This window comes from Paraburkholderia sp. Ac-20342 (genome assembly GCF_017104985.1).
Lineage (GTDB): Bacteria > Pseudomonadota > Gammaproteobacteria > Burkholderiales > Burkholderiaceae > Paraburkholderia.
Map to the genome: position 1 here is coordinate 1 of NZ_JAAGPQ010000026.1, position 57671 is coordinate 57671.

The 57671-nt window shown below is 65.8% G+C and carries 46 protein-coding genes (1 of these 46 running past the window's edge); 14 read left to right on the plus strand and 32 right to left on the minus strand.

Going from position 1 to position 57671, the window contains the following annotated elements:
* The first annotated feature begins 274 nt into the window (after nucleotides 1–274).
* Nucleotides 275–1582: a solute carrier family 23 protein gene (locus tag G3N58_RS13035; RefSeq protein ID WP_205999344.1), complete on the plus strand. Its 1308-nt coding sequence runs from the start codon at nucleotides 275–277 to the stop codon at nucleotides 1580–1582.
* A 145-nt stretch (nucleotides 1583–1727) separates the two neighbouring features.
* On the opposite strand, the gene G3N58_RS13040 is transcribed toward G3N58_RS13035, so the two are convergent.
* Nucleotides 1728–3383: a Na+/H+ antiporter gene (locus G3N58_RS13040; RefSeq protein ID WP_167042277.1), complete on the minus strand. Its 1656-nt coding sequence runs from the start codon at nucleotides 3381–3383 to the stop codon at nucleotides 1728–1730.
* 414 nt (nucleotides 3384–3797) lie between these two features.
* Between G3N58_RS13040 and G3N58_RS13045 the strand changes: the two genes are divergently transcribed.
* Nucleotides 3798–5072, plus strand: coding sequence for an EAL domain-containing protein (locus G3N58_RS13045; protein ID WP_167042279.1), 1275 nt, complete (start codon nucleotides 3798–3800; stop codon nucleotides 5070–5072).
* 47 nt (nucleotides 5073–5119) lie between these two features.
* Nucleotides 5120–5821 carry a copper homeostasis protein CutC gene (locus G3N58_RS13050; protein ID WP_205999345.1) on the plus strand — a complete coding sequence of 234 codons (702 nt, stop codon included), beginning with the start codon at nucleotides 5120–5122 and terminating at the stop codon, nucleotides 5819–5821.
* Nucleotides 5822–5950: 129 nt separating this feature from the next.
* Here G3N58_RS13050 and G3N58_RS13055 read toward each other — a convergent pair whose 3' ends face one another.
* From G3N58_RS13055 to G3N58_RS13070, 4 genes are all read right to left on the minus strand, one after another.
* Nucleotides 5951–9538 (minus strand): indolepyruvate ferredoxin oxidoreductase family protein, encoded by a 3588-nt coding sequence (locus tag G3N58_RS13055; RefSeq protein ID WP_205999346.1) that lies wholly within the window; start codon nucleotides 9536–9538, stop codon nucleotides 5951–5953.
* Between the two features lie 277 nt (nucleotides 9539–9815).
* Nucleotides 9816–11321, minus strand: coding sequence for a YfcC family protein (locus tag G3N58_RS13060; protein ID WP_167042285.1), 1506 nt, complete (start codon nucleotides 11319–11321; stop codon nucleotides 9816–9818).
* 13 nt (nucleotides 11322–11334) lie between these two features.
* Nucleotides 11335–12105 (minus strand): IclR family transcriptional regulator, encoded by a 771-nt coding sequence (locus tag G3N58_RS13065; protein WP_205989530.1) that lies wholly within the window; start codon nucleotides 12103–12105, stop codon nucleotides 11335–11337.
* 17 nt (nucleotides 12106–12122) lie between these two features.
* Nucleotides 12123–13019: an N-formylglutamate amidohydrolase gene (locus tag G3N58_RS13070; RefSeq protein ID WP_205999347.1), complete on the minus strand. Its 897-nt coding sequence runs from the start codon at nucleotides 13017–13019 to the stop codon at nucleotides 12123–12125.
* A 401-nt stretch (nucleotides 13020–13420) separates the two neighbouring features.
* Between G3N58_RS13070 and G3N58_RS13075 the strand changes: the two genes are divergently transcribed.
* Nucleotides 13421–14527 carry a porin gene (locus tag G3N58_RS13075; protein WP_167042291.1) on the plus strand — a complete coding sequence of 369 codons (1107 nt, stop codon included), beginning with the start codon at nucleotides 13421–13423 and terminating at the stop codon, nucleotides 14525–14527.
* 16 nt (nucleotides 14528–14543) lie between these two features.
* On the opposite strand, the gene G3N58_RS13080 is transcribed toward G3N58_RS13075, so the two are convergent.
* A complete protein-coding gene (locus G3N58_RS13080) occupies nucleotides 14544–15515 on the minus strand; it encodes an ion channel (protein WP_167042293.1) in 972 nt (323 codons plus the stop codon).
* Nucleotides 15516–15659: 144 nt separating this feature from the next.
* On the opposite strand from G3N58_RS13080, the gene G3N58_RS13085 reads away from it, so the two are divergent.
* Nucleotides 15660–16121: a DUF3828 domain-containing protein gene (locus G3N58_RS13085; protein ID WP_167042295.1), complete on the plus strand. Its 462-nt coding sequence runs from the start codon at nucleotides 15660–15662 to the stop codon at nucleotides 16119–16121.
* A gap of 110 nt (nucleotides 16122–16231) precedes the next feature.
* On the opposite strand, the gene G3N58_RS13090 is transcribed toward G3N58_RS13085, so the two are convergent.
* The 6 genes from G3N58_RS13090 to G3N58_RS13115 all read right to left on the minus strand — a co-directional run bounded on the left by G3N58_RS13090 (nucleotide 16232) and on the right by G3N58_RS13115 (nucleotide 21535).
* On the minus strand, nucleotides 16232–16477 hold the full coding sequence (locus tag G3N58_RS13090) for a hypothetical protein (protein ID WP_167042297.1): 246 nt from the start codon (nucleotides 16475–16477) through the stop codon (nucleotides 16232–16234).
* A gap of 82 nt (nucleotides 16478–16559) precedes the next feature.
* Nucleotides 16560–16790, minus strand: a complete 231-nt coding sequence (locus G3N58_RS13095; protein WP_167042299.1) for a hypothetical protein — start codon at nucleotides 16788–16790, stop codon at nucleotides 16560–16562.
* 191 nt (nucleotides 16791–16981) lie between these two features.
* Nucleotides 16982–17890 (minus strand): carbohydrate kinase, encoded by a 909-nt coding sequence (locus G3N58_RS13100; RefSeq protein WP_205999348.1) that lies wholly within the window; start codon nucleotides 17888–17890, stop codon nucleotides 16982–16984.
* Nucleotides 17887–19188: an AGE family epimerase/isomerase gene (locus G3N58_RS13105; RefSeq protein ID WP_205989522.1), complete on the minus strand. Its 1302-nt coding sequence runs from the start codon at nucleotides 19186–19188 to the stop codon at nucleotides 17887–17889. The genes G3N58_RS13100 and G3N58_RS13105 overlap by 4 nt, the downstream gene beginning before the upstream one ends.
* Entirely contained in the window at nucleotides 19185–20171 is a 987-nt protein-coding gene (locus G3N58_RS13110) for a LacI family DNA-binding transcriptional regulator (protein ID WP_205989520.1), read from the minus strand. Before G3N58_RS13110 ends, G3N58_RS13105 begins: the two co-directional genes overlap by 4 nt.
* Nucleotides 20172–20509: 338 nt before the next feature.
* A complete protein-coding gene (locus G3N58_RS13115) occupies nucleotides 20510–21535 on the minus strand; it encodes a bile acid:sodium symporter family protein (protein WP_167042307.1) in 1026 nt (341 codons plus the stop codon).
* A 570-nt stretch (nucleotides 21536–22105) separates the two neighbouring features.
* Here G3N58_RS13115 and G3N58_RS13120 point away from each other — a divergent pair.
* The 4 genes from G3N58_RS13120 (at nucleotide 22106) to G3N58_RS13135 (ending at nucleotide 29439) form a co-directional block, all read left to right on the plus strand.
* Nucleotides 22106–22654 carry a hypothetical protein gene (locus G3N58_RS13120; protein ID WP_205999374.1) on the plus strand — a complete coding sequence of 183 codons (549 nt, stop codon included), beginning with the start codon at nucleotides 22106–22108 and terminating at the stop codon, nucleotides 22652–22654.
* A 571-nt stretch (nucleotides 22655–23225) separates the two neighbouring features.
* Nucleotides 23226–24311, plus strand: coding sequence for a porin (locus tag G3N58_RS13125; RefSeq protein ID WP_167042309.1), 1086 nt, complete (start codon nucleotides 23226–23228; stop codon nucleotides 24309–24311).
* Nucleotides 24312–24461: 150 nt separating this feature from the next.
* Nucleotides 24462–25394, plus strand: coding sequence for a LysR family transcriptional regulator (locus G3N58_RS13130; RefSeq protein WP_205989517.1), 933 nt, complete (start codon nucleotides 24462–24464; stop codon nucleotides 25392–25394).
* A gap of 202 nt (nucleotides 25395–25596) precedes the next feature.
* A complete protein-coding gene (locus G3N58_RS13135; RefSeq protein WP_205999349.1) occupies nucleotides 25597–29439 on the plus strand; it encodes a methylmalonyl-CoA mutase family protein in 3843 nt (1280 codons plus the stop codon).
* A 114-nt stretch (nucleotides 29440–29553) separates the two neighbouring features.
* Here the strand turns inward: G3N58_RS13135 and G3N58_RS13140 are convergent, their stop codons facing one another.
* Nucleotides 29554–30513, minus strand: coding sequence for a nitronate monooxygenase family protein (locus G3N58_RS13140; RefSeq protein WP_167042315.1), 960 nt, complete (start codon nucleotides 30511–30513; stop codon nucleotides 29554–29556).
* Nucleotides 30514–30825: 312 nt separating this feature from the next.
* On the opposite strand from G3N58_RS13140, the gene G3N58_RS13145 reads away from it, so the two are divergent.
* Entirely contained in the window at nucleotides 30826–31716 is an 891-nt protein-coding gene (locus G3N58_RS13145; RefSeq protein WP_167042317.1) for an alpha/beta hydrolase, read from the plus strand.
* Between the two features lie 31 nt (nucleotides 31717–31747).
* Here G3N58_RS13145 and G3N58_RS13150 read toward each other — a convergent pair whose 3' ends face one another.
* Complete coding sequence (locus G3N58_RS13150; protein ID WP_205999350.1) at nucleotides 31748–32218, minus strand: Lrp/AsnC family transcriptional regulator; 471 nt, start codon at nucleotides 32216–32218, stop codon at nucleotides 31748–31750.
* A gap of 110 nt (nucleotides 32219–32328) precedes the next feature.
* Here G3N58_RS13150 and G3N58_RS13155 point away from each other — a divergent pair, with 110 nt between their 5' ends.
* A complete protein-coding gene (locus G3N58_RS13155; protein WP_205999351.1) occupies nucleotides 32329–33240 on the plus strand; it encodes a DMT family transporter in 912 nt (303 codons plus the stop codon).
* A 366-nt stretch (nucleotides 33241–33606) separates the two neighbouring features.
* Here G3N58_RS13155 and G3N58_RS13160 read toward each other — a convergent pair whose 3' ends face one another.
* The 6 genes from G3N58_RS13160 to G3N58_RS13185 all read right to left on the minus strand — a co-directional run bounded on the left by G3N58_RS13160 (nucleotide 33607) and on the right by G3N58_RS13185 (nucleotide 37821).
* Complete coding sequence (locus G3N58_RS13160) at nucleotides 33607–34524, minus strand: MBL fold metallo-hydrolase (RefSeq protein WP_167042324.1); 918 nt, start codon at nucleotides 34522–34524, stop codon at nucleotides 33607–33609.
* Nucleotides 34521–34994 carry a MaoC family dehydratase gene (locus G3N58_RS13165; RefSeq protein WP_205999352.1) on the minus strand — a complete coding sequence of 158 codons (474 nt, stop codon included), beginning with the start codon at nucleotides 34992–34994 and terminating at the stop codon, nucleotides 34521–34523. Before G3N58_RS13165 ends, G3N58_RS13160 begins: the two co-directional genes overlap by 4 nt.
* A complete protein-coding gene (locus G3N58_RS13170; RefSeq protein WP_205999353.1) occupies nucleotides 34991–35236 on the minus strand; it encodes a DUF1289 domain-containing protein in 246 nt (81 codons plus the stop codon). Before G3N58_RS13170 ends, G3N58_RS13165 begins: the two co-directional genes overlap by 4 nt.
* 8 nt (nucleotides 35237–35244) lie before the next feature.
* Nucleotides 35245–35766, minus strand: coding sequence for a YbaK/EbsC family protein (locus tag G3N58_RS13175; protein ID WP_205989503.1), 522 nt, complete (start codon nucleotides 35764–35766; stop codon nucleotides 35245–35247).
* A gap of 58 nt (nucleotides 35767–35824) precedes the next feature.
* On the minus strand, nucleotides 35825–36751 hold the full coding sequence (locus tag G3N58_RS13180; RefSeq protein WP_167282298.1) for a hydroxymethylglutaryl-CoA lyase: 927 nt from the start codon (nucleotides 36749–36751) through the stop codon (nucleotides 35825–35827).
* Between the two features lie 128 nt (nucleotides 36752–36879).
* On the minus strand, nucleotides 36880–37821 hold the full coding sequence (locus G3N58_RS13185) for a glyoxylate/hydroxypyruvate reductase A (protein ID WP_205999354.1): 942 nt from the start codon (nucleotides 37819–37821) through the stop codon (nucleotides 36880–36882).
* 378 nt (nucleotides 37822–38199) lie between these two features.
* Between G3N58_RS13185 and G3N58_RS13190 the strand changes: the two genes are divergently transcribed.
* A complete protein-coding gene (locus G3N58_RS13190) occupies nucleotides 38200–38802 on the plus strand; it encodes an alpha/beta hydrolase (protein ID WP_167282302.1) in 603 nt (200 codons plus the stop codon).
* A gap of 209 nt (nucleotides 38803–39011) precedes the next feature.
* Here the strand turns inward: G3N58_RS13190 and bioB are convergent, their stop codons facing one another.
* From bioB to G3N58_RS13250, 12 genes are all read right to left on the minus strand, one after another.
* The gene (gene bioB, locus G3N58_RS13195; protein WP_205989498.1) at nucleotides 39012–40109 is read right to left on the minus strand and encodes a biotin synthase BioB; all 1098 of its coding nucleotides are present in this window, start codon (nucleotides 40107–40109) and stop codon (nucleotides 39012–39014) included.
* Nucleotides 40110–40162: 53 nt separating this feature from the next.
* Nucleotides 40163–40903: a dethiobiotin synthase gene (gene bioD, locus G3N58_RS13200; protein WP_167282306.1), complete on the minus strand. Its 741-nt coding sequence runs from the start codon at nucleotides 40901–40903 to the stop codon at nucleotides 40163–40165.
* Nucleotides 40900–42084: an 8-amino-7-oxononanoate synthase gene (bioF, locus tag G3N58_RS13205; RefSeq protein WP_205999355.1), complete on the minus strand. Its 1185-nt coding sequence runs from the start codon at nucleotides 42082–42084 to the stop codon at nucleotides 40900–40902. Before bioF ends, bioD begins: the two co-directional genes overlap by 4 nt.
* Nucleotides 42084–43361: an adenosylmethionine--8-amino-7-oxononanoate transaminase gene (gene bioA, locus G3N58_RS13210; protein ID WP_241017098.1), complete on the minus strand. Its 1278-nt coding sequence runs from the start codon at nucleotides 43359–43361 to the stop codon at nucleotides 42084–42086. The genes bioF and bioA overlap by 1 nt, the downstream gene beginning before the upstream one ends.
* Before the next feature lie 548 nt (nucleotides 43362–43909).
* On the minus strand, nucleotides 43910–47509 hold the full coding sequence (locus G3N58_RS13215) for a hypothetical protein (RefSeq protein ID WP_205999357.1): 3600 nt from the start codon (nucleotides 47507–47509) through the stop codon (nucleotides 43910–43912).
* Nucleotides 47510–47696: 187 nt separating this feature from the next.
* Nucleotides 47697–49022, minus strand: coding sequence for a CocE/NonD family hydrolase (locus G3N58_RS13220; RefSeq protein ID WP_205999358.1), 1326 nt, complete (start codon nucleotides 49020–49022; stop codon nucleotides 47697–47699).
* Between the two features lie 606 nt (nucleotides 49023–49628).
* Entirely contained in the window at nucleotides 49629–50084 is a 456-nt protein-coding gene (locus G3N58_RS13225) for a YchJ family protein (RefSeq protein ID WP_205999359.1), read from the minus strand.
* Between the two features lie 7 nt (nucleotides 50085–50091).
* On the minus strand, nucleotides 50092–51222 hold the full coding sequence (locus G3N58_RS13230) for an acyl-CoA dehydrogenase family protein (protein ID WP_205999360.1): 1131 nt from the start codon (nucleotides 51220–51222) through the stop codon (nucleotides 50092–50094).
* Between the two features lie 11 nt (nucleotides 51223–51233).
* Complete coding sequence (locus tag G3N58_RS13235) at nucleotides 51234–51911, minus strand: SDR family oxidoreductase (protein ID WP_167282314.1); 678 nt, start codon at nucleotides 51909–51911, stop codon at nucleotides 51234–51236.
* A gap of 74 nt (nucleotides 51912–51985) precedes the next feature.
* Nucleotides 51986–53194 (minus strand): acetyl-CoA C-acetyltransferase, encoded by a 1209-nt coding sequence (locus tag G3N58_RS13240; protein ID WP_167042352.1) that lies wholly within the window; start codon nucleotides 53192–53194, stop codon nucleotides 51986–51988.
* 72 nt (nucleotides 53195–53266) lie between these two features.
* Complete coding sequence (aceK, locus tag G3N58_RS13245; protein WP_205999361.1) at nucleotides 53267–55084, minus strand: bifunctional isocitrate dehydrogenase kinase/phosphatase; 1818 nt, start codon at nucleotides 55082–55084, stop codon at nucleotides 53267–53269.
* A 51-nt stretch (nucleotides 55085–55135) separates the two neighbouring features.
* Nucleotides 55136–55540: a MerR family DNA-binding transcriptional regulator gene (locus tag G3N58_RS13250; RefSeq protein WP_167042355.1), complete on the minus strand. Its 405-nt coding sequence runs from the start codon at nucleotides 55538–55540 to the stop codon at nucleotides 55136–55138.
* 159 nt (nucleotides 55541–55699) lie between these two features.
* Between G3N58_RS13250 and G3N58_RS13255 the strand changes: the two genes are divergently transcribed.
* Together G3N58_RS13255 and G3N58_RS13260 are read left to right on the plus strand one after the other, a co-directional pair.
* On the plus strand, nucleotides 55700–56773 hold the full coding sequence (locus G3N58_RS13255; RefSeq protein ID WP_205999362.1) for an MBL fold metallo-hydrolase: 1074 nt from the start codon (nucleotides 55700–55702) through the stop codon (nucleotides 56771–56773).
* Between the two features lie 559 nt (nucleotides 56774–57332).
* Nucleotides 57333–57671, plus strand: the 5' portion of a protein-coding gene (locus tag G3N58_RS13260) for a type VI secretion system tube protein Hcp (RefSeq protein WP_205999363.1). It continues 135 nt past the right edge of the window; 339 of the gene's 474 nt are visible here — the first part of the coding sequence; it begins with the start codon at nucleotides 57333–57335; its stop codon lies beyond the right edge, outside the window.

Genomic DNA, 57671 nt, shown 5'->3' on the forward strand with positions numbered 1-57671 from the left:
CGCCGACGAGGCGCTCTACCGCGCGAAGGATGCGGGCCGCAACCGCGTGATGATGGACCGCGCGTCGGCCGACACGGCGGCGGCGAACGGCGCCGCAGTGACGCCGGCCACGGACGGGCGCGGCGTAAGCTGAGGCGCGCGCCGACGGCGCTTGCCAGTCCTGATTGCGCTCCGTAAACTCGCGCGTGACTTTGCCGGACCCCGCCCGCGCGCGATGCCGCCGTGCGGCGCATACCCCACCCACACCGAGCCGACCAAGAGGAGAACCCCCGCGATGGCCGAATCCTATTTCCCCCGCTGGCGCCGCCAGCCTGCCGCCGCCGAGGGCGGCATCGTCGGCATCGACGAACGGCTCGCATGGCCGCAGATGTTCGCGATGGGCATCCAGCACGTCGTCGCGATGTTCGGCTCGACCGTGCTCGCGCCGCTCCTGATGGGCTTCGATCCGAACCTGTGCATCTTCATGTCGGGGATCGGCACGCTGCTGTTCTTCGTGCTGGTCGGCGGCCGCGTGCCGAGCTATCTCGGTTCGAGCTTCGCGTTCATCGGCCTCGTGATCGCGGTGACCGGCTACGGCGGCCACGGCGCGAATCAGAACATCCCGGTGGCGCTGGGCGGCATCATCGCGTGCGGCGTCGCGTATGCGGTGGTCGGGCTGATCGTCTCGGCGGTCGGCACGCGCTGGATCGAAACGCTGATGCCGCCGGTCGTGACCGGCGCGATCGTCTGCGTGATCGGCCTGAACCTCGCGCCGATCGCCGTGCACGGCGTGAGCGGCAGCAACTTCGATTCGTGGATGGCGCTCGTGACCGTGCTGTGCGTCGGCGCGGTCGCGGTGTTCACGCGCGGCATGCTGCAGCGTCTCCTGATCCTGATCGGCCTGCTGCTCGCCTACGCGATCTACGCGATCGTCACCAACGGTCTCGGCATGGGCAAGCCGATCGACTTCGCGATCGTCGCGAACGCCGCGTGGTTCGGCATGCCGCACTTCATGTCGCCGGTGTTCGACCCGCACGCGATGACGCTGCTCACGCCGATCGCGGTGATCCTCGTCGCCGAGAATCTCGGCCACATCAAGGCGGTCAGCGCGATGACGGGCCAGAACCTCGACCGCTACGTCGGCCGCGCGTTTCTCGGCGACGGGCTCGCGACGATCGTGTCCGGCTTCGCGGGCGGCACCGGCATGACGACCTACGCCGAGAACATCGGCGTGATGGCGGTGACGAAAATCTACTCGACGCTGGTGTTCGTGATCGCCGCGCTGATCGCGCTCGTGCTCGGCTTCTCGCCGAAATTCGGCGCGGTGATCCAGACGATTCCGGGGCCGGTGCTGGGCGGCGTGTCGATCGTCGTGTTCGGGCTGATCGCGGTGACGGGCGCGCGCATCTGGGTCGTCAACAAGGTGGACTTCTCCGATAACCGCAACCTGATCGTCGCGGCCGTCACGCTCGTGCTCGGCGCCGGCGACTTCTCGCTGAAGCTCGGCGGCTTCGGGCTTGGCGGCATCGGCACCGCGACGTTCGGCGCGATCATCCTGTATGCGCTTCTGAGAAGGAAGCCGACGCAAGGGCCGGTGGCCTGAGCTTCTTCTGGGTGGTGCCGGCGGCGCTGGCTGCCGCTCGCCGTCGGCGACGGCCCGCGCCGCTCAGCGCGCACAGCCGGCCTTGCCGATATCGGAGCCGGCGAGCGGCCCAACGGCCGCCGCCGTCACCCAGGCGCCCGAGCCGCTACCTCTTGCGCGCCGTCAGCGCCGTCTCCAACAGATCCACCTCGCGCATCAGCTTGTTCAGCGTCTCGTCGTTGATCTGCTGGCTGCTGCGCAATTCGAGCAACTCCTTGCGTTCGGCGCGCATCGCCGAGAGCTTCATGTGGAATTCGAGCGCGTCGGCGCGCCGCGCGAGTTCGCGCGGTTCCTGTTCGCAGTCGAGCGTCGCGAGGCGGCGCTGGTACAGGTCCATCACGCGCGCGGTCACGTCGGTCGCATACGCCTGCGCCGATTCTTCGAGGTCCGCGCACTCGGTATCGTGAATATCGTCGATGGCGCGAATCGCGGCTTGGGCGGCGAGCGTGCGCGCGAGCGCTTCCTCGGCCGCGTGCGGGTCCTTGCCGCGCCGCCAGCCGCGCAGCAGCAGCGGCAACGCGGCCACCGCCACCAGCAGCGACAGCAGGATCACGCCCGAGGCGATGAAGATCGCCAGATCGCGCCCCGGCAACGGCGTGCCGTTCGGCAGCAGCTCCGGTAGCGACAGCACGCCCGCCAGCGTCACCGCGCCGCGCACGCCGGCCACCGTCGTGACCGACACCATGCGCAGCCCCGGCACCGCGTTCGCGACGCCTTGCTTGGCCGCGCCGCGGCTCGCGAACCAGCGCAGCAGCCATACCCACACGAAGCGCATCGCATAGAGCGCGAACGCCACCGCGACGATGTAGCCGATCAGCAGCGCGACCTGCGCGTCGTCGGTCTCGTGGGCGTCGAGCAGCGCGCGCCCGAGGATGTGCGGAAACTGCAGCCCGAGCATGATGAACACCATGCCGTTGAAGACGAACTCGATCATCGTCCATGTGCTCGTGGTCCGCACGCGCGAGGTCGCCTGCCACGTATTCGCGATGCTTGCGTAGTTCATCATCATGCCGGCCGCCACCGCCGCGAGGATGCCCGACAGATCGAAGCGCTCGGCGGTCAGGTAGGCGGCGAACGGAATCAGCAGCGTCATCACGATGCCGGGGGCGGGGTCGCCCTCTTCGACGAGAGAGAGGAAGCGCGCCGACACGAAGCTGAATATCGCGCTCACCGCCGCGCCGACCGCGAGGCCGCCCAGCGCGATGATGACGAAGCTGACCGAGGCGTCGCGCAGCGAAAACGCGCCGGTCAGCGCCGCCGCGATCGCGAACTTCAGCGCGACGAGGCCGGATGCGTCGTTCATCAGCGCCTCGCCTTCGAGGATGTGCATCAGCTGGCCCGGAATCTTGCCCTTGCCGGCGATGCCCGAGAGCGCGACCGCGTCGGTCGGCGACAGCACCGCGGCGAGCGCGAACGCGACCGGCAGCGAGATTTCCGGCACGAGCGCGTGCACGAAATAGCCGACCACGAGCACCGTCATGAAGACGAGGCCAAGCGCGAGCATCAGGATCGCGCGGCGCGCCATGAAGAATTCGCGCTTCGGGATGCGCCAGCCATCCGCGAACAGCAGCGGCGGAATGAACAGCAGCATGAAGATTTCCGGATCGAACCTGACGTGCAGGTCGAGGCGCGGCCACGCGAGCAGCGCGCCGATCGCGATCTGCACGAGCGGCAACGGCAGGTTGAACGGCAGCGCGTGCGTCAGCACGCCGGAAGCGGCAACGGCGAGCAACAGGATCAGGACGGTGAAGACAATTTCCATCGGGTGTTCCGGGCAGATGAACGGGGGCGTTTCAGGTGGCGGTGGCGCGGCAGGGGCGACAGGTGCGACAGGTGCGGCAGGTGCGCCGCCGCGCGTTGCGGGCGGCCACCGTTCGCACCACAAGGGCTGCAAGCAGGAGCCGCAAGCACAGGCCACAAGCAGGAGCCACAAGCAAGGCCGCGCAAGGCGCAGGGTCGAGTGTAGCCCGCCGGCGCGCGAGGCAGCCCCTAAATGCGCATCGAGTCGTGCACCGCAACGGTGCGCGCCGCGCCCATGCGCGGCGCACGGGCCGTGTCGGCGGTGCGTCCGGTCAGCCGGATGACAGCGCTTTGTGGGCCAGCGTGCGCATGGAGCTTGCTTAACCGCTGCCGATGACGCACATTTTTAGAACCGGCTCCGGCGCGAGAGGACGGCATGACGATTGAGCAACAGGACAGGGCGGCGAGCATGCCGCACGGCTTCGAGGTCGAGGTGGCCTCGGGCCTGCAACGCTATTCGGTGCAGCATGGCGAGCTGACGCTGACGAGCGTCTTCCAGCCGATTTTCAGCCTGTCGCACATGCGCGCGGTCGGCTACGAGGGCTTGCTGCGCGCGCATGACGCGCTCGATCGCGCCGTCTCGCCGCTCGACGTATTCGGCGCCGCCGCGCGGGTCGGCGAGGCGCTGCAGGTCGACCGGCTCGCGCAGACGCTGCATCTGGAAAACTTCAAGGTGCTCGGCGCCGAGCGCGAATGGCTGTTCCTCAACGCGCATCCCGGCGTGCTGACCGATCCGTATCTCGCCGCGGCGCTGCTCGCGAGCCTGCAACGGCTCGATCTGTCGCCGCGGCGCATCGTGCTCGAAGTGCTCGAACAGAGCGCGGACGACCTTGAACGGCTCGCGGACGCGGTGCGCCAGTTTCGCGAGCGCGGCTTCCTGATCGCGCTCGACGACTTCGGCGCCGGCCATTCGAACATCGAGCGGATCTGGCAGTTGAATCCCGACATCGTGAAGCTCGACCGCGTCATGCTCTCGCACGCCGCGCATCGCCCCGACATGGCGACGATCCTGCCGGGCCTCGTGGCGCTCTTGCACGAAGCGGGCAAGCTCGTGCTGATCGAGGGCGTCGAGACCGAGCACGAAGCGCAGATGGCGCTCGCCTGCAACGCCGACTTCGTGCAGGGCTTTTTCTTCGGCCGGCCGAATCCGGGCGTGGCCGACGCCGCGCAGGCGGCGGCGTGCATCGGCGAAGTCACCGAGCGTTATCGCGAGCAGGCCGAAGCGCGCGAGCGGCGCGGCGCGAGCCGTCTCGCGCCGTATCTGCGCGCGTTCGAGCGTGCCGCCGAGCGGCTGGCCGCCGGCGAACCGCTCGACGAAGTGTGCTGGAATTTCCTCGCGCTCGATCACGCCGCGCGCTGTTTCCTGCTCGACGCGAAGGGCCGGCAGGCGGGCCGCAACGTCGTGCTGCGCGCCGACCGCGCGGCGCACGAAACGCGCTTTCTGCCGCTCGCCGACGCGCAGGGCGCGAACTGGCTGCGCCGGCCGTATTTCAGCGCCGCGATCAATGCGCCGGAGCGCGTGCACGTGACGCGGCCGTATCTGTCGATCAACGAGGCGTTGCCGTGCGTGACGCTGTCGGTGGCGACGCGCGTCGGCGAGCAGATCTGCGTGCTGTGCGGCGATATCGACTGGGTGGACGAAGAGCGCTGAGCGCGCTTCTGCGATGATGTCGCTTTCAACGACACCAGGTTGCGCTCATGCCCGTGCTGCTCGAAGTGATTGCCACGACCGTCGCCGATGCGCGCGTTGCCGCGCGGGCCGGCGCCGACCGTCTCGAACTCGTGACCGCGATGGGCGACGGCGGTCTCACGCCGAGCGTCGGGCTGATCGAGGCGGTGGTCGACGCGGTCGCGATTCCCGTCAACGTGATCGTGCGGCCGCATAGCCGCTCGTTCGTCTACGACGCCGACGACTACGCGGTGATGCTGCGCGACATTCGTGCGGTGAAGGCGGCGGGCGCGAACGGCATCGTGATCGGCATGCTCGACGCCGCTGGCGCGATCGACCGCGAAGGTCTCGCGCGTGCCTGCGAAGCCGCCGATGGCCTCGACGTCACGTTTCACCGCGCATTCGACGAAGCGCGCGATTTGCGCGAGGCGCTCGACGTGCTGCTGTGTGTCGAGGCGGTGAAAAACGTGCTGACGTCGGGCGGAAAACCGTCGGTGTTGCAGGCGCAAGCCGTGATTCGCGAACTCGTGCGGCAAGCAGACAGCTCGCCGTGCACGGTGCTCGCCGGCGCCGGTTTGACGCTGGAGGCGGTGGCGGACTTCGTGAGCGCGACGCACGTCGAGGCCGTGCATTTCGGCTCGGGCGTGCGCGTGAACGGCCACGGGCTTGCGCCCGTCGAGGCCGCGAAAGTGGCGCAGGCGAGGGCGCTGCTCGATGCGGTGGCGCGCTGACGCGTGCAGAATCGCGAGCCAGAAACAAAGCCGCTTCGGCGCTGAACCGAAGCGGCTTTTCGTTGCGGCGCGGCCATGCTCGCGTGACCCAACGCAACCCAGCATGACAATCGGCCAACGCGCCGCGACCTACTTCGCGACCACCACCGGAATCCCGCGCAACTGCCCGGCGCCTTTCATCTCTTCGAGTGACTTCTTCACGGCGGCACCCGTCGCCGCATCGATGCCGAGACGTGTCGCGAGCTCACGCTCCGCGCGCTTCACGCCCGCGAGATTCGCCAGCTTCACGTGACCATAACCGCGCACGCGCGCATGCAGATCGGCGAGTTTGGCGATGTCGTCGAGATGGCTGGCGTCGAGTTTCGCGAGCGCGCGCTGCAACGTGGTTTCGTAATCGCTCGCGAGTTCGCGCTCCATCTTGCGTTCGAGCGTGCGGCCGAACGGATCGAGCGGCGTGCCGCGCAGACCGCGCCACTTCGCGAGCATGCCGAGCACCGGCCACATCCATTGACCGAAGGTTTTCTTGCGCGGTGCGACGCCCGCTTGCGCACGCGTGAGTGTCGGCGGCGCGAGGTTGAAGCTGATGCTGAAGTCCTTGCCGGCCACGCCTTCGAATTGCGCTTCGAGTGCTTCGCGGAACGCGGCATCGGTATGCAAGCGCGCGACTTCGTATTCGTCCTTCACCGCCAGCAGCCGGTAGAACGTGGTCGCGACCGCGCGCGTCACGCGTTCGCTCGCGGTGTCGACCGCACTTTCGGCGCGGCGTGCCGCATCGACGAGCGCGCGATAGCGCTTCACATACGCCGCGCCGCCGTAGGCGAGCAAGCGGCTTTCGCGATGCGCGATCAGCTCGTCGAGCGTATCGACGCGCACGCCCGGCTTAGGCGCATGACGTGCCTGCCAGAGCGATTCGAGCCCGGCCGGATCGGCGGCGGCCATGCGGCCGATCGAAAATGCAAGCTGGTTCATCTGCACGGCGACGTTGTTCAGTTCGATCGCGCGCATCATCGCCGCGAACGACACCGGCACGAGACCGAGCTGCCATGCAAAACCGAGCATCAGGATATTCGCGCCGATCGTGTCGCCGAGAAAACGCGTCGCGAGCGCCTGCGCGTCGCAGGTCGACATGCGCTCTTCACCGGCCGCGTGACGCATCTTGTCGATCAGCGCATCGGCATGCAGCGTCGCGTCCGGGTTCTGCACGAAGCTCGCGTTCGGAATCGCATGCGTGTTGACGACGATGCGCGTGCGGCCATGCCGCACCGTCTGCAAGGCATCGGCGCTCGCGCCGACCACCATGTCGCAGGCGAGCAGCACGTCGGCCTGCTGCGTGTCGATGCGCACCTGGTTCAGCCATTCGTCGCGCGCGGCGAAGCGCACGAACGACAGCACCGAGCCGCCCTTCTGTGCGAAACCCATGAAGTCGAGCACCGACGCGCTCTTGCCTTCGAGATGCGCGGCCATGCTGATCAGCGCGCCGACCGTCACGACGCCGGTGCCGCCCACGCCCGTGACGAGGATGTCGTACGGCGCGGCATCGAGCTGCGTCGCGGGCAGCGCCAGCGCGTCGACACTCGCGGCGAGTGCTTGCGGATCGAACGCGACGCCGGCCGCTTTTTTCAGCTTGCCGCCCGCGACCGTGACGAAGCTCGGGCAGAAGCCGTTCACGCACGAATAGTCCTTGTTGCACGACGATTGATCGATGCGGCGCTTGCGTCCCAACGCGGTTTCGACTGGCTCGACCGACAGGCAATTCGACTGCACGCCACAATCGCCGCAGCCTTCGCAGACTTCCTCGTTGATGAAGAGCCGCTGGTCCGGATCGGGGAATTCGCCTTTCTTGCGGCGCCGGCGTTTTTCGGCCGCGCAGGTCTGGTCGTAGATCAGCACGGTCACGCCGTCGGTGTCGCGCAATTCGCGCTGCACGGCGTCCATTTCGCTGCGATGGTGGAACGTCGTGCCCTTCGGAAACTGGCCGTGATGGCCATCGTATTTCTCGGGCTCGTCGCTGACCACGACGAAGCGCGACACGCCTTCGGCTTCCACCTGGCGCGCGATCTGCGGCACCGAGATGCTGCCGTCGACGGGCTGGCCGCCCGTCATCGCGACCGCGTCGTTATAGAGAATCTTGTAGGTGATCGTCGCTTTCGCGGCGACCGCCTGGCGGATCGCGAGAATGCCGGAGTGGAAGTAGGTGCCGTCGCCGAGATTCTGGAACACGTGGCGCGTTTTCGTGAACATCGAATGCGAGGCCCAGTCGACGCCTTCGCCGCCCATCTGGATGAGGCCGGTCGTGTCGCGCTCCATCCACGAGGCCATGAAGTGGCAGCCGATGCCGGCCTGCGCGATCGAGCCGTCCGGTACTTTCGTCGAGGTGTTGTGCGGGCAGCCGGAGCAGAAGTACGGCGTGCGCTTCACGCTGTCGGCGGCATTCGAGAGGATTTGCGGCGCGACCAGATCGACTACGCGCTCGCGGCGATCGAGCGCGGGCTTGTGCTTCGCGAGCCAGTTCGCGAACACGGGCAGGATGCGCGACGGCCGCAATTCGCCGAGCGACGACAGCAGCAACGTGCCGTCCTCGGCATGCTTGCCGATCACGACCGGTCGCGTGCCTTGCGTGCAGTTGTACAGATAGTCCTTGATCTGCTGCTCGATCACAGGGCCTTTCTCTTCGATCACGAGCACTTCGGCGAGGCCCGAGACGAACGCGTCGATGCGCGTCATTTCGAGCGGAAACGACAGCCCGACCTTGTAGATGCGCACGCCGGCCGCGTCGAGATCGGCGACGGTCAGGTCGAGCCGGCGCAGCGCTTCCATCAGGTCCAGATGCGCCTTGCCGCAGGTGACGATGCCGACGTTCGCCTGCGGGCTCGGCGCGATCCATTTGTCGATGCTGTTCGTGCGCGCGAAGTGGCGCACCGCGTCGAGCTTCGCATGCAGACGCGCTTCGATCGTGAGGCTCGGCAGATCGGGCCAGCGGTTGTGCAGGCCGCCAGCGGGGGCAGCGAAATCGTCGGGGACGGTCCAGTCGGTTTGCAGCGCGTCGAGATCGACGGTCGAGCCCGATTCGACTGTCTCCGAGATTGCCTTGTAGCCGACCCAGGCGCCCGAGAAGCGCGACAACGCCCAGCCGTACAGGCCGAATTCGAGCATATCCGCGATGTTCGACGGATTCACGACCGGCATGTGCCATGCGATCATCGCGAAGTCGCTCTGATGTGGCATCGACGACGATACGCAGCCGTGATCGTCGCCCGCCACCACCAGCACGCCGCCGTGCGGCGACGAGCCGTACGCGTTGCCGTGCTTGAGCGCGTCGCCGGCGCGATCGACGCCGGGGCCCTTGCCGTACCACATCGCGAACACGCCTTCGACGGTGCGCTCCGGGTCTGCTTCGACGCGCTGCGTGCCGAGCACGGCGGTGCCGCCGAGTTCCTCGTTGATCGCGGGCAGGAAGCGGATGTCGCTCGCGGCGAGCAGCGTGTTCGCTTTCCACAGTTGCTGATCGACCATGCCGAGCGGCGAGCCGCGATAGCCGCTGATGAAGCCGGCGGTATTCAGGCCGCGCGCCTGATCGAGCGCGCGCTGCATCAAGGCGAGGCGCACGAGCGCCTGCGTGCCGGTCAGAAAGATCCGGCCGCGCGTCGCGGTGAGGTTGTCGGAAAGCCGGTAATCGGCGAGAGCGGGCGTGCCGTCGATGGGCAGGCGGGCAGTCATGGGCGAGTCTCCATTTGTCGATCGGAGTTGGCGCTTTAGCGCCTACTCCGGTCCCATGCAACTTCGTTGCTTTCGGTTCCGCGCGCCGTGGTGGGGACCACGCAGACGACGCAGCGGAAGAGACTCTATTTTTCAGCCGCCCTCGGAGTGATTTCTTTCTTCTTTAATCGCGCTCCCATGAACGGGCGCGAGGAGTCGCGCGTTTTGACGGGCTTTTGAGCCGGATTTGCCAGGCGGCGGCGCGCTTCGGGTATGCCCTGGGGCGTTCACCGCGTGTTCAGTACCCGGTCCACACCGCGAGCGCCAGTGCGCCGCCCGAGAGCAGAAGCAGCATCACGAAGAGCGGCAGGATAAAGCGCAGCCACTGGCCGAAGCCGACCCGCGCGGTGGCGAGATAGGCGAGCAGCATCCCCGAGGTCGGCGTCACCATGTTCGTCAAGCCGCCCCCCAGCACGAATGCGAGCACCGAGGTCTGTCCGCTGACGCCGGAGAGTTGCGCGATCGGTCCGATGATCGGCATGCTGACCGCGGCCTTGCCGGACACCGACGGAATGAACACGTCGAGCACCATCTGCACCGCCATTAGTCCGTTGGCGACCCAGACCGGCGACTGGCCATTCGCAAGGCGCGTGAAGCGCTCGATCAGCGTATCGAGCACGAGGCTGTTCTGCAGGATCAGTTCGACCGAGGCGGCGAGCCCGATCAGCAGACCCGCCAGCATCATGCCCTTCATGCCGTCGACGAACGCATCGGCCGCGCCGCGCGAGTCGAGCCGGCCGACCGCCGCCGTCACGATGCTGATGAAGATGTAGAACGCCGATAGCTCCACATTGCCCCAATGCAGCTCGCGCGTGCCGATCACCAGCATGGCGGCGGCGATCGCCAGCACGGCGAGGGTCGCCTTGTGGCGGCGCGACAGCGCGGCCCGCGGATGTTCGCCGATGCTCGCGCGCGCGGCCGCGAGCCGGTAGCCGCTGCGCCGCACGTGGATCAGCAGATACAGGATGCCGAGCGTCAGGAACACGACGAACACGCCGATACGCATGGCAATGCCGCTGAAGAGCGGCACGCCGACGATCGGCTGCGCGACCGCGAGCGACAATGGGTTGGTCACCGACGCGATATAGCCAATCTTCGCCGCAATCGCGACGAGGCCGACCGCGAACAGGTTCGACAGGCCGAGCCGCCGCGACAGCACCAGCACCATCGGAATGATCACGAGGTATTCGGAGATGAAGCCGAGCAGCGTGCTGCCGAGACCGATCAGCAGCATCAGCAGCGGTGCGAGCACATAGACGTTGCCGGCGGTGAGTTGCAACAGCCTGTCGATACCCGCGTCTACCACGCCTGTCTTGCGCATCACGCCGAACATGCCGCCCACGAACATCACCATGAAGATCAGCGGCGCATTCTTGATGAGGCCGTTGGGCACCGCGACGAACGCGGAGACGAGGCTCGCCGGCGCGGCCTGTTCGGGCGTGCTTTTGCTGACGCGCGGTGCGGCCAGCGTGGCGAGACTTCGGCTCTTCGGTACGACCTGGTACGTGCCCGGCACCACCAGCTTGTCGCGCCGCTCGAAGTGGCCGGCATCGATCAGATAGGTGAGCGCCACCGCGGCGAGCAGCACCCAGATCATCATCACGACAGGGTGCAGCATCTTGCCGTGCGGTTTGTTGCCGCTGCCGCCGTGGTTGTCCTCGTCGCGGACGGCGTCGCCGGCATGGCTGCGCGGCGCAAGAGGATCGTCGGCGACGGGCGCCGCGGAGGGACCAAGTGGAGTCATGGGCGGCTTCCTGTCATGCCGGTTGCGGCGTGAGCTGCGGCGCGGCGTAGCCTAGCTCGGCGGAAATCGTGCGGCTGCATGCCTGCAGACGTTCGAGGTAATCGGGAATCTCGATCCGGCTGATGCGCATTTCCGGCCCCGAAATGCTGACCGCCGCAATCGTGTCGCCGCTCACGTCGCGCACCGGCACCGAGATCGCGACCGCGCCGGCCGTGACCTCGCCTACGCTGACCGCATAGCCTTTGCGCGCGATCGCATCGAGTTCGTCGACGAGCTTCATCAAGTCCGGGGGCTGCGGCAATTTCTTCAGGCGTGCCAGATATTCGGTCCTGACGGCGGCGGGCGCGAACGCGAGCAGGATTCGGCCGGACGCGCCGCTATTGAGCGGCCGGCGATTGCCGACCGCACCGACGGTGCGCATTTCGTGCGTGGTCTCGCAACGGGCGACGCACACGGTTTCCAGCCCTTCGCGCACGCGCAGCACGACGGTTTCGTTGATCGCCTGGTTCAGCGAGAGCATGTGCTTTTGCGCGGAGCGCACCAGCGTGTTCTGCTGGGCCGCGGCGACGCCGATCACGAAGGCCTGCGGGCCGAGCGAGTAGGTCGACGCGCGGGTGTCCAGCACGACGAAGCGATGCAGTTCGAGCGTGCATAGCATCCGGTACGCGCGCGACTTGTTGATGCCGAGTCGGTTCGCGAGTTCGGTGACGCCCAGGCCGGGATGCTCGGCGACATGGCTGAGCAGCTTGAGCGCGCTGTCGACGGAATCGACGATGTAGTTCACGGTTGCTCCTTCACGATTCACGGCGCCGCGCGCAAGGCGGCGAGTTGCGCGTGCACGTAAGCGGCGAGCGCGGCGGCAAACGCGTCGAGATCGCGCTTGAGCGCGGCGAAGCCCGTGTGTTTGACGAACGCGGCTTCGTCCATGTAGAGCGCGCGATTCAGTTCGATCTGGATGCTATGGCGGTGCCGCCCCGGATCGCTGACGGCGGTCAGCAGGTCGCCGCCCTGATACGGCTCGTTTATCTGCACGCGATAGCCGGCGCCGCTGAACCAGTCGGCCACCCATTGCGTGAAGGCCGGCGCGGCGGTGGCGCCGCGCCGGTCGCTGATGACGAAGTCGGGCCGCGCCGCGCCCGCGTCGACGTTCATCTCGTTGCCACGCGATTTCATCGAATGGCAATCGACGTGCCACAGCGCGCCGTGTTCCGCGTACGCGCGTTCCGCCGCGGCGGCGAGCGCCGCGCGGTAGGGGCGGTAGTACGCGTCGATCCGGTGCCGCACCTCGGCGACGGACAGCTTGCGGTCGTACATCGGCTGGTTCGGCAAGGCATCGCGCCGGATCAGCCCCATGCCGCGCAGCGTGTACTTCTCGGGCGACAGCGGTTCGGGCCACGGCTCGGCGAGCAGTTGCGCGTCGATATCGGCGAGCGCGCGATTCGGGTCGATATAGGCGCGCGGAAAATGCGCACCGATCAGCACGCCGCCGTGTTCAGGCACGCCCGCCCACAGTTCGTCGACGAATGCGTCCCACGACGTGCGGATCGCGGACACCGGCGCGCAGGTGCCGAAGTCGGCCGGCAGCGCAATGCCGCTGTGGGGCGAATCGAAAACGATCGGCAGCCGGGCACCCGCAGGTTCGGCGACGAAGAACGGCGCGCTTGAAGAGGCCGCCGAAGTGTTGTTATTGGGCGTCAAACAGAACTCCTTTTGCGATGGCCGGCGTCCCTCCGAAGGGGGACGTCGCCCGATAAACGCTTCGCGTGTTTTATTTAATAAAACAGCATATCAATATTTAACGACAGACATTATTGCAGGTCAAGTCGTTCGTCCAAAGCCTTGCCATTCGGGTGTTCAATTCGAGAGACCTTGATAGGCAAGGATTTGCGCCGTATCGGCTGATAAAACTTCCTGTGTCGCATATTGTCGTCAATGCGTGAAAACCAGAGTTTTATCCCTGCCTTGACCTACCATTTTTGCATTTCAAATAATTAATAACACATTGTTTTATTCAATAAAACATGTGGGTGGCGTAGGCACAAACGGTATCCGCGGCTTCGGCATCCAGATCCGAACACTCAAGACAGGGGAAAACACAGATGAACAGCAAAGGTTTGGCGATGGCGCTGGCGGGCGCCGGAATGGGCGTTGCACTGTGCGGCAACGCGGTCGCGCAATCGAGCGTGACGTTGTACGGCATCGTCGATTCCGGCATCACGTACACGAGCAACCAGAAGGGCAGTTCGACCTGGCAGGCGACGGGCGGCAACGAGCAGGGCACGCGCTGGGGCATGACGGGCTCGGAAGACCTCGGCGGCGGAACCACGGCGATCTTCAAGCTGGAGAACGGCTTCAACATCGAGACCGGCACCGCGAGCGCGAACGGCCGCCTGTTCGGCCGCCAGGCGTGGGTCGGCATGTCGAACCCGCGCTGGGGCACCTTTACGATGGGCCGCCAGTACAACGCCGCGCAGGATTCGCTCGCGCCGTTGCAGATCGGCGCAAGCACGTCATTGACGCAGTTCGCGCTGCATCCCTTCGATACCGACGACCTGAACAACACGTTCCGCACCGACAACTCGGTGAAATACGTGACGCCGAGTTTCTCCGGTTTGCAGGGCAATGCGATGTACGGCTTTTCCAATTCGACGAACTTCGCGGCGAACCGCAGCTGGAGCGTCGGCGGCACCTATGCGCAGGGACCGGTGCATCTCGGCGTGGCCTACGTGGTGCTCGACAATCCGGCGCTCGACACCACCGGTGCGATTCCTTCGGATAACTACTATACGTTCCTGAAGGGCATTACGAAGCAGCAGATATGGGGCGCGGCCGGTACTTACGAATTCGGCGACGCCACGTTCGGCTTGCTGTACACGACCTCACTGTTCAATTTACAGACAGGGTCGTCGCAGCGCTTCAACAACTACGAAGGCAGCTTCCGCTACCGTTTCATGCCCGCGTTGCTGTTCGCGATCGGCGAGACCTACACGCAGGTTCTGACGACGCAGAGTACCGAGCCGAGCATGCATTACCTGCAAACCAGCGCGGGCGTGCAGTATTTCCTGTCGAAGCGCACCGATCTTTATCTGAATGCGATCTATCAGCGCTCGTCGGCGAATACGGTGGCGGCTATCGAGGGGGTGAGCAATCCGTCGAGTTCGAGAACGCAGGTGGTGGGCGTGGTGGGCATACGCCACAAGTTCTGATGGCGCGGCGCGCCGCTTAGGGCGTTTGCCGCGCGGCGGGGTCCATTTGCAACGGCGCCGCCTCGAGCGGCGCGATCTCGTCGAAATGCGAATAGTCGATGTGGCTCATGCCGTCGCGCTCGCTCATGATGTCGACGAAACGGTGCTGCCAGAAGATCTGCTCGCAGGTCCACATATGGCGCGCCTGCATCGTTTGCGACGTCGATTCGTCGATGCCTTCGAGCGTGAGCAGCAGCGACATGTCGCTGCCCTTGAGCGTTTCGGCGTTTTCGCCGAACAGCGGACTGCTTTCGTCGATGACGTGCATCAGCATCCAGCCGAGCTTGAACACCGGATGCTGGTCGCGCACGAGCGCGAGGTCGTAGAGCTTGTACAGCGAGAAGCCTTCGACGGACGTCTCCTGACGCAGGATGCGTAGCCGTGCGCGCGCTTCGGCAATCACGTTCTGGCGTGCGTTGGCCGCGCGCACCATCAGCGTCATGCGGCCGTCGATCGGCCGGACCACCGCGTAGCGCGCGAACATGATCTTCGCGTGCGGCCGCGAGAAGCGCGCGAAGATGAGCCCCGTCGCCAACGCGATGCTCGACATGCCGACGAAGATTTCGAGCGTCGCGACCCAGTGCGCGTAGACGGTTTGCGGATGCATGTCGCCGTAGCCGACCGTCGCGAGCGTTTCGACGCTGAAGAAGAACGCGCCGCCGAAGCCCTTCGGAAACTGATTCGCGATCGGCGCGTTGCCGAACATGTAGAGCGCGGCGAACGTCGTGTTGAGCAGCAGGAACAGCACCGCGAGCGCCACGAAAAACACCGGCCAGCGCACCCCGAGCGCGCGATGGTAGAGGTCCTGCCAGAGCGGCGTCGGCATGCCGTGCGCGATCACCACGCGATCGTCGAGACGCATTTCGCGGCTGCCGCGCGCGCGACGCTTCGGCGCGTCTGCGTCGGCGTCGCCGAGGGGCGCAAAACGGTCTGACGGTTCGCTTGCCATCACCTGCTCGTGAGGATGAAAACGGGCACAGCGTAGCATGGCGCGTGGCTCGCGCAGAGGGGGGCAAACCGGGTTAGGATGAAATTTTGACCGTGGGATGAGAGCGCGGATTGCGCGCGCCGTTACGACTGGGATTTTGAGTACATGAAAAAATATCTGACGATTTTTATCGCCACTCTGTTACTGGCCTTTAATAACATTTCATACGCGGGAAGCACGACCCATGACGGGCAGATCACTCCCGAGACACAAGTCAAAGATTTCTATACATGGTTTATTCCACACCTTGCCGCTGATCGCGATTATCCGGTCATGAACGCAGAGATAAACCGGCACGTTGCCAAAGCAACCGTTGATTTTTTACGAAAGCAATACAAGGCCAATAACCTGGCCGAAGACGCGGAATACTTCACGAAAGCACAAGACTTCGACGAGAAGGATTGGGCCGCACATATCGCCGTGCATCCCGCCGTCATGCTTGACAAGGTGGCGCTCGTACCCGTTACGTTCGGCTCGAAAGACAAGCAGACCAATATCGTATTTTTGCGTCAGGAAAACGGCACCTGGAAAATCACGAAGGTCGTGGATACCCTCGATTACCGGTAATCGCCGACGTGTTGCCGTGCTTCGCAGCGTACGGCGCTCAATCGCGCCGCGCCGCACCGCGTTGCGAAGCAGCGAATCTCACCGCGCCCAAACAGGCGCATCCCGACCCCTCACGGAAACACGCGCGGCTTCGGAATTCCCGCGCCATGTTCGATATCGTTCACAGCTTGCCGATGCGCGTTTTCCACCGCTTCGGCCTGATCGGCATAGCCCGCGTCGCCGCCGACGGTGGTCCACGTCTTGACGGCTTTTTCGCGATGGCGGATTTCGTACTCTGCATCCCAGCGCGCGCCGTCGAGTTCGAGCGGGCGGACGTGTATCGAATACACGCCGTAGAGAAAAAGCTGCTCAGCCATGATCGCCTCCAGCCGGCCGATTCCGGCAGCGGCGCGCGCGATGCGCGGGTGGGCGAACGCGGCGCGCTGCCTGAAGTTCGGCCTACAGTTCGATTTCCCCGAGGATACGATGAGCGAGCGCCTTGGCTTCTTCGAGCGCCTCTTCCGGTGTCGACGAAGTGGATTCGACTTCGTAGAGCGTGGTTTCCTGATCGGCGGCGGGCTCGCCTTCGTCGCGCGCCAGTGTGACGAGACCCTGCCAGGCGTCCTGTGCGATTTCTCTTATCGACGCCGTGGCCGTGTAGATCCCTTTGGTGTAGGTGACGTCTTCCATGGCCTCGCTCCTTTTTGCAAAGGTCTCGATGTTTTCATCGTAGCACGGCAATGGCGGTTCGGCTCCGGGCCCGAGCGGTGCCCAAGAGAGCGCTCGGGGCGGCGCTTCGCGTGCAGGATGTTCCCGACACCGACGACACTACGCGCACCCCAAGGCAGGAAAGTTACAGCGACGCCATCACGGCGAGGTCATCACAGCAACGCCACGACCTCGTCGAGCGTCGGCGCATGCGCGCCCGCATGTCCGCAGGCCGCCGCGCCCGCCGCGAGCGCGAACGCGAGATGCTCGGGCCACGCGCGTTGCGGCGCGCTCATCAGGCTGAACAGCAGCCCGCCGATCGACGCATCGCCCGCGCCGACCGTATCGACCACGGCGACGCGCGGCGGCTTCGCCTCGATCACCGCGGCGCCGTCGAGCAGCAGCGCCGCGTCGGGGCCGCGCGTGACGAGCACCGTGGCGGCCGGATTCAGCGCGCGCAATTGCGCGAGCGCGGCGGCTTCGTCGTGGGTCTTGAAGATCATGCGCAGGTCTTCGTCCGATACCTTGATGAGGTCCGCGAGCGCGGCCATCCGGCGCAATGTCGGCTCGTAGCCGTGTTCCATCAGATTGCGATAGTTCGGATCGAAGCTGATCTTCACGCCGCGCGCACGCAACTCGGCCGCGAGCTTCGCCAGCGTGTCGCCGAGCGGCTGACGCACGAGGCTGATGCAGCCGAAGTGCGCCCACTTCACCTCGCTCATCCAGCCGGCCGGCAGCTGTGCCGGATAGAACGCGAGATCGGCGCCGTTCTCGCCCATGAAGAAGTACGCGGGCGGATGCGTCTGATGCACGATCGCGAGCAACGGCGGGCGCTCGACGCGCTGCAGGAAGCGCATGTCGAGGCCGGCGGCGACGCTCGCGTCCCACAGTTCGTCGGAGAAATTATCGACGCCGAGCGAGCCCGCGCTCGCGCTCGGCAAGCCGAGCCGCGCGACGCAGCGCGCGACGTTCCAGCCCGCGCCGCCTGGACGCGAGAGCCACTGCGAGGCGCCGGTGCGCACGAGGTCGGTGAGGATGTCGCCGGCGGAGACAAAAACGGGGAAGCCTGTGGTTGCGCTCATTGTGTTTTCTCCGCGGAAGCCGCTGCGGCGGGGGCGGTGGATTCAGCCGCCGCGTTTTCGCCGAGCGCATGCGCGAGCACCTCGTAGCACGCGCCCATCGTGTGATAGTCGGTCTTGCCGGCCGGGCTCTTTTCGTCGCTGTACTTGCGGTTGTCGCAGGTGAGGATGCGATACCACGCACCGTACTGGTGATCGACGAAATGCGTCCAGCTATAGCGCCAGATTTCGTCGTACCAGTCCCAGAAGCGCTCGTTGCCAGTGCGCTTGCCGAGCAGCGCGGCGGTCGCGAACGTTTCGGCCTGTACCCAGAAGTACTTGTCGTGATCGCAGACCGTGCCGTCGGGGCCGAAGCCGTAATAGAGGCCGCCGTGGTCTTCGTCCCAGGCGTGCGTCATGGCGGCGTCGAACAGTTCGATTGCGCGCGGCAGCAGCCACGGCAGCGGGCGGAAGCGTTCGAGAATCAGCAGCAGCTTCGCCCATTCGGTCTGATGGCCGGGCTGGAAGCCCCACGGGCGGAAAATGTTCGAGCTGTCTTCCTCGTTGTAATGCCAGTCGACCGACCAGTCCGCGTGAAAGTGTTCCCACACGAGCCCTTGCGACAGCTTCGCCTGGCGCAGCGTGATGTTCGACGCGACGCGCTCGGCGCGATCGAGGTAGACCAGATGACCGGTCGCCTCGTAGGCGGCGAGCAGCGCCTCGGTCGTGTGCATGTTGGCGTTCTGCCCGCGATACGAGCTGACCTGCCATTCGGCCGAGGCGTCGTCGGCGTAGAGGCCGGCGGCGGCATCCCAGAAGCGGTGCTCCATCAGCTCGAAGGTCGCGCCGATCATCGGCTTCGCTTCCTCGATGCCGGCCATCGCCGCATGCGAGTACGCGAGCAGCACGAACGCGAGGCCGTAGCAGTGGCGCGTCGCGTCGAGCGTGCGCTTGCTGCCGTCGCGCCATTCGAGCTCCCAGTCGTAGCCCTCGTGCTGCGCGTCCCAGTGCGCGTCGCGCAGAAAGCGCAGACCGTGGCGCGCATAGTCGAGGTGCTTGGGGTCGCCGAACTGGCGATACGCCATCGCGTAGTTGAACACGTAGCGGCAACTGCTGACGAGGTGGCGCGTGGTGCGGTCGTAGATCGAGCCGTCGTCGCGGAAGAAATGATAGAAGCCGCCGCTCGGGTCGAGCACGTTCGGCGCGTAAAAGCGCAGCGTGTCCTCGATGTGCGCGAGCAGGAACGCGCGGTGGCGGAAGCTGGCGACGGGCGGCGCCTTGGCGGCGTCGGCGGCGGGGTGAAGCGGATCGGTTTGCGTCATGGCGTTTTCACCAAAGTACTGGCACGGGCAACGAGTTGAACGGGCAAGCGGACCTCGAGCTCGGCGGGCGAGTCTTCGAGCAGCAGTTCGACGCCGCGCCGGCCGAGCGCTTCCTTGTCGACCGCGATCGTCGACAGCGGCGGGGTGGCGTGGGCGGCGGCGGGAATATCGTCGAAGCCGATGATCGCGATGTCGTCGGGCACGCTGAGGCCGCGCGCGAGGCACACGCGCAGCGCGGCGAGCGCGGCGGCGTCGTTATAGGCGAACACGGCGTCGGGGCGCGGGCCCGGCGCGTCGAGCAGGCGCTGCATCGCGCGCGCGGCGCCGGTGTCGGGGTCGAGCCCGGCGTCGATGTTCACTTCGAGCGACGGGTCGAACAGCAGTCCCGCTTCGAAGAACGCACGCCGGTAGCCGAGCGCACGCTCGGCGATGCTGAAATGCGCGAGCGAGCCGCCGATGAACGCGATGCGCTTGCGCTGCTGCCCGAACAGATGGCGCATCGCGAGCGCGGCGCCGGCGGCGTTGTCGAGATTGACCGAGCGCAGGCCCGGCGACCACAGATCGATCAGCACGAGCGGGCGCTGCATCGCGACCAGTGCGGCGAGCGTTTCGGGCTCGACGAAGCCGGCGATCGCCACGGCGTCGGGCGCGTGCAGGCGCAACTGGTGAATCACGTCCTCGGTCGGGCCGGCGGTTAGCACGGACGGCACGATGCCGCGCTCGCGGCAGGCATCTTCGACACCGTGCAGCACGTGCGAGAAGAACGGGCTGGCGGCGAAATTGTTGTGCTGACGATGCAGCAGGAAGGTCAGGCGGCGGATGCGCGGACGCAGTTGCGCCGGATCGTAGCCGAGCTGCCGCGCCGCTTCGACGACGCGCTCGCGGGTGGCCTCGGAGAGACCGGGCTGGTTTTTCAGCGCACGCGAGACGGTGCCGATCGAAACGCTGGCCGCGCGGGCGACGTCGCGGATGGTTGTAGCCATCGAATGAAGCAGCCGCGCCGACGCGGCTCATGGGTTGGGTTCGGGCGATTGTATAGTAAAACGTACGCGAAACACCCCGAAAACGCGTGGTTAATCACCCGTAAATACCCGTATTTTATGGAGTTAAAGTGAATTTTTATGTTTAGTAAAATTCACTAAACATGGTGTGGGCAAGGCTCCAGGAATTTTCCTATGCCATCAGGCCGAGGCGACAGCGCGAGCGTTTGGGCGTGAAATAACGACACAGCCAACGAAAAAAAGCCGCACAAGGCGGCTTTTTCAAACGACGACGCTCAGGGAGGGCGCTTATGAATGTCCTGTTTGCATTGCGCGTGTTCTCAACGGCGCGCGACGGCCGCGGCGGGCTGCTGCGCGGCGGCCGCAGTTTCGCCGCTGAGGTCGCGGGCGCCCCAGCGCTGCGCGAGCGCGGCGCACACCATCAACTGGATCTGGTGGAACAGCATCAGCGGCAGCACCACGGCGCCCACCGCATGCGAGGCGAAGATGACCTTGGCCATCGGCACGCCGGCGGCAAGGCTCTTCTTCGAACCGCAGAAGATGATCGTGATCTGGTCGGCACGACTAAAACCGAGCCGCTTGCTGGTCAACATCGTCACGGCCAGTGCGAGCGCCAGCAGAACGGCGCTCACCACCACGAGGCCGCCGAGCGCGGAGAGCGGAATCTGATGCCACAGGCCTTCGTTGACAGCCTCGCTGAACGCGCCGTACACGACGAGCAGGATCGAGCCCTGGTCGACGAACTTCAGCACGCTGCGATTGCGCTCGATCCACTTGCCGATCAGCGGGCGCAGCAGCTGGCCGGCAATGAACGGCACCAGCAGTTGCAGCACGATGTTGCCGATCGTATGCCACGGCGAGCCGCCGCCGCTCGCCGCCTGATTGGTGATGACGACGCTGACGAGCGCTGGGGTGATGAAGATGCCGAGCAGGCTCGAGGCCGACGCGCTGCACACCGCGGCCGGTACGTTGCCCTTGGCAATGGACGTGAACGCAATCGACGACTGGACCGTCGATGGCAGCGTGCAGAGGAAGAGGACCCCCGCATAGAGAGCCGGCGTGACAAGCGGCGAAAGGAGCGGCTTAAGCGCGAGGCCGAGCAGCGGAAAGAGCGCGAACGTGCTCAGCAGCACTACCGCATGAAGGCGCCAGTGCGTCGCGCCCGCGATGATCGCTTCGCGTGAGAGCTTGGCGCCGTGCAGGAAGAACAGCAGACCGACGGCGATGTTGGTCACCCAGTTGAACCCCACGGCGGCTTGCCCGTGCACGGGCAGAAGGCTGGCGAGGATCACGGTGCCCACGAGGCACAGGGTGAAGTTGTCGGGAAGTAGTTTGGGGCGAGCCATGTCGGAATCTCGATTCAATGACGCGAAAGAGTGCGGGACGCGCCCGGGAGCGCCGTTTCCCGCAATGGGAAGCGGCTATTGTTGTTGAAATTCGATTCAAAAAGCAAATTCATTTGCCGAATCGATTAATGATTACTGCGCATCAACGGGCCAGCCGCGAGCGGCATGGCCCGTGCTGGCCGCTGTAAGGTTTCAGTACGGGTGACGCGCTTCGCCGAGGCCTCGCCGATTTAACGATCGGACACGTAATCGGCCAGGCAAGCCGATGCCGCGGCGGCTGCGCGAGGTTCGCGCGGAATCGCGCAAACGCCCGCCAGGAAGCCCTTCCAGAGCCGTCGCGCAAGGGCTTTGTCGCAGAAAAACGTCGCAGTAACAAGGTGTTACATCAACCGATGAGACCTAACACTTTTTGGCTCGACACCCTTTGCCGACGCCCATAAATTACGGTTCAAAGGCCGTAGGGATACCCGCGCCGCGCGATGAACGCGGCGCTTTTCGCCAGTCCCGCAATCGTCCACCGCAGCTCGAACGGTGGATGTCAGGCAAGTCTTCGGGCGCGAGAGTCACAAGGTGGACGGGTTGTCGAGAACGAGGCGCTGGGCGTGGGGCGTGGTCATTGCCGCGCTGTGTTCGTTCGCCTATGCAAAAGGACCTGGCATGCCGCACGGCGGCGGTGCCGGTTTTGCGCATGGCGGCGCCAACCGCGCCATGGGCATGCAGATGCACAGCGGCCACTATGCCGGTGCCGTCGGCCTCTCCAGCGCACGGCCTTTCCGCAATGCGATGAGCGCGCGCGATCCGCGCATGCCGCGTGGCGCGAACTTCGCGGACGCCAATTATGGCGACGGCTTCGGCGGCTATAAGCCGGGCATGCGCCGAGTCACAGGACTATCGTCCGGGTACGCCGACGGGCGCGGGCATATGCAGTACGCCGGCGCCATCACGCCGGTCAGCGCCGACGCGCGGCCGGTGCCGCGTCCGCCGCCCAGCGTGCCGATGCGCAACGGCTCGATTCGGGCCGACGTTGCCCGCTACAACGAAGAGCGCGGCGCCGCGCGCGCGATGCAGCGCCCGTCCGACGATCCGCGTCAGCCGGAAGGCTCGCCTTATCGCAACTAACCGGTCTGGTTAGCGGCGCTCATCGGGCAGCGTCTGCTGCCGTCGCTCCAATCTTCAGCTTCCCCGCTTTTTCCCCCTGCATCGCCGCAAGCGCTTGCGGCGATGCCGCCGCATCACCGCCGCCGTTTCACGTCCTTCACTTCACGTTCTCCCCTCCCATCCCCCGCGTCATCCCCAATCTGACGTTTCGACGCCACACTTTTCTGAAAACGCCAGGCTGCGACGTACCCGCCACTGCCAAATCAGGGCATTCTCGCGGCGGCGCGTCATTTCGCTGTCATACGGAGCGTCACTACCCCTTCGGCGCGCCGTCCGCCGCGCCCCATGCGGCACTCGCGCCATCTTCGGCGGGCCGGCGAGGCCCCCGGCAAGCCGCCGTATCAGGCCGATCAACGACCAAACTAAGCAGACCGATATACCGGCAATAAGCAGCACTATTTTTGTTCATAAAAATGGTCCGTAAAGATGGTCCAGCCCCGATTGGCTCGACGGTCGAACGGATAACAACAATGGTTCGCGCGAGCGCCCCCTTTCGCACAGCCACACCCTTTTGACAAAGATTGGAGATTCCATGAAAACAAGCCTCAGCAGCGCGCTGAAGACCACTCTCAAGGCCAGCGTCTGCGCTGCCTTGCTGGCGAGCGCATCGTCCGCTTTCGCGCAATCGAGCGTGCAGCTCTACGGCCAGGTCGACGAATGGGTCGGCTCGCAGAAATTCCCGGACGGCAAGGCGGCGGCGGTGGTGTCGGGCGGCGGCATGTCCACCTCGTACTGGGGCTTCAAGGGGACCGAGGATCTGGGCAACGGCTATAAGGCGATCTTCACGATCGAAGGCTTCTTCCGCGCGCAGACCGGCGAGTACGGCCGCTTCACCGGCGACACGACGTTCTCGCGCAACGCCTACGTCGGCATCGAGTCGCCGTACGGCACGGTCACGGCCGGCCGCCTCACGACGCCGCTGTTCGTCTCGACGATCCTGTTCAATCCGTTCATCGATTCGTACGTGTTCTCGCCGATGGTCTATCACACCTATCTCGGCCTCGGTACGTTCCCGAGCTACACGACCGATCAGGGCGTAACCGGCGACTCGGGCTGGAACAACGCGGTGTCGTATGCGACGCCGAACTTCAACGGACTCTCGGCGACGGCGATGTACGCGCTCGGCAACACGACGCAGAACGGCGCGAAGAAGTGGAGCGGCCAGGTGCTGTACTTCCACGGCCCGTTCGCGGCGACCGCGGTGTACCAGTACGTGAACTTCAACAACGTGCCGGGCGACCTCGGCAGCTTCGAGACCTCGGGCGTGCCCGGCCTGCGCAGCCAGAGCGTCGCGCAGGCGGGCGTCTCGTACGACCTGAAGTTCGTCAAGCTGTACGGCCAGTACATGTACACGTACAACAACCAGCAGGTCACGAGCTGGCACGTCAACACGGGACAGGGCGGCGTGACGGTGCCGTTCGGCCCGGGCTCGGTGATGGCGTCGTACGCGTATTCGCGTAACGGCGGCGGCTCGAACCAGACGCGCCAGACGGCGGCGGTCGGCTACGACTACCCGCTGTCCAAGCGCACGGACATCTATGCCGCGTACCTGTATGACCACATCACCGGTCAGTCGAGCGGCAACACGTACGGCGCGGGGTTGCGCACGAAGTTCTGAGCGGCATCCGCGTCTCGCCACGAAGCCCGCGTTCCGCCTGGAACGCGGGCTTTGTCGTTTTTGGGCATCGTCGAATACGAGCCTTTGCTGCCGTCCTTTTGATAAACCCGGCAAAATGGCGTCGATTGATTCCTGAAGCGAGCGATTGAGATGGATACCCTCGTCAGCATGAAAGTGTTTCGCCACGTGGTCGAGGCCGGCAGTTTTGTCGGCGCGGCGGAGCGCATGGAGATGTCGGCGGCGATGGCGAGCAAGCACGTGATGCATCTCGAGCAGCAGCTCGGCGCGCGGCTCCTGAACCGCACCACGCGCCGCGTCGCGCCGACCGAGGCGGGCCGCGAATACTACGAGCGTCTGAGCCAGGCGCTCACCGAGCTCGACGAAGCCGGCCAGGCGGTCGGCGCGGCGAGCGTCGTGCCGCAGGGGCGGCTGCGCGTATCGTCGTTGTCGGCATTCGGCCTGAGTCATGTGATGGCCGCGGTCGCGGACTACGCCGCGCAGTATCCGCAGGTCACCGTCGATATGACGCTGTCCGACCGCGTCGTCGAGCTGATCGACGAGGGCTTCGACGTCGCGATCCGCGCCTCGCCGGGCGGGCTGAAGTCGTCGTCGCTGATCGCGCGGCAGATCGCGACCGCGCATCTCGTGCTGTGCGCCTCGCCGGCCTATCTGCGCAAGCACGGCGCGCCGAAGAGCGTTGCCGATCTGGCGCGTCACAACTATCTGCAGTACTCGGGCGTGTCGGCGCTCGAAGTCGTGACCGGAGAAGCGTCGTCGCGCGCGCGTCTGTCGGGCAATCTGGTCGTCAACCAGCTCGAGGCGCAGCGCGTGGTCGTGCTGCACGGCGCGGGCATCGCGATGCTCGGCACCGAGGTGATCGGCGACGATCTCGCCGAAGGGCGCCTCGTGCCGCTGCTCGTCGACGAAGTGCCGCCGCGCGAGTTGCCGATTCACGTCGTTTATACGAGCCGGCGGCATCTGTCGGCGAAGGTGCGTTCGTTCGTCGATTTTCTCGTCGCGCGGTTCGGGAGCGAGTCGCTGTGGCCGTCGCTCGAACAGATCAAGGCGTTGGCGGTGCGGTAGCGAGTCGAAAAACGCTGCGCGGGCGCGCGCCGAATACGTCACTCCGCGTGCTCAAAAAAGCGTGCTCAAAAGCGCAGTCGGACAACGACGCCGGACCGCCCGCCCAACCCTAGGACCGCTCGCCGGGCCTGCGCTCCTGCCGCCTTACCCCGTTTGGCTATACTGGTTGCCAGCACCCGTCAGCTCATGATCCGGGGGAGACATGACCGATCTGTCCACGCCGCGGCGCGCCGGCAGCCACGCGTTGCCCGCCGGCCGGCGGCTGCGCTTCGTTACCGCCACCGCGCTGTTCGACGGCCACGATGCGTCGATCAACATCATGCGACGCATCCTGCAGGCGAGCGGCGTCGAGGTGATTCACCTCGGCCACAACCGCTCCGTCGATGAAGTCGCGACCGCCGCGCTCAACGAGGACGCCGACGGCGTCGCCGTGTCGAGCTACCAGGGCGGCCACAACGAATACTTCCGCTATCTCGTCGAGCTGTTGCGCGCGCGCGGCGGCGAGCGTATCAAGGTGTTCGGCGGCGGTGGCGGAGTGATCGTCCCCGAGGAAATCGCCGCGCTCGAACGCGACGGCGTCGAGAAAATCTACTCGCCGCACGACGGCCAGCGGCTCGGTCTGCAAGGCATGATCGACGATATGGTCGCGCGCTGTGCCGAAGGCGCGCGCGCGGCCGGTGCGGCACGGCCGGCGCCGGTGGACGAATGGCTCGCCGGGCTTGCCGCGCAGCCGTTGCCGCGCTTCGGCGGTTCTGGTTCGCTGGAGATGGCGCATATCGATGAGCGGCGAGCCGAGGCGAGCGAGGCCGCCCGGGCAATTCGCGAGGCAGATGACGCGCAAGGTGGGCAAGGTGCCGGAGCGAGCCGGCCGTGCGAAGCGGCGCGCGCGAGCACGCGCTGCACCGATTCCACCGATTCCACCGATTCCACCGATTCCACCGATTCCACCGACTCCACCGACTCCACCGACTCCACCGACTCCACCGACTCCACCGACTCCACCGACTCCACCGACTCCACCGACTCCGCCGACTCCGCCGACTCCGCAGGCTCCACCGACTCCGCCGATTCCACCGATTCCACCACCCCCGTCTTCCGCCGCCTCGCCCAACTGATCAGCGCGTTCGAATCCGCCAGCGCCGACGCTCCCGCGCGAGACCAACTGCGATCGCTGGCCGATGCGGCCTACGTGCCCGTGCTGGGCATCACCGGCACGGGCGGCGCGGGCAAATCGTCGCTGACCGACGAGCTGATTCGCCGCTTCCGGCTCGACTACGGCGACGCGCTGAGCATCGCCGTGCTCGCGATCGACCCGTCGCGCCGCAAATCGGGCGGTGCCTTGCTCGGCGACCGCATCCGCATGAACGCGATCGGCGATTGGGGCGGCGGCGCGCGCGTCTATATGCGCTCGATGGCGACGCGCGAGGCGTCGAGCGAGCTTTCCGATGCGCTGCCCGCCGCGCTGATGCTGTGCAAGGCGGCGCGCTTCGATCTGATCGTCGTCGAGACGTCCGGAATCGGCCAGGGCGATGCGGCGATCGTGCCGTTCGTCGACGAGTCGCTGTACGTGATGACGCCCGAGTTCGGCGCGGCGAGCCAGCTCGAAAAGATCGACATGCTCGACTTCGCGAGCTTCGTCGCGATCAACAAGTTCGATCGCAAGGGTGCGCAGGACGCGCTGCGCGACGTCGCGAAACAGGTGCAGCGCAACCGCGCCGACTTCGCGACGCCGCCGGGCGCGATGCCGGTGTTCGGCACGATCGCGTCGCGCTTCAACGACGACGGCGTGACCGCGCTGTACCGGCATATCGCCGAGGCGCTGCGCCGTCATGGTTTGCGCGAGGGCGGTGGACGGCTCGGCGCGCCCGACGGTGCGCGCTGTTCGAGCAACCTGCATGCGATCGTGCCGTCTGCGCGAGTGCGTTATCTGGCCGATATCGCCGGGACGCTGCGCGCTTACCGCGAGCGTGCCGACGCGCAGGCGCGTATCGCACGCGAACGCTGGCAACTGGTCGAGACGCGCCGGATGCTTGGCGAAGCAGGACTGGCAGCACAGGCGTGGGCGAGCACGGCGATGGTGGCGACGGGGACCGCCAGTTCAGGCGTGGATATGAACGCCAATGCGCGGAGCGATGCAAACGCGGTGCAGGCTGCCGTCGACAACGAATCGTCCGATACGCGAGCGCACGCAAGCTCGAACGCAAGCCTCGATGCGACCCAATCCAACCCGTTGCTCTCCTCCCTCGATGCCCTGATCGACCAACGCAGTGTCGCGCTCGGCAAACGCGAGCGCCAACTGCTCGACACCTGGCCGCAAATCGTCGCCGCCTATTCCGGCGACGAACACGTCGTGCGCATCCGCGAGCGCGAAATCCGCACCGCACTCACGGTGACCACGCTCTCGGGCTCGCCAGTCCGCAAAGTCTCGCTGCCGAAATTCGCCGATCACGGCGAGATTCTGCGCTGGCTGCTGCTCGACAATCTGCCTGGCTATTTCCCGTTCACGGCCGGCGTGTTTCCGTTTCGCCGCGAGAACGAAGACCCGACCCGCATGTTCGCGGGCGAGGGCGATCCGCAGCGCACGAACCGCCGCTTCAAGCTGCTCTCCGAAGGGATGCCGGCCAAACGGCTATCGACCGCGTTCGACTCCGTGACGCTCTACGGCGAGGAGCCGCACGAGCGCCCCGATATCTACGGCAAGGTCGGCAATTCGGGCGTGTCGGTCGCGACGCTCGACGACATGAAGACGCTCTACGACGGCTTCGATCTGTGCTCGCCGGAAACCTCGGTCTCGATGACGATCAACGGCCCCGCGCCGACGATCCTCGCGATGTTCTTCAACGTCGCGATCGATCAGCAGATTGCGCGCAAGGAAGCGGAGCAAGGCCGCCCGCTCAGCGAAAGCGAACTCGCGGCAACGCGCCGCGCGGCCCTCGAAAACGTGCGCGGCACCGTGCAGGCCGACATCCTCAAGGAAGACCAGGGGCAGAACACCTGCATCTTCTCGACCGAGTTCAGCCTGAAAGTGATGGGCGACATCCAGGCGTATTTCGTCGAGCACGGCGTGCGCAATTTCTATTCGGTGTCGATCTCCGGCTACCACATCGCCGAGGCCGGTGCGAACCCGATCTCGCAGCTCGCCTATACGCTCGCGAACGGCTTCACGTACGTCGAGGCGTATCTCGCGCGCGGCATGTCGATCGACGACTTCGCGCCGAATCTGTCGTTCTTCTTCTCGAACGGCATGGACCCGGAGTACACGGTGCTTGGCCGCGTCGCGCGACGCATCTGGGCGGTAGCGATGCGCGAGCGCTACGGCGCGAACGAGCGCAGCCAGAAGCTCAAGTATCACGTGCAGACCTCGGGCCGCAGCCTGCACGCGCAGGAGGTCGACTTCAACGACATCCGCACGACGCTGCAGGCGCTGATCGCGATCTACGACAACTGCAACTCGCTGCATACGAATGCGTTCGACGAAGCGATCACGACGCCGACCGAGGATTCGGTGCGCCGCGCGGTCGCGATCCAGCTCATCATCAATCGCGAATGGGGGCTCGCGAAGAACCAGAATCCGCACCAGGGCAGCTTCGTGATCGACGAGCTGACCGACCTCGTCGAGGCAGCGGTGCTGGCCGAGTTCGAGCGGCTGACCGAGCGCGGCGGCGTGCTCGGTGCGATGGAAACCGGCTATCAGCGCGGACGCATCCAGGACGAGTCGATGCTGTACGAGCATCGCAAGCATGACGGCTCGTATCCGATCGTCGGCGTGAACACGTTTCTGAGCGCGCATCCGCATGAAGCGCCGCGGCCGATCGTGCTGGCGCGTTCCACCGATGCGGAAAAGCAGAGTCAGTTGCAGCGGCTGCGCGCGTTCCAGGCGCGCCATCGCGACACCGCGCCTGAAGCGCTCGAACGCCTGAAGCGCGCGGTGATCGACGACGGCAACGTGTTCGCGGTGCTGATGGACGTGGTGCGCGTGTGTTCGCTCGGACAGATCACGCGCGCGCTGTTCGAGGTGGGCGGGCAGTATCGGCGCAACATGTAGGCGCGCGGCTCGAAGCGGCGGCCTTGCCGCTTCGCTTCGAGTGTTGCGCGAGCTTCGATACCGGCATGAGGCGCGTGGCGCGCAGTAACGGATGCGGGTGAGCGGCGGGCGCGCTCAGCGAACGATACCGAGCCGCGCCTTCGCGTCGTCGTATTCCTGCTTCAGGCGCTGCACGAGTTCGCCGACGTTCGGCACGTCGTCCATCAGACCGACGCCCTGGCCCGCGCCCCAGATGTCCTTCCATGCCTTTGCCTTGTCGCTGCCGAAGTTCATCTTGGTCTTGTCCGATTCGGGCAGCGCGTCCGGGTCGAGCCCAGCGTTCAGGATGCTCTCGCGGATGTAGTTGCCGTGCACGCCGGTAAAGAGGTTCGTGTAGATGATGTCCGAAGCGCTGGCGTTGACGATAGCCTGCTTGTAGCTGTCGACCGCGTGCGCTTCCTGGGTCGCGATGAAGCGCGTGCCCATGTATGCAAGGTCTGCGCCCATCGCCTGGGCGGCGAGAATCGAGCCGCCGTTCGCGATCGAACCCGACAACACGATCGGGCCGTCGAAAATGCGCCGCACTTCGCCGACCAGCGCGAACGGCGAGGTCGTGCCCGCATGGCCACCCGCGCCCGAGGCAACCAGAATCAAACCGTCGACGCCGGCTTCGAGCGCCTTCTGCGCATGCCGCAGGTTGATCACGTCGTGCAGCACGATGCCGCCATAGCTGTGCACCGCATCGACGATCTCGCGCGCCGGCGCGCGCAGGCTCGTGATGAAGATCGGCACCTTGTGCTCGACGCACACGCGCACGTCGTGTTCGAGCCGCGTATTGGACTGATGGACGATCTGATTGACGGCGATCGGCCCGATGATCGCCGCGGGGTTGGCCGCCTTGTGCTCGGCGAGCTGCGCCTGGATTTGCGTGAGCCATTCGTCGAGCAGTTCGGCCGGACGCGCGTTGAGGGCCGGGAACGAGCCGACGATGCCAGCCTTGCACTGGGCCAGCACCAGTTCGGGATAGCTGACGATGAACATCGGCGAGGCGACGACGGGCAGCGCGAGATTTTGCAGAACGGCGGGCAATGCCATGATGGGAGTCTCCTGTGTCTTCGATGAGTGTAGCGGCACCCGGCCTGCGCCGCGTCGATGCCCAGGCGGTATCTCTGCTTGCCGCGGCGTCGACCGCCTTCGTGGCTGAACCACGGTGCGGTCGCCCAAAGCCACCCAAAAATTTAAGAACGATCGTGCGATTATAGGTGAAGCCCATGGCCCCGGTGCGGCCAGCGCGTGCGGAACAGTTCGAAGGAGTGTTCAGGTTCTATGTTTGCGTGGGTTAACCCACCTCGCGCGGACATGACGGGCTTCTACAATGCTGACACCCTCAAACGACCAAGAGACGCCATGGCCTTCGAGAATTTCACGCCCTTTCGCGTCGCCGTGGGCGATGTCGATATTTTCGGAGTGAAGGGCGGCGCGGGGCCGCCTCTGCTGCTGCTGCACGGCCATCCGCAGTCGCATCTGATCTGGGAGCGCTGTGCCGCGCCGCTCGCGCAACATTTCACCGTGATCGCCACCGACCTGCGTGGCTATGGCGCATCGGGCAAACCGCCGAGCGATGCCGCGCACACGCCGTACTCGAAACGCACGATGGCCGCCGACCAGGTCGCGGTGATGCGCCACTTCGGCTTCGAGCGCTTTCTCGTCTGCGCGCACGATCGCGGCGCGCGCGTCGCGCATCGCATGGCGCTCGATCACGCGGACGCGGTCGAGCGTCTGATGCTGCTCGACATCGCGCCGACGCTCGCGATGTACGAAGCCACCGACCGCACGTTCGCGACGCACTATTTCCACTGGTTCTTCCTGATCCAGCCCGAGCCGCTGCCCGAAACGCTGATCGGCGCGAATCCGGCCGCCTATGTCGATGCGGTGATGGGCGGCCGTCACGCGGGCCTCGCGCCGTTCGCGCCCGCCGCGCTCGACGCCTATCGCGCCGCGCTCGCGCAACCGGGCGCGGTGCATGCGATGTGCGAGGACTACCGCGCGTCGGCCAGCATCGACCTCGAACACGATCGCGCCGACATCGAGCGCGGCAACAAGATCGGCTGTCCGCTGCGCGTGCTGTGGGGCGACAAGGGCGTGATCGAGAAATGCTTCGACGCGCTGGCCGAATGGCGGCACGTCGCGCGCGACGTGAGCGGCCGCGCGCTGGCCTGCGGGCACTATCTGCCCGAGGAAGCGCCGGGCGAACTGGTCGCCGAGATGCTGTCGTTCTTCGAGGCGGTCGAGCAGTAGCGCGCTTCGTTCGGGCTTGGGCCCACGCCCCTCAATCGAGCGGCGGCAGGCGTCGCGCGACCGGCGTCGATTTGACGATCGCCGTGCTCGTCTCCGCGCGCTCGGTGACCTTCGAGAGAATCTCGTCGAGCTGTTCGATCGAATGCAGATAAAGGCGGCAGATGAAGCAATCGTCGCCGGTCACCTTGTCGCATTCGACGAATTCCGGAATGCGCCGGATCACGTCTTCCACCAGATGCAGCTGACCGGGCAGAGGCTTCACGCGCACGATCGCCTGCAGCGTGTAGCCGAGCGCGCGCGGATCGATCTGCACCGTGAAGCGCCCGATCACGCCCTGCGCTTCGAGCCGCCGCACGCGTTCGGCCGTGCTGGGCGCCGATAGGCCGACCTGGCGCGCGAGTTCGCTGACCGGCTGGCGCGCGTCCTGCGCGAGCGCGGCCAGCAGCAGGCGGTCGGTTGCGTCGAGCGCGACCGAGGCCGCCGAAGCAAGGCGTTTGCTCATGATGACCTTCGTTTAAGCGGTGAAATCGCCGCAACGCTTAAGTTTAGCCATGTATTGGCGCCGGCGGATTGATTACACTGCCCGCATGCAGGTATCGACGGGATCGAATCATGGCTTCAGACAAGCGTTCCAGCGAGATCCGCCGCGGCGCGGCGGAGATGAGCATGGCGATGCTGATGTCGGGCACCATCGGCTGGCTCGTGGTGTCGTCGCAGCAAAGTCCTTTCAACGTGGTGTTTTTTCGCTGCCTCTTCGGCGGCGCGACGCTCGCGCTCGTTTGCGCGGGGCTCGGCCTTTTCCGGCGCGAGCTGTTCTCGTGGAAGATGCTCGGCCTTGCGCTCTTCGGCGGCGTCGCGATCGTCATCAACTGGGTGCTGCTGTTCGCCGCGTATTCGCGCGCGTCGATTTCGATGGCGACGGCCGTCTACAACACGCAGCCGTTCATGCTGGTCGCACTCGGCGCGCTCGTGTTTCGCGAACACATCAGCGCCTCGACGATGGCGTGGCTCGCGGTCGCCTTCGTCGGCCTCGTGTTCGTCGTGAAGGTCGAGCCGGCCGTGCTCGCGGTGCCGGGGCAGTATCTGGTCGGCGTTGCGTATGCGGTCGGCGCGGCGGCGATGTACGCGGTGTCGTCGATCATCACGAAGTGCTTGAAGGGCACGCCGCCGCATCTGATCGCGCTGCTCCAGGTGGCGCTCGGCGTGCTGCTGCTCGCGCCGTTCGTGCGCTTCGATGCGCTGCCGGCAAGCGGCGCGCAGTGGCTCGAACTGGTTGTGCTCGGGGTCGTGCATACGGGGCTCATGTATGTGCTGCTGTATGGCGCGATCCAGAAGCTGCCGACGTCGATGACCGGGGCGCTGTCGTTCATCTATCCGGTGGTGGCGATCATCGTCGATCGGCTCGCGTTCGGGCAAACGCTCGCGTGGATTCAGGTGCTCGGCGCGGCGCTGATTCTGATTGCGGCGGCCGGCGTCAATCTCGGCTGGCGGATCGTGCCGCGCAAGCGTTGGTCGTCGACGTGAAGCTGCGCTGGTTTGACGGTTTGATGAATGCCACGCCGCAAACGCAAATGCTACGGATTCCGGAGTAACACGCGCCTGTCATTGTTCATATGAGCGGGCCAATCGCATGGACTCAGGCGCCTGCCGCCGCTTTGCAACCGGCCGTGTATGCGCTTTTGAAACACGCCGTCAAATTTCTGTAGGGAAATCACCGATGCGTTGCAAAAAACAGCACGCGTATTATTCGTACCGACGCTGATCACGTCCAACAGAAGTTCCGCCGCTCGCTTCGTCGAGCGGCTTTCTTTTTGTGGGGACGGTTTGGGCGGCCGGTTTGTCTCAGCGTCTCAGCGTCTCAGCGCCTCAGTGCCTTAACGCCTTAACGCCTTAACGCCGCGCGACGATGCGCGCGCCATCCACCGCGAGCGGCCCCTGGTGGGCCGCCAGTTCCTCGATCATGCCTCGCAGCAACGCGGGCCATTCACTGCTCGGCTTCAGCAGCGACGCGGCGGCGCGCATCGCGGCCGCCTCGCCGGTCATGCGCAGCAGCGCGTCGAAGCTCATCTCGCGCACTTCGAGCAGCTTGAACACGATCAGCACCTTCAGCGCATTCCGTGCATTGCGCGCGGGATCGGCACGCAGCCACGCGATGCGCGAAAACGCGCGTTCCAGCGCCTGTTCGACATGCGTGAATGGCGCGCCATGGCCCGGAATCACGACGCGCACGTCGAGCGTCGAGATCGTATCGAGCACCGCCTGCTGTTCGGCGAAGCCGCTCTCGCCTTCGAGCTCGGGAAAGATCACGCCGAAGCCGTTTTCCCAGAGCGCGTCGGCACTGATCAGGATGCGTTCGTCGGCGCAATACAGCATCAGCGAATGCGGATCGTGACCGGGCGCGCCGAGCACCTGCCAGTCGAGCGCGCCGAGCCGCAACTGTGCGCCGGGCGCGATCGTTCCGGTGAAGCCGAAGCGCTCGCAGGTCTGACCGGTGGCGCGAAAGCTCAAGCGGGCTTCGTCCCATTCGCGCACCGCGCTCGCTTCCGACGCGGGAATCAGCGTGCGGCACGGCCATGTCGCCTGCAATAGCGCGTTGCCGCCGCAGTGGTCCGAATGCAGGTGGGTATTGACGATCAGGTCGAGCGGCCGTGTTTTCAGGGCCGAGCGTACCAGCGCGACGGTTTGCGGCGCGTGCGTCGCATAGCCGGTGTCGACGAGCGCGGTGCAGGCGTCGTCGACGAGCAGCACGTTGTTCGACGACAGCCAGCCGCGCTCGAACACGCGCATCGAGGCGGGCAGCGCGATCATGATAGCGCGGGCCCGCCATCCGCCTGTTCGGCGGACTCGGTGAGTTTAGGCATGACCAGAATCGTCGACGTGCCGGTCAACATCAGTTCGCCATGCTGATTGACGGCCGAGCCTTCGAGACAGGTCAGATCGCCGTTCAGGCTCGGCTTCCAGTGAGCGTCGCGCACGCGCCAGGTGAGCGTCAGCGTGTCGTGCGCATGCACCGCTTTTTTCAGCTTGATGTCGAACTCGAGGCCGAGCGGCTGCGCGTAGGTCGAGAAATGCGTCGCGAGCAGCGCCATGAAATACGCGGTGGGCTGCGTGCCCGAGGCGATCAGCCCGCCGAAGCGGCTTTGCGCCGCATACGCTTCGTCGAGATGCAGCGGGTTCAGATCGTTGACGAGCCGCGAAAACGACTTGATCGAATCCGCCGGGAACGAGACCGTCGAGCTGAACGTCTCGCCCAGCGTGACGACACGCGGCGCGTTCATGGCCGCTCCTTCGTGTGCTTCGCCATGAACTCCGCGTGACGCGCTTCGATCGCGTCCCACACCGCGCGTTTCGCGTCGTCGTCGAAGATCGACCAGCCGGCGATTTCGTCGATCGTGCGCAGGCAGCCTTCGCACCAGCCCGTCGCCGCATCCATCCTGCACACGCTGATGCACGGCGACGGCACCGAGCCGTCGTCGTCATCGCTCAGGTTCTCGTAGCCGCTGCCGCTCGTCGTCGTCATCGCGGTGCTCAGGCCGTTTCGCGCAGCGCGACGTCGACGACCGGCGCGCCCGTCAGCGCGACCAGCTGCTGCGCGGTCAGGTTGAACACCGCGTGCGGATGGCCGGCGGCGGCCCACAGGCTGTCGAGCGCGAGCAGATCGGCGTCGATCAGCGTGACCGGCTCCGTCGCATGGCCGACCGGACAGACGCCGCCAATCGCATAGCCGGTTTTTTCGCGGACGAACTTTGCATCCGCGCGGCCGATTTCGCCGACTTGCGCGGCCACCTTCCGTTCGTCGACGCGATTCGCGCCGCTCGCGATCACGAGCACGGGCGCGTCGTCCTCGCGGCGGCGAAACAGGATCGACTTGGCGATCTGCGCGACCGCGCAGCCGAGTCCGGCGGCCGCTTCGGCGGAGGTCTTGCCGGTTTCCGGCAGCATCACGATCCGGCCCGCGTGACCGCGTTCGCGCAGCAGTAGCGCGACGCGGCGCGCCGAGTCGGGCAGCGCGGCGAGATCGTCGGAGTCGAAGGGGGCGAGGTCGCTCATCGTGGGTGATCCTGATTGAGATGTGACGATACGGGTGAGGCGCGCGATTATTCGTTCGTTACGCGCAGGTATTCGCTTCGCTGCGCGCCTTCGCGAGCAGCGCCTTGCCGGCGCGCGACACGTTGGGCCGGCCGATCGCGTTCGAAATGAAATCGCCGATGGCGACCACCTGCGCGAGATCGATGCCGGTTTCGATGCCGAGGCCGTTCATCAGATACAGCACGTCTTCGGTCGCGACGTTGCCGGTCGCGCCCTTCGCATACGGACAGCCGCCGAGCCCCGCGACCGACGCATGGAAAATCTCGATGCCTTCGAGGAGCGCCGCGTAGATGTTGGCGAGCGCCTGGCCATAGGTATCGTGGAAGTGCCCCGACAGATGCTCGCGCGGAAACACCTCGGTGACTGCCTGGAACACTTCGCGCGTGCGCTCCGCGGTGCCGACGCCGATCGTGTCGGCGATATCGATCTCGTCGCAGCCGAGCGCCGCGAAGCGCTGCACCACGTCGACGACGGAAGCCACCGGCACGTCGCCCTGATACGGGCAGCCGAGCGCGCACGAGACGCTGCCGCGAATGCGCAGGCCGTGCTCCTTCGCGGCCTGGGCGACCGGCACGAAGCGCTCGATGCTTTCGGCGATGCTGCAATTGATGTTCTTCTGCGAAAACGCTTCGCTTGCCGCGCCGAAGATCACGATCTCGTCGGCACGCGCGGCGACGGCGCCTTCGAAGCCGCGCAGATTCGGTGTCAGCACCGAGTAGATCGTACCGGGACGGCGCTCGATGCCGGCCATCACGTCGGCGCCGTCGGCCATCTGCGGCACCCATTTCGGCGACACGAACGACGCCGCCTCGACGTTGACGAACCCGGCCGCCGAGAGACGGTCGATCAGTTCGATCTTCGTCGCGGTGGGCACGAATTCCTTTTCGTTCTGCAGCCCGTCGCGCGGACCGACTTCGACGATTTTCACCTGCTTGGGTAAGGCCATGATCTGTCTCCGATCCCTTGCGTTTATTGCGATCCCATCTAGGTCCCATCTGAGATGGGGGCCGCCGTTGCTTGCGGCGTTGCTGTCGTTCAGGCCGATGCGCTTCGCCTCGCCCCGCGCGCCCGGCCTCAGTACCCGCGCGCCAGATTCACCACGCCGCTGACCGGCTCGCCGCGCGTCAATGCATCGATCTTGAGCGCGATCTGCGCGATGCCTTCCTCGCGCAACGTCAGCGCCGAGATGTGCGGCGTGATCGTGATGCGCGGCTCGCGCCAGAACGGATGAGCGGCGGGCAGCGGTTCTTCGCGGAACACGTCGAGCGTGGCGGCGGCAAGCTGGCCGCTCGCGAGCGCGTCGAGCAGATCCGCCTCGACCAGGTGCGCGCCGCGCGCGATGTTGACCAGATACGCGCCGTGCGCGAGCTTCGCGAAGTTGCGCGCGTTCAGCATGCTCTCGGTGTCGGGCGTGTGCGGCAGCAGATTCACGAGCACCTTCACGCCGTCGAGGAAGGCATCGAACTGCGTGTCGCCCGCAAATGTCGCGATGCCGTCGATCTGCTTCGCGCTGCGGCTATAGCCGCGCACCGGCAGGCCGAAGGACGCAAGCGTTCGCGCGACGTGCGTGCCGAGCACGCCGAGTCCGAGTATGCCGACCGTGAAGCTCTCAAGCGGATGCGGCGCGAGCACCTGCCAGCGCCGCTCGTTTTGCAGCACCTGATATTCGTCGAAGCGGCGCTGATAGCGCAGCACCGCGTGCGTCACGTATTCGGCCATCTGCGCGGCCATGCCGGTGTCTTCGAGGCGGATCAGCGATGCGTTGCGCGGCAGGGTGCCTGGATGCTCGCGTTCGAGCGCGAGGATCGCATCGACGCCCGCGCCGAGATTGAAGATCGCGCGCAGCGTATCGCGCCCGGCCAGCATCTCGCGCGGCGGACGCCACACGATCGCGAAGTCGGCCGGCTCCGTATCGCCCGGCTGCCACTCGCGCAATTCGGCGGCGGGCAGCGCACGCGCGAGATCGCGCAGCCAGGCGGCGGCATCGGCATGCGGCATGTAGAAGAGGATTTTCATACGGTCCGGAACGCGTTCGTGGTGGGGGCTGCGGAGGTATCCGGGCCGAGGCCCGCGGGAGCGGGGCGGACCGCCGCCACGGCAAGCCGGCATGGCGGCAAGGACGGCGGCGGTTGAAGCGCATGGGACGACGCGTGCGGCATCGGGTCTCCTCCCGTGATGGATAGGCCTCATTCTACTTTTTCGACGCGGATTGCGCGCGTTCGCACAGGTTTGCCCTCGTTGGCGCATGGCGTGGCGGGGTTTCGCCGGATTTTGCCATTCCCCCATTTCCCCATGTTCCCCCTTACCCCGATAACCAAAGCACAAAAACTTGGTTCGCCCGCGCGCCGCGCGGCATGACAATGATTGCCCGGATTCCCGCAGCGAGGCATCTCCATGTTTTCATGCACCCGATCGACATGGCCGCCACGGCTCGTCACCGTGCCCGGTCTGCATGGCAGCGAAGGCGCGCATTGGCAGACGTGGCTGGAGCGGCAGTTCGCGCGCTCGCTGCGCGTCGAGCAGGCCAACTGGGATGCGCCCGATATCGCGCGATGGGCGAAGTCGTTGCGCGATCTGCTCGCGCGCGAACGCGGGCCGTTCGTGCTGGCCGCGCATAGCTTCGGCTGCCTCGCGACCGCGCAGGCGTTGCAGCAGAGCGCGCTCGCGAACGAGGTGGCCGGCGTGCTGTTCGTCGCGCCCGCGAGTCCGCGCAAATTCGCGTTCGCGGGACCGTTCGAGGCGCGGCGTATCGGCGTGCCGTCTATTCTGATCGGCAGCGAAACCGATCCGTGGATGCCGCTCGCCGATGCGCGCGATCTCGCGCAGCGTTTAGGCAGCGCGTTCGTCAATCTCGGCGATGCGGGGCATATCAACACGGCGGCCGGCTTCGGGCCGTGGCCGCGCGCGAAGTACTTCGTCGATACGCTCGTGCATTGCGCGGCGCCGCTGCGCTTTCGCGAAGAGACGTTCGAGGCCGCGCAGCACGCGTTCGTGTGAGCGCTTCGCGCCGCGCATGGGCGGCCACGGTTTTTCATCGTGCCGATGGCGGCAGGTTCGATCGGATCATCGTGCGCTGGACGTCAGCACCGGGTTTCGCGTCAAAAGAAAAAGGCTGCCTCGCGAAACGAGGCAGCCTTGTTTCATGCACGCCTGGCGTATGCGGCCAGGCGGTACAAAGGCGCTGCGAGGCGCAACGATTCAGCGGCTCAGTTCGGCGCCGCATGCTCCTCATGACCCTGCGCGCAACCATGCTCGCAACCGCTCTGTTCGACCGGCATCTGCTGCGCGGCCTCGGCGCGAATGCCCAGACGCGCGAGCAGCTTGCGGTCGGCTTCGGCCTGCGGGTTGCTCGTCGTCAGCAACTGGTCGCCGTAGAAAATCGAATTCGCGCCGGCGAGGAAGCACATCGCCTGCAAGGCTTCGTCCATCTGCTCGCGGCCTGCCGACAGACGCACCATCGCGCGCGGCATCGTGATGCGCGCGATCGCGATCGTGCGCACGAACTCGAACGGATCGATCGCTTCGGTGCCGGTGAGCGGCGTGCCTTGCACCTGCACGAGATTGTTGATCGGCACCGATTCCGGATACGGCTCCATGTTGGCGAGCTGCGCGATCAGCCCCGCGCGCTCGCGGCGCGATTCGCCCATGCCGACGATGCCGCCGCAGCACACGTTGATGCCCGCGTCGCGCACGCGTTCGAGCGTGTCGAGACGGTCCTGATAGGTGCGCGTCGAAATGATCTGGCCGTAGAACTCGGGCGACGTATCGAGGTTGTGGTTGTAGTAGTCGAGGCCCGCGTCGCGCAGCGCTTGGGCCTGGTGCGTTTCGAGCATGCCGAGCGTCACGCAGGTTTCGAGGCCCATCGCCTTCACGCCGCGAATCATGTCCTTGATCGGTTCGAGGTGACGGTCTTTCGGATTGCGCCACGCGGCGCCCATGCAGAAGCGCGTCGCGCCGTTCTGTTTGGCAACCTGGGCGGCGGCGAGCACGTCGTCGACGGCCATCAGCTTGTCGGCGGCGAGGCCCGTGTCGTGATGCACCGACTGCGGACAGTACGCGCAATCTTCCTCGCAGCCACCGGTCTTGATCGACAGCAGCGTCGACAGTTGCACGGCGTTCGCGTCGAAATGCTCGCGGTGCGTTTGCTGTGCGCGGAACAGCAGGTCGTTGAACGGCAGTTCGTACAGCGCGACGATATCGGCGACGCGCCAGCGCGCGAGCGGCTTCGCTTCAGCGGCGGCGGGGTTCGGATTGCTGTCGGCGCTCGTGTCGGCGGTACCCGCCGCGATGTTCAGTTGTGTCATGTGATCGATCCTCGTGTACGGATGAAATAGGGTTCAGCGCTGCGAGGCAGCGGCTAGGCCGCGCGCAATCGGCGCAGCGTGTGCAGAAGCGGTTGAAGGTCGAGTTGCCGTGCCGCAAGCTCGGGCGAAAGCGGATCGAGATGCGGCACGATGCCGAGCAGCGGTGCGCCGTAGGCGCGCGAAAGATGCGCGCGAATCGACGCGATGTTTTCGTCGGGGAACGTCATGTCCGGATCGATGCGGTTCGCGACCCAACCCGCCAGCGTGAGGCCGCGCGCGGCGATCGCTTCGGCGGTCAGCAGCGCGTGGCTGATGCAGCCGAGCCGCATGCCGACCACGAGCACGACCGGCAGCTTCAGCGCGACCGCGAGATCGGCGGTGTCCTGCGTCGCGGTCAGCGGCACGCGAAAGCCGCCGACGCCTTCGACCACGACGATGTCCGCGCGCGTCAGCGCTTCCCGATGGCAGGCGACGATATGGTCGAGATCGAACGTCACGTTTTCGAGCGCGGCCGCGATATGCGGCGCAGCCGGTTCCTTCAGCAGATACGGCGTGCGCAGCGCGGGCGGCAGCAGCACGCTCGACGCGGCATCGAGTTGATCCGCGTCTTCGTTGTGCAGCACGCCGTCCACGTCGAACGCGCCCGCGGCGATCGGCTTCATCGCGGCCGCTTGCAGACCCTCGCGCACGAAGCCGCGCAACAGCGCCGACGACACGAACGTCTTGCCGATTTCCGTATCGGTGCCGGTGACGAACAGCGACAGCGCCTCGCCGGTGGAATTCTTATGACTCATGCGCCGTGCCCTTCGAGTTGTTGCAGGCCCGCTGCGAGCCGGTCGAGGTCCGCATGCGAATGCGCGGCCGAGAGCGAAATACGCAGACGCGACGTGCCGGCGGGCACGGTCGGCGGCCGGATCGCGGGCACCCACAAACCGGCGCGATCGAGCGCGGCGGCGAGGTCGAGCGTCGCATCGTTCGCGCCGATGATGAGCGGCTGCACGGCGGTGTGCGAGTCGACGGGCAGCCATGGCGTCGCCTTCAGCATCGCGCGCGTGCGCTCGATCAGCAGCCGAAGATGCGCGCGCCTCGCCTCGCCTTCCTCGCCGCCGATGATACGCAGGCTCGCCGACACCGCATGCGCGGCCGCCGGCACCGACGCGGTCGTGAAGATATACGGACGCGCGCGCTGCACGAGCCATTCGATCACGGTCGCATGCGCGACGACGAACGCGCCCGAGACGCCGGCCGCCTTGCCGAGCGTGCCGATCGAAATCAGATGCGGCGAGCGCAGCGCTGCCTGCGCAACCGCGCCACGGCCTTGCGGACCGAGCACGCCGAAGCCGTGCGCATCGTCGACGATGAGCCAGGCGCTGTGCCGTTCCGCGAGTTCGAGCAGACGCGGCAGCGGGGCGATGTCGCCGTCCATGCTGAACACGGTGTCGGAGACGATCACCTTGACGTCCGACGCCGAGGCTTCGAGCAGCGCGCTCAAGCCGTCCATGTCGCCGTGCGGATAGACCTGCACATCGGCGCGCGACAGCCGCGCGCCGTCGATCAGCGAGGCGTGATTGAGCGCATCGGAGAACAGCGTCGTGCCGCGGCCCGCGAGCGCGGTCACCGTCGCGAGGTTCGCCATATAACCGGTGCTGAAATACAGCGCGCGCGGGTCGTCGACGAAGCCGCCCGCGAATTCCGCGAGATCGTCTTCGAGTTGCGCATGCGCGCGCGAGTGGCCGCCGAGCAGATGCGAGCCGCCGCTGCCCGCGCCGTACCGGCGCGCGCCTTCGGCGATGGCCTCGATCAGTTGCGGATGCGCGGCGAGGCCGAGGTAGTCGTTGCTCGCGAAGCCGATGATCTCGCGGCCGTCGACCGTCATGTGCGCGGCGCAGGGCGTATCGGCGGTGCGGCGGCGACGGCGCAATCCGCGCGCGTCGATGTCTGCGAGCCCTGCGGCGAGCGTGTCGAGCAGATGCATCAGCGGACCTCCGCGAGCGTGGCGTCGAAGGTCTCGCGCGTGCGGGCGGCAAGCAGCGCGAGTTCTTCGTCGTCGAGGATGTACGGCGGCATCAGGTACACGGTGGTGCCGATCGGGCGCAGCAATAACTCGCGCTGCAACGCGTTGTCGAAGAAGCGGCGCGAAAACGTTCGGGCCTGCTGAGCATCGTCGATCACCGCATCGAATGCGAAGAGCGTGCCGCACTGGCGCAGATTGCGCACCTGCGCATGCCCGGCGAGCGGCGCGAGCGCGGCTTTCAGCGTGGCCGACTTGCGTGCGTTCGCGGCGAGCACGTCGTCGCTCGCGAACAGGTCGAGCGTTGCGAGCGCCGCGCGGCACGCGAGCGGATTGCCGGTGTACGAGTGCGAGTGCAGGAAGCCGCGCGCGGTGTCGTCGTGGTAGAAGGCCGCGAAGATCTCGTCGCGCGACAGCACGATCGACAGCGGCAGATAACCGCCGCTGATGCCTTTCGACAGACACAGGAAGTCTGGCCACGCGCGCGCCTGTTCGCAGGCGAAGAAGGTGCCGGTGCGTCCGCAGCCGACCGCGATTTCGTCGGCGATCAGATGCACGCCGTATTCGTCGCACAGCGCGCGCAAGCCCGCGATATACGACGCGTCGTGCATCGCCATGCCGGCCGCGCATTGCACGAGCGGCTCGACGATCAGCGCGGCGATGCGGTTTGCGCGTGCGTCGAACAGCGTGCGCACGTTGTCGAGCGCGCGGCGCGCGACGTCGGCGGCGGTCTCTCCCGACTGAGCGAGCCGCGCATCGGGCGAGGCGACGACATGCGCGTGACGGATCAGCGGATCGTAGGCGTCCTTGAACAGCGCGACGTCGGTCACGCCGAGCGCGCCGATCGTCTCGCCGTGGTAACTGTTGGCGATGCAGACGAATTCCTGCTTGTCGGCAAAGCCCCGATTGCGCCAGCTGTGGAAGCTCATCTTCAGCGCGATCTCGACCGCCGACGCGCCATCCGAGGCGAAGAACGCGTGGCCGAGCGTGTTGCCGGTCAGCGCGCCGAGACGTTCGGCGAGTTCGACGGCGGGCTCGTGCGTGCAGCCGGCGAGCATCGCGTGTTCGAGCGTATCGAGCTGGTCTTTCAGCGCCGCGTTGATGCGCGGGTTCGCGTGACCGAACAGATTGACCCACCACGAACTGATCGCGTCGAGATAGCGATGGCCGGCGCGGTCGTAGAGCCACGCGCCCTGACCCCGCGCGACGGGCACGAGCGGCAGACGTTCGTGGTGCTTCATCTGCGTGCACGGATGCCATACCGCGCGCAGGCTGCGGGCGACCCAGTCGTCAGGGGCGTTCGGGGACGTCCCTGGCGGGGCGACGGAAGGTACTGCTGAATTGTCCAAAAAGGTACTCCAGGATGCTTTTTTGCCGCTGGCGCGCGACGGTGTTTGGGCGCCTTTGTTTTGAGCCCTTTTTCAGGGCTTTTTCGACGTGCCGATGGGACTGTTCGCACCACGGCACGCAGGCCTCGGCGCGCGCACGGGGTCGAGATTAGCGGTTTCTTTAATCGCGCGCATCAGCGACTTGAGGCGCGGTTTTCCTTATGGCGCCGGGGTTTGGCGTTGTTCGGCACAACTGGAATCACTTTGGGATCGAAGCCCGCCGATCGCCGCAGATGACGACGTCAAAGTAATGGGCCATGACCGGCGGGAATTGGCGGGAATGAGCGGGAATCGGCGGCGAGCGGATTTTTTGGGGGGCTGGCCGCTCGGCTGTGCCACATGAATCGCCGACAGGACAGCCGTGCCGGAACCGGCCGCATCGGGCACGCAGGCGGCGACGCTTAGGCCTGCCTCGGCCACACGCCGTCGAGCCTGTCGGTGTCCTTGGGCGTGAGTTTGAGCGATTCGACTTCCCGTTCGCCGCGCGAGCCCTTCGTCGCCGTCATCTGCAAGCCCATGCGCAGGCCCACGGCCACCTGACGATCGTTGGCCTGCACGGCCATCAGCTCGGTCGGCAGCCAGGCGTTGTCGCTGCGAAGAAGCGCATCGCGCCGTTGCGTCAGGACGTCGATCTTGCCGCGCTCGTCCTCGCGATTGCGCGCCTTCAGCATCGCGATCTGGTCGTCGAGCGCATTGGCGCCGATCGCCGCGTGACTGCGCAGACGCCGCCGCGCGACAAAGCGAAGATTCTGCACCTCGTTGGCCGAGAGATCCGACAGATACTTCTCGATGCGCCGCCGCCCTCGCTCCATCGTCGCCGTCAGGTTGCCGCCCTCGGGCATCGGCTCGCCCGGCGCGACGCCGAACGTGAGCTGCCACGCCGGGTCTTCGCGCAAGGCTTTCTTGTAGTCGTTGAGACTCGAAAACTCGGTGTCGGCGAGCGAGGTGCGCGCCTGGAGCCTGCCGCCCTCGCGCACGAGCGTGGCCTTCGCCTGGTGAAAACCGTCGTAGATCGGTATTTCGAGCGACACCGCGTTCGGCGCGAACACCGAGACGCTCGCGATGTCGGTGGGGTCGGCGCCGCTGGCGCCGGTCTTCTCGACCTTGTCGCTGACGCTGAAGTTCGCACCCGCCTGGAACGTCACGCGATTGCCGCGCCCGAAGCGGTGCGATTCGATCTGCGTGTGACCGGCCTCGTCCTGCACGTCGAGCGTGGCCTTGTAGACGCGGTCGTGCGAAACGCCGACGATCCCGTTGGTGCGCGCCGACACCGTGCCCGTGCCGATCTTGAGCCCGGGCCGGAACGTCAACGATTCGCCGTGGTGGCGCACCGCGCCTTTCTGATTGTTCCAGGCGACGGAGAAATCGTCGTTGTTCAGAAACTGCTTGCCGAGATGGCCCCACAGTTCGTCGCCGCTGCGGCCGCGTCCGGCGTTGTCGAACAGATAGTTGTTGATCTGGGTGAGCTGTTCCTTGCTGCGTTCGTCGTCATAGGCATCCTTATCGCTGCGAAGGCGGCGGGCCATGCTCAGATCGACCGTGCATTGCTCGGTGTCGTCCCACTCGTGCGCGGCTTCGAGGTTGCCCGCGAGGCGCGCCATGCCGAAATCGTGGCCGACCTGCAGGCCGGCACCCGCGCTCGCTCGCGCGCGCTTCTGCGTGCCGAAGCTGATCTTGTACGCGGGCGTCGAGCGGCTGTATTCGAGTACGGCCTGACGCCCGCGCGAGCTTTGCAGGTTCAGGCGCGGCGCGACCAGCGGGAGCGAGGCCGCTGCTGCGCTCACGCCTCGCGTGCTCAGACCGACTATGCCGCCTTCGGTCACGATGGCCTTGCCGCCGCCTTCGAGGTTGGCGATGATGCGCGCGCCCACGGCACGGTAATCCTCGTTTGTATCGCCGGCGGGCTTGATTGCCTTGCCGAGCGCAACCCGGTCGATGACGTCGAGCGCATGGTCCAGCGCATCGCTATTCGCGGTGCCGGTGCCTTTGGCGTAGGACTTGTGCCACTTGCGAAGCAGCTTCGCGTCGATGACGCCTGCTCCGCCGGGCAACTGCTTGCGGATCGCCTTGCGCGCGTCGTCGGCGTTGCCGCCGTTCTCCGGCGTGGCGAGCCGCGCGCGGAACGCCGCGAGCGCTTTCGCTTTGCGGCCGGCGCGGAACCCCGAGGCCGGCGCGCCGCCGGGCGTATCGAGATGCGTGCGCAGACGTTCGGCGATTTCGTCGATCACGCTGTCGTCGAGAGGGGCTTCGAACTTTCTTGCATCGCTGCTTTCAGGTCGACTGGCGAGCACCTGAAGCAGCGTGCGGCTCACGAGGTCGGAGACCGTACCGTCGCCCTTGACACCCGGCTCGCTCGCCGGGGCGCCGGACGCCGCGTTTTCACCCGTCGACAGCGCCCGGTTCAGTTCGTCGATCATCTTGCCAGTGGCCTTGTCGAGTGCCTGTTCGTCTTTGTCCCACGAGCCGAGGCCCGTGCCTTCGATGCCGCCCTGCATCGCCACGAGCGGGCTTTTGTTGAAGCCGAACGGCCGTCCAATCGATTTGTACCATTGGCGATTGAGGCCGCGCTGCCGGGCCACCGGCATCGCGCCGTCGCCGTGTTGGCCGTCCTGTTCGGGGCGAGTCGACGTCGCCCGCGGCACCGTTTGATTAAGGAAGCGTTCGAGGCGGTTCTTGCTCGCGGCGAGCGGTGTGCCGGCGCCGTCGGCAAAAAAGCCCTGACGGGCGGCAAGCAGCGCGCCCGCTTCGCGCGTGCTCATCTGCTCCAGATCGTTCACGCGCATCAGCTTCGTGGCCGCGAGCGCGATCGAGGCAAGATGCCGTTGGGTGTGGGCCGTGGTGTCGTTGCGCGCGGGTGCCGGGCTATTCAGAATGCGCTGCGCGCTTCGCTCGATGCTAGGCGGATCGGCGTCGAGCGGCGTGTGTCCGTTCGTCCGCGCGAGCAGCTCGGCGGCCTGAAGCCAGGCGCGCGGCGCGAAGCGCGCTTCGCCATCGCTGGGCCAATGCTGTCCCGCGATTTCGCGCAGGCTCTCGAAACCGCCCGCCGTCATGGACAGTTCCTGGGCGGCGCGCCAGGCGCGTGCTTCGAGGTTGCGTGTATCGAGGTCGTGTGTCTGAGTCGCGGGTGTCGAAGGCGCGCCGTCGTTGTCGCGCGACGCGAGGTGAATGTCGGCGATGTCGGCGCGCGGCGTGCTACGGGCGAAATCGTCGAAGACCGCCAGCATCGAGGCGTCAAGGGTGGTGGTGGGCGCGGGCGCTGGTGCCGCTGATGGTGCCGTTGCGGGCTGGCGCGGCTGGACCGCTGCGCCAGTGTCGAAACTCAGTCCCGCCTGCATGCGGCCGAACACCTGTTGCGCGATCTCAAGGTCTCCACCCGAAGCCGTTTCCAGCGCGCTCAACACCAACGCGCGCTGCATCGTCCGCACCTCGTGAAATTGCGAGTTGGGCAATTTCAACAGCGCCTCATCGATCTGGTCCGTCAGCCCTTCGAGTTGGTCTGGCTTCGCACGGGGAAAAAAGCGCACGGGCATCCGGCCGGTTTCGAGATCCTCGCTGGCCCCGAGATGCGCGGGGGCTGTGTTCATGACGCCCGGGTTCCCGCCTCGACGTGCATGGAAACTCTCCAGCGCTTTCTGCATGGAGCTCTCGGGTTTGGGCGCTGCCGAGCGCCGATCGGGAAAGGCAAACTCGGCGGCCTGGCTCTCATCGCCGGCGACGACCGGCGGCATCTTCACCGCCTTGCTGGCATCGACGGTATGCGACGGCAGGACCGGTTTGCCCTTTGTGCTGAACCTGAAGAGCGATCCGAGGGTGACGTCGGCGGCCTTGTGCGTCACGTGCAGGCGTGGCTTCAGTCCTTCGAGCAAGCCGCCGCTCCGCTCAGGCGTGGGCGGTGCGGCCGGTCGGGAGGTGGACGCGGCGGAGGCGTTCTGCGGGGTGGCGCCTTGCAGTTGCGAGACTGCGGCATCCCTGCGGGAGGTGGGCTGGATCGGATTGTTCATGGGCGGTCGGAAGCAATAGCGGCATGCGGCCCACTATCGATTTGCCCGATGACGCTCCAGTGACCCGTGCGAAGCGAGCGCGCAAACAGCGAAGTTCCTTGTCCTAACTTATGCGCAGCAGATAGAAGGTGAAATTCCTCGCCTCGACTTATGCGTAACAGCTAGAAAGGCCAGCGCTGCGCGCGCGTCACTCGCGGCTCGCAATGGCGTGCCGGCCATCGGCATCGGCCGTCGGCGCAGAACCGTTCGCATCCGCCGTCTGCGAAGCCTGGTTGTTCCACACGACGGCGTTGTCGACCGCATACAGGCGGCAGGGATCGGCGCTCTGCTTCTGGCAATTGTTGATCGCCACCGACATCGGATTGTCGCCGCCCTCGGCCCACGACCACGCGCCCGAATCCGACACCGCAAACGCGCGGCTCGGATACTGATGCAGGAAGTTGCGATAGCCGTCGCGGCCCGCCGCGTCGAGATACGGCACCGCATCGACCGCGTCGAGCGCGGCAAAGCCGGTGGCCTTCGGCGCGGACGGATCGGCCACGCGATACTGCACGGCCGTCGGCATGCCGGCGCGCGCGAGGAACGACTCGACGGCCGGCCACCACACGTGCACGCCGTCGCGATCGCCGACCAGCCGATGCGCGTCGTTCTTGTAGTTGCCGAAATCGACCATCTTCGCGCTCGCGCCGTGCGCGCCATAGGCGGCATACATGCCGGCGACGAGCGGCGCGTTCCAGACCGAGTCGTTGTCGCCGTACAGCCACAGCGACGGTACTTTGCTCTTTTCGCCATACGCGCCGAACGCGCGTGTCAGATTGCCCTGCCAGTCGGTGCAGGCGTCCTGGCGCAGGCCGCCCGAGAAATTGATCAGCGCGCGCACGCCTGGCGCGGCTTCGGTGCCGTAGGCGATCGTCGCGAGACCGCCGTGCGAGGTGCCGGCTACCGCGATATGCGTCGCGTCGACATACGATTGCTTTGCCATGTAGTCGATCGTGGCGGCCACGTCGCTCGCCTGGCCGAGACCGTTGAGTTCGACGTCGCAGCCGTCCTGCTCGTAAACGCCGTCCGAATGGCCGAAGCCCTGGCGGTTCGGCGCGACCACCACGTAACCGCGGCGGACGAATTCGCGTGCGAACGGCAGCGGGTCGCTGCGTTCCTGCAGGTGCGGATCGCCCGGAATCTTGCCGTGGTTGAACACGATCATCGGGAACGGGCCGGGGCCGTCCGGTTTGTAGATCGTCGTTTCGAGCGTGATCGAGCCATCCGCGTTGACCGGCACGCGGATGATCTGCTCGTTCAGGTGCGCGGTCGGCAGATAGGCGTCGTCGTCGAGCGCGATGCGCGGTACGCGGGCGCGCGTGAGCGGTCCGCCCTGGTTGTCGGTGAGCGGCGTGGCGTTCAGCTTGGAGGAGGTCGACGCGTAGGAGAGCGGATCGGCATGTGCGATCGCGACAGCGCAAGTGGTCGCGGCGCAGACCGCCGCACACTTTTTCAGAACCTTGCTCAACACCATTGACGCACCTGCCTGAAAGACCTGTCCTGAACTCCGTGCGGTCCGTTCCTCGACAACGCTTGCTGACAGCCTGCTTTCGTCAGCGTTTTCGACAAACAGACTCACTCGCGTACGTTGTGCGCCAAGCGCACGCACGCCAATCGAGATCGCACGGGATGAACCCAACGGCCGACGCGACCCCACGCGCCGATGATGAGCGTCACTTCACGCACTGCGAACCGCCGCGGCTCGCGTTGACGTGGCGGCCGGCACGGTTTCCTGCGCATGTCGCGGAGCCGGTATGACCCGCTCTCGCAAGGTGACGTCATGAGACAACGGACTCATCCTGGCATGACAATTTTGTTTTGTGCAATCAAGGAGAACCCGCGCCGCAGAAATTGCCGGACCCGCGCCGGGGCCCGCAAAGCCACAGCGGGCGGGCCTCGGCGCGGGATGGCGGCAAGTGGCGAACGATGGTCGTTTGCGTGCTGTGGTGCGAGGCCAACACGAAAAAAAGCCCTGATCGAGGGCTTGGGGTGCGGTGGTGTGCCGACCCTGGCGTCAGCCGGTGAAGGGGAAGAGAAAGGTTCGGCGCGCGCGCTGGCGGCCATATCCATGCGATGAGGCTTACTCGCTGACGTCGCCGTCGACGTAGCGCCAGCGGCCGTCGTCGCCGCGCACGAAGCGGCTCAGTTCATGCAGCCGATGCGCACGTCCGCCCACCTTGTAGCGCGCGATGAACTCGACGGTTGCGTGATGCGCGTCGCTCTCGGCGAACGACTTGATCTGCAGTCCAAGCCAGCGCGCCGCGCCGGGGGCGCCCGGGTCCGCGTCGAGATCGGCGGGGCAGGTGCGCGCATCCCACGTCGCGCGCAGATAGTCGTTCGCGCCGAGCACGTAGGCGCTGTAGCGCGAGCGCATCAGTTCGAGCGCGCGCGGCGCCGCTTCGCCGCCATCGATATAGCGTCCGCAGCATTGCGCGAAGCGCGGCGCTCGCGTGGCGGCGCCGCTGCGTGGCTCGGGGGTGGCGCCGCCGCATGGGCAGTCGGCGGGTCGTTGCTGCGACAGCAATGGCTTGTTCATCGATATTTCAGTTCAGCGCGCGAGCGATCAGGATCTTCTGGATGTCGCTCGTGCCTTCGTAGATTTGACATACACGCACATCGCGGTAAATCCGCTCGACCGGAAAGTCGCTCAGATAACCGTAGCCGCCGTGAATCTGCAAGGCCGCCGAACAGATGCGCTCGGCGGCTTCCGAGGCGAACAGCTTCGCCATCGCGGCTTCGGTCAGGCAGGGCTGGCCGGCGTCCTTCAGCGAGGCCGCATGCCAGATCAGCTGGCGAGCGGCTTCGAGTTGCGTCGCCATCTCGGCGAGACGGAACTGTACCGCCTGATGCGAAAAGAGCGGCGCGCCGAAGCTCTCGCGCTCCTTCGCATAGCCCAATGCCGCCTCGAACGCGGCGCGCGCCATGCCGACGCTTTGCGCGGCGATGCCGATGCGCCCGCCTTCGAGTCCCGACAGCGCGATCCGGTAGCCTGCGCCTTCGGCGCCGATCCGGTTCGCGCCCGGCACGCGGCAATTCTCGAAGACGATCTGCGCGGTATCCGACGAATGCTGGCCGAGCTTTTCTTCGATGCGCGCGACCCCGTAGCCGGGCGTATCGGTCGGCACGATGAACGCGCTGATGCCGCGCTTGCCCGCGGCTTTATCGGTGACGGCCATGACGATCGCCACCTGGCCGTTCCTGCCGCTCGTGATGAACTGCTTGACGCCGTTCAGCACGTAGCTGTCGCGATCGCGTGTGGCGGTGGTGCGTAGCGCCGAGGCGTCGGAGCCCGCCTGCGGCTCGGTCAGGCAGAACGCGCCGAGCATGTCGCCGCGCGCGAGCGGCGTGAGCCAGGCGCGTTTCTGCGCGTCGTTGCCATAGCTCAGGAGGATGCTGCACACGGGGCAGTTGTTGACCGAGATGGCGGTCGAGGTGCCGCCGTCGCCGGCCGCGATTTCTTCGAGAATCAAGGCGAGCGCAAGGGCGTCCATGCCCGCGCCGCCATACGCTTCGGGCACGAGCACGCCATACGCGCCGAGTTCGGCGAGCTGGCGATGCACGTCGCGCGGGAACGTGCGTTCGCGGTCCCAGGCGGCCGCATAGGGCGTGATTGCTTCGCGCACGAAGGTGCGCAGCGCGTCGCGCACCATCAGGTGATCCTGATCGAGCACCATGGTCTAGTTCCTTACCAGTCGAGCTGCGTGCCGTCGTATTGAAAGAAGCGGCCGTGGAACGCGTCGCGCGCGGCCGCGGCCTGGGCGAGCACGTCGCGCATGCCGGCGACGCTGTGCGCCGGATCGAGCGCCGCCTGTGCGCCGCCCATGTCGGTGCGCACCCAGCCCGGATGCAGCGACACGCAGGTCGCGCGGCGCGTTTCGAGCGAGGCGAGCTTCAGCACGTCGTTCAGCGCGGCCTTGCTCGCGCGATAGAGCCAGCCGGTCGTGCCGGTTGCATCGGCGATGCTGCCCATATGGCTCGAAATCACCGCGAACACGCCGTTCGCATCTTCGACGAGCGGCAGCACGATCGGCATCAGTTGCATCGGGCCGCGCACGTTCGTGTGCATGACGTGATCGAAGTCCTCGGCCGTGATGGTTTCGATGCCTTCGGTGCGCGGGCCGTACACGCCCGACACGAGAATCGCCGCATCGAGCCGTTCGCCGTCGAGCTTCCAGCCGAACGCGGCGATGTCCTCGGGCGCGGTCACGTCGAGTGCGAAGGTTTCGGCGCCGAGTTCATTGAGCGCGTCGAGCGCGGCGCCGTCGCGCGCGGTGGCGAGCACGCGCCAGCCGCTCTTCCTGTACTGCCGTACGAATTCCTGGCCGATGCCGCGTGACGCACCGACGATCAACACTGTTTTCATCGCATTCCTCGCTTGTTTCTCATTCATTGCCGGCGCGGCTTCGGCGCCGTGAATCAGGTGTCGAAGCCGGCGCGTCAGACGAGTTCGATACCCATCGCCGTCGCCTCGCCGCCGCCGATGCACAGCGTCGCGACGCCGCGCCTGTCGCCGCGCTTGCGGAGCGCGCCGATCAGCGTGACGAGAATGCGCGCACCCGAGGCGCCGATCGGATGGCCGAGCGCACATGCGCCGCCATGCACGTTGACCTTGTCGTGCGGCAAGCCGTGCTCCTTCATCGCGGCCATCGTGACGACCGCGAACGCTTCGTTGATCTCGTACAGATCGACCTCGCCGGCACGCCAGCCGTTCTTTCCGAACAGCTTATGGATGGCGCCGACCGGCGCGGTGGTGAACTTCGCGGGCTCCTGCGCGAAGGTCGAATGACCAACCACGCGCGCGAGCGGCGCGACGCCGAGCCGCTTCGCCGTCGATTCGCGCATCATCACGAGCGCGGCGGCGCCGTCCGAGATCGACGACGAATTCGCCGCCGTCACGGTGCCGGTCTTGCTGAACGCGGGCTTGAGCGTCGGGATCTTTTCGAGGTTGGCCTTGAACGGCTGCTCGTCGTGCGTGATCGTGACCTCGCCCTTGCGGCTCGCCACCTTGACCGGTGCGATTTCCCAGTCGAACGAGCCGTCCTCGTTCGCGCGCTTTGCGCGGTTCAGCGATTCGACCGCGAACGCGTCCTGCGCCTCGCGCGTGAAAGCGAACGATGCCGCGCATTCCTCGGCGAACGTGCCCATCAGACGGCCTTTTTCGTAGGCGTCTTCGAGGCCGTCGTAGAACATATGGTCGAGCACCTGGCCGTGGCCCATGCGCATGCCGCCGCGCGCCTTCGGCAGCAGGTACGGCGCATTCGTCATGCTCTCCATGCCGCCCGCGACGATCACGTCGAGCGAGCCGGCCGCGAGCATGTCGTGCGCGAACATCGCCGCGCGCATGCCCGAGCCGCACATCTTGTTGACGGTCGTGCAGCCGGTGGCGAGCGGCAGGCCCGCGCCGAGCGCGGCCTGGCGCGCGGGCGCCTGGCCGAGGCCGGCGGGCAGCACGCAGCCCATCACCACTTCGTCGATCTGCCCGGGTTTCAGGCCCGCGCGCTGCACGGCGGCTTCGATCGCGACCGCGCCGAGTTGCGGCGCGGCGAGTGCCGCGAAGTCGCCCTGAAAGCCCGCCATCGGCGTGCGCGCCGCGCTGACGATCACGATCGGATCGGCGTGGGCGCCGCTGGGGTTCGTCTCACTCATGGTTCTGCTCCTTGGTCATAGCCTGGATGGCTAGCGTCGCGCGTGGCCTGATGCGAATCCTCGTGAGATTTATCAGGCCACGCGCACGTCGGGTTCGTCAGCCTGCGTATCGGATACCTTACTGAAGCGCTCCGGATAGCGTACGCAAAAGCGCACGCTCTGGTCATACGGGAAAAAGTCGGGCAACTCGCCCTTCAGCAGATGATCCTTGTGCCTTTGCCACAACGCCGGATCGAAGAAGTCCGCGTGATGCTGCATGAACGAGCGGCGCACGCGCGGATCGCCGAGCAGAAACGTGCCGTACGTCTCCGGGAAAATATCGTGCGGACCGATCGCGTACCACGGCTCGCCCGACATTTCGTCTTCCTCGTTGCGCGGCGGCGGCACCACGCGCACGTTGCAGTCGGTCAGGTATTCGATCTCGTCGTAGTCGTAGAACACGACGCGGCCATGACGCGTGACGCCGAAGTTCTTGTACAGCATGTCGCCGGGGAAGATGTTCGCCTGAATCAGTTCCTTCACCGCGTCGCCGTATTCCTTGATGCCGTGTTCGACGTCGTCGTCGTTGCCGTTCTGCAGGAACAGGTTCAACGGCACCATGCGCCGCTCGATGTACATATGGCGGATCACGAGGTTCGCGCCCTCGTATTCGATCAGCGAGGGCACTTCCTTTTCGAGTTCGCGCAGGAGCGTTTCGTCGAGCCGCGAAAGCGGCAGCGCGACGCTCGAATATTCGAGCGTGTCGGCCATGCGGCCGAGGCGATCGTGGCGCTTGACGAGCTGATACTTCTCCTGGATCTGCGCGCGCGTGGTGTCCTTCGGCGGCGGGAAGTTGTCCTTGATGAGCTTGAAGACGTACGGAAACGACGGCAGCGTGAACACGAGCATCACGAGTCCCTTGATGCCGGGCGCGATGATGAAGTGATCGCTCGAATGCGAGAGGTGATGCAGCAGATCGCGATAGAACAGGTTCTTGCCCTGCTTCTGCAGGCCGAGCGACGTGTAGATTTCCGCTTTCGGCTTGCCCGGCATGATCGTGCCGAGAAACTCGACGTAGGCCGACGGCACTTCCATGTCGACGAGAAAATACGAATGCGAGAAGCTGAAGATGATGAGCAACTGCTCGCGCCTGAGCAGCACCGTGTCGAGCGCGAGCACGCCCGGCTTCACGTGGCGCAGCGGCAGCGCGAACGGCAGTAGTGCGTCGCCGTTGATGATGCGCCCGACGATATGCGCCGACTTGTTGCGATAGAACAGCGACGAGAGCACGTGAATCTGGAAGTTCGGCGCTTCGTCGAACACGCCGAACGCGTCGTGGATCGACTGCATCACGCAGCCAACGTCGCGCTGCAGGTCCTCGAACGGCGGATCGAGCTGGAAGTTCGTGACGATCCGTTCGAGCGTCGCCGCGAGGCCATCCTTGCCGGGGTAGTACGCGCGATAGGTCGGCTTTGCAGCGGGCTCGTCGTTCTCGATGTACTCGGTCGAGATCGCCGGGCGCACGAAAATGAAATCGTTGTTGAAATACGAGCGGTGCAGAATCTTGCAGCACACCGAATTGAAGAACGTTTCCGCGCATTCGGGCTGCCGGTGCGTGGTGAGCAGGCCGATGTAATGCAGCTTGATCTGCTGCCACACTTCGCTGTCGATGTTCTCCGCGTCGTATTCGTCTTCGAGCAGTTCCACGCATTCCTGCACGCGATCGTCATAGGACGTGATGCGATCGCGCGCGAGCTTTTGCAGACCGTGCCAGTCGCCCGTTTCGAAAAGCGTTTTCGCGTGAATCGCGGCGTCGCGAAAGACCCGGTAGTGGCGGTCGAACCCTTCGAGCATCGTCTGTGCGACGTCGAAACCGATTTGCGACGACAACAGCTTGGGGAAGTGATTCATGAGACGCGGGCTCCGCGAACGCGAGTCAAGGTCGGAAAAACTCAGGTCATCTCAGGCAGGTTTCGCGCTGCGCTGGCCGTGCTCCAGCAACTCGCGCGCTTGTGTTTCATATTGCACGAGGTCTTCGAGCGTCGCGTCGAGATCTTCGCGCTGACGTTCGAGTACTTCGCGATGACGCGCCACCGTGGCGAGAAACGCTTGCAGTTGCGGCACGGTGTCGGTCGGCGATTCGTAGACGTCGAGCAGATCGCGAATTTCCGACAGCGTAAAGCCAAGCCGTTTGCCGCGCAGCGTCAGTTTGAGCCGCGTTCTGTCGCGGCCCGAATAGACGCGCCGCAAGCCGCTCGATCCTTCGCGGCTCGGCGAGAGTAAACCCTGATCTTCGTAGAAACGGATCGCGCGTGGCGTGACGTCGAATTCCCGTGCGAGTTCGGTGATCGTGTATTGCGTGTTCATCGGGACATCTCGTGGCCGGATGGCCGGGCACAAAACCGGATTGGACGATAGAATCGACGTTTACGTTATCGTCAAGCTGAACGGAACGCAACCACAACCACGCCGGGCGGCATCGCACACCTCGCCATGCCGCCCGGCCGCCGGAGGAAGACAGTCCCCATGAATGCACTCGAACACCAACTCCAATACCCATTCAACGACACGCTGCCCGACGCGGGCCGCACGATGGAAGTCGCGCCGGGCGTGCTGTGGCTGCGCATGCCGCTGCCGTTCGCGCTCGACCATATCAATCTGTGGCTGCTGCGCGATGAAATCGATGGGCAACAGGGCTGGACCGTGGTCGATTGCGGCATCACGTCGGACACGATCAAGGCGAATTGGGAGCGTGTGTTCGAGTCGGTGCTCGACGGCCTGCCGGTGTTGCGCGTGATCGTCACGCATTGTCACCCGGACCACATCGGCCTCGCGCACTGGGTGTGCGGCGGCGGCGGGAAACAGCGCTGGGACGCGCGACTGTGGATGACGCTCGGCGAATACATGCAGGCGCGCGTGATGGCAACCGGCGACGGTTCGAACGCGGGTGGCGAAGCGGCGGCGCGGCACTTCGCGCGGCATGGCCTGAACGACGACGAATCGCTCGACAAACTGCGCAATCGCAAGAGTTATTACTCGAGCCTCGTGCCGGCGATTCCGGGGCAATACCGGCGTCTGCGCGAAGCCGAGGACGTGAGGATCGGCGGTAGAACGTGGCGTGTCGTGACGGGCTTCGGTCATTCGCCCGAGCATTGCGCGCTGCATTGCGAAGAGACCGGCACGCTGATTTCCGGCGACATGGTGCTGCCGCGCATTTCGACGAACGTGTCGGTGTTCGATATCGAGCCAGAGGGTTCGCCGCTGGAGTTGTATCTGGAATCGCTCGGCCGCTACGAGACGATGCCGGAAGCGACGCTCGTGCTGCCTTCGCATGGCAAGCCATTTCGCGGCGTGCGCACGCGCATTCGCCAGTTGCGCGAGCATCACGACGCGCGGCTCGCCGAGGTGCGCGAAGCGTGCGCGGAGAAACCGCGCAGCGCCGCCGACATCGTGCCGCTGATGTTCAAGCGCCAACTCGATATTCATCAGATGACGTTCGCGATGGGTGAGGCGCTCGCGCATTTGCATCTGCTGTGGCGTGCGGGGGAGTTGAAGCGCACGCAGGATGCGGATGGGGTGATTCGTTTTACGGCGGCGTGATCTGGGCTTGGATCGCGTTTTGGATTGATGGGGCGAGGGGAGTGCCCGCGTGTGTGGCGGGCTTTTTGGATAATTCAGCACAGCCTTGCAGTGTTCGTTTGATTTGCCTGCATGGAGCGCGGGCCGGCGCCGTATAGGCGTAGAAAGCATTCCACATCAGCTTCGAGAGCGCCGATAGGCTTTCCTTCATCGCCGGGGCGTAATTGGCCTGAGCCTCGATAATCGTGCCGTCGATGCGCGATTTGCATCCGACTGGTATTCCGTCTCGTCGATCGTCACGATTGTGCCTTTGAGCGGCAGCGCGTCGCTTATTCCTTGAAGCAAAAACCAAAAAAACCAAAGTAAACGCTGCTTCGTTGAGATTGCAACGCTTCCATCACTCTTGGCAACGTCTCATGCCATTTCCTTGGAAATTTTTCCACGGGTGATCGTTTTTTCGGAGTTCTCCGATATCAATACTGTTCGCAATGCTCTGGAATGACTGGGGAGACATGGCTAGCCGAGTGTGCACGCAGTCTCTGCACAGCATGAACCGTCCTCATCGCTTTGGAGTTTCCGAATGGCGCACGATATTTTTATCAAGATCAACGGCGTTGACGGCGAATCACAGGATCTAACACATCGCGACGAAATCGAAGTGCTTGGCTGGAACTGGAGCGCGAGTCAGCAGTCCAGAACGCGCTCCTGTTCTGGCAGCGTGGCAAAGGTCAGTGCTTCCGCGTTGAGCTTCACTCACATGATCGACACGGCAAGCCCGAATCTTGCGAGCTACTGTTTTCAGGGGAGGCATGTTCCCAACGTCGTGCTTACCATGCGTAAAGCAGGTGACATTCCTCTTGAATATTTGAAAATCACGATGTTTGACGTGATCGTGACGCACGTCGAGCTAGCAGCAGGA

Bases quoted from the DNA above. Each gene is read 5' to 3' on its own strand.
- G3N58_RS13230 (WP_205999360.1), bottom strand. From the start codon at position 51,222: ATGGTGCTCGATCAGGATCACCTGATGGTGCGCGACGCGCTGCGCACC.
- G3N58_RS13060 (WP_167042285.1), bottom strand. From the start codon at position 11,321: ATGACTCCACTTGGTCCCTCCGCGGCGCCCGTCGCCGACGATCCTCTT.
- G3N58_RS13100 (WP_205999348.1), bottom strand. From the start codon at position 17,890: ATGAGCGCAACCACAGGCTTCCCCGTTTTTGTCTCCGCCGGCGACATC.
- aceK (WP_205999361.1), bottom strand. From the start codon at position 55,084: ATGAATCACTTCCCCAAGCTGTTGTCGTCGCAAATCGGTTTCGACGTC.
- G3N58_RS13125 (WP_167042309.1), top strand. From the start codon at position 23,226: ATGAAAACAAGCCTCAGCAGCGCGCTGAAGACCACTCTCAAGGCCAGC.
- G3N58_RS13235 (WP_167282314.1), bottom strand. From the start codon at position 51,911: ATGAAAACAGTGTTGATCGTCGGTGCGTCACGCGGCATCGGCCAGGAA.
- G3N58_RS13045 (WP_167042279.1), top strand. From the start codon at position 3,798: ATGACGATTGAGCAACAGGACAGGGCGGCGAGCATGCCGCACGGCTTC.
- G3N58_RS13080 (WP_167042293.1), bottom strand. From the start codon at position 15,515: ATGGCAAGCGAACCGTCAGACCGTTTTGCGCCCCTCGGCGACGCCGAC.
- G3N58_RS13140 (WP_167042315.1), bottom strand. From the start codon at position 30,513: ATGGCATTGCCCGCCGTTCTGCAAAATCTCGCGCTGCCCGTCGTCGCC.
- G3N58_RS13150 (WP_205999350.1), bottom strand. From the start codon at position 32,218: ATGAGCAAACGCCTTGCTTCGGCGGCCTCGGTCGCGCTCGACGCAACC.
- G3N58_RS13225 (WP_205999359.1), bottom strand. From the start codon at position 50,084: ATGAACAAGCCATTGCTGTCGCAGCAACGACCCGCCGACTGCCCATGC.
- G3N58_RS13190 (WP_167282302.1), top strand. From the start codon at position 38,200: ATGTTTTCATGCACCCGATCGACATGGCCGCCACGGCTCGTCACCGTG.
- G3N58_RS13215 (WP_205999357.1), bottom strand. From the start codon at position 47,509: ATGAACAATCCGATCCAGCCCACCTCCCGCAGGGATGCCGCAGTCTCG.
- G3N58_RS13055 (WP_205999346.1), bottom strand. From the start codon at position 9,538: ATGACTGCCCGCCTGCCCATCGACGGCACGCCCGCTCTCGCCGATTAC.
- G3N58_RS13250 (WP_167042355.1), bottom strand. From the start codon at position 55,540: ATGAACACGCAATACACGATCACCGAACTCGCACGGGAATTCGACGTC.
- G3N58_RS13035 (WP_205999344.1), top strand. From the start codon at position 275: ATGGCCGAATCCTATTTCCCCCGCTGGCGCCGCCAGCCTGCCGCCGCC.
- G3N58_RS13165 (WP_205999352.1), bottom strand. From the start codon at position 34,994: ATGAACGCGCCGCGTGTCGTCACGCTGGGCGAGACGTTCAGCTCGACG.
- G3N58_RS13135 (WP_205999349.1), top strand. From the start codon at position 25,597: ATGACCGATCTGTCCACGCCGCGGCGCGCCGGCAGCCACGCGTTGCCC.
- G3N58_RS13175 (WP_205989503.1), bottom strand. From the start codon at position 35,766: ATGAGCGACCTCGCCCCCTTCGACTCCGACGATCTCGCCGCGCTGCCC.
- G3N58_RS13240 (WP_167042352.1), bottom strand. From the start codon at position 53,194: ATGAGTGAGACGAACCCCAGCGGCGCCCACGCCGATCCGATCGTGATC.
- G3N58_RS13185 (WP_205999354.1), bottom strand. From the start codon at position 37,821: ATGAAAATCCTCTTCTACATGCCGCATGCCGATGCCGCCGCCTGGCTG.
- G3N58_RS13050 (WP_205999345.1), top strand. From the start codon at position 5,120: ATGCCCGTGCTGCTCGAAGTGATTGCCACGACCGTCGCCGATGCGCGC.
- G3N58_RS13085 (WP_167042295.1), top strand. From the start codon at position 15,660: ATGAAAAAATATCTGACGATTTTTATCGCCACTCTGTTACTGGCCTTT.
- bioA (WP_241017098.1), bottom strand. From the start codon at position 43,361: ATGAAGCACCACGAACGTCTGCCGCTCGTGCCCGTCGCGCGGGGTCAG.
- G3N58_RS13075 (WP_167042291.1), top strand. From the start codon at position 13,421: ATGAACAGCAAAGGTTTGGCGATGGCGCTGGCGGGCGCCGGAATGGGC.
- bioB (WP_205989498.1), bottom strand. From the start codon at position 40,109: ATGACACAACTGAACATCGCGGCGGGTACCGCCGACACGAGCGCCGAC.
- G3N58_RS13105 (WP_205989522.1), bottom strand. From the start codon at position 19,188: ATGACGCAAACCGATCCGCTTCACCCCGCCGCCGACGCCGCCAAGGCG.
- bioF (WP_205999355.1), bottom strand. From the start codon at position 42,084: ATGCATCTGCTCGACACGCTCGCCGCAGGGCTCGCAGACATCGACGCG.
- G3N58_RS13180 (WP_167282298.1), bottom strand. From the start codon at position 36,751: ATGGCCTTACCCAAGCAGGTGAAAATCGTCGAAGTCGGTCCGCGCGAC.
- bioD (WP_167282306.1), bottom strand. From the start codon at position 40,903: ATGAGTCATAAGAATTCCACCGGCGAGGCGCTGTCGCTGTTCGTCACC.
- G3N58_RS13090 (WP_167042297.1), bottom strand. From the start codon at position 16,477: ATGGCTGAGCAGCTTTTTCTCTACGGCGTGTATTCGATACACGTCCGC.
- G3N58_RS13255 (WP_205999362.1), top strand. From the start codon at position 55,700: ATGAATGCACTCGAACACCAACTCCAATACCCATTCAACGACACGCTG.
- G3N58_RS13145 (WP_167042317.1), top strand. From the start codon at position 30,826: ATGGCCTTCGAGAATTTCACGCCCTTTCGCGTCGCCGTGGGCGATGTC.
- G3N58_RS13130 (WP_205989517.1), top strand. From the start codon at position 24,462: ATGGATACCCTCGTCAGCATGAAAGTGTTTCGCCACGTGGTCGAGGCC.
- G3N58_RS13160 (WP_167042324.1), bottom strand. From the start codon at position 34,524: ATGATCGCGCTGCCCGCCTCGATGCGCGTGTTCGAGCGCGGCTGGCTG.
- G3N58_RS13110 (WP_205989520.1), bottom strand. From the start codon at position 20,171: ATGGCTACAACCATCCGCGACGTCGCCCGCGCGGCCAGCGTTTCGATC.
- G3N58_RS13115 (WP_167042307.1), bottom strand. From the start codon at position 21,535: ATGGCTCGCCCCAAACTACTTCCCGACAACTTCACCCTGTGCCTCGTG.
- G3N58_RS13220 (WP_205999358.1), bottom strand. From the start codon at position 49,022: ATGGTGTTGAGCAAGGTTCTGAAAAAGTGTGCGGCGGTCTGCGCCGCG.
- G3N58_RS13155 (WP_205999351.1), top strand. From the start codon at position 32,329: ATGGCTTCAGACAAGCGTTCCAGCGAGATCCGCCGCGGCGCGGCGGAG.
- G3N58_RS13040 (WP_167042277.1), bottom strand. From the start codon at position 3,383: ATGGAAATTGTCTTCACCGTCCTGATCCTGTTGCTCGCCGTTGCCGCT.
- G3N58_RS13170 (WP_205999353.1), bottom strand. From the start codon at position 35,236: ATGACGACGACGAGCGGCAGCGGCTACGAGAACCTGAGCGATGACGAC.
- G3N58_RS13095 (WP_167042299.1), bottom strand. From the start codon at position 16,790: ATGGAAGACGTCACCTACACCAAAGGGATCTACACGGCCACGGCGTCG.